The sequence below is a fragment of the Gilliamella sp. Nev5-1 genome (assembly GCF_001690895.1).
GTDB classification, from domain to species: domain Bacteria; phylum Pseudomonadota; class Gammaproteobacteria; order Enterobacterales; family Orbaceae; genus Gilliamella; species Gilliamella apicola_C.
The window spans coordinates 1-57,671 of record NZ_LZHO01000006.1; the positions used below are offsets into that span (position 1 = coordinate 1).

At 36.1% G+C, this 57,671-nt stretch carries 51 protein-coding genes and 1 pseudogene (1 of these 52 running past the window's edge); 30 read left to right on the forward strand and 22 right to left on the reverse strand.

What is annotated here, in order from left to right; all coding sequences use genetic code 11:
- Both A9G41_RS00655 and pepB read right to left on the reverse strand, forming a co-directional pair.
- A pseudogene (locus tag A9G41_RS00655) lies at nt 1–658 on the reverse strand (transposase); the annotation flags it as partial.
- A gap of 129 nt (nt 659–787) precedes the next feature.
- Nucleotides 788–2,068, reverse strand: coding sequence for an aminopeptidase PepB (pepB, locus tag A9G41_RS00660; protein WP_218837645.1), 1,281 nt, complete (start codon nt 2,066–2,068; stop codon nt 788–790).
- Nucleotides 2,069–2,169: 101 nt separating this feature from the next.
- On the opposite strand from pepB, the gene A9G41_RS00665 reads away from it, so the two are divergent.
- Both A9G41_RS00665 and A9G41_RS00670 read left to right on the forward strand, forming a co-directional pair.
- The gene (locus A9G41_RS00665; protein WP_065588522.1) at nt 2,170–2,943 is read left to right on the forward strand and encodes a tyrosine-protein phosphatase; all 774 of its coding nucleotides are present in this window, start codon (nt 2,170–2,172) and stop codon (nt 2,941–2,943) included.
- A 182-nt stretch (nt 2,944–3,125) separates the two neighbouring features.
- Nucleotides 3,126–4,040 carry a restriction endonuclease gene (locus tag A9G41_RS00670; RefSeq protein WP_065583261.1) on the forward strand — a complete coding sequence of 305 codons (915 nt, stop codon included), beginning with the start codon at nt 3,126–3,128 and terminating at the stop codon, nt 4,038–4,040.
- Nucleotides 4,041–4,480: 440 nt separating this feature from the next.
- On the opposite strand, the gene A9G41_RS00675 is transcribed toward A9G41_RS00670, so the two are convergent.
- The gene (locus tag A9G41_RS00675) at nt 4,481–5,098 is read right to left on the reverse strand and encodes a 4'-phosphopantetheinyl transferase family protein (RefSeq protein WP_065583260.1); all 618 of its coding nucleotides are present in this window, start codon (nt 5,096–5,098) and stop codon (nt 4,481–4,483) included.
- 98 nt (nt 5,099–5,196) lie between these two features.
- Between A9G41_RS00675 and metC the strand changes: the two genes are divergently transcribed.
- The 4 genes from metC (at nt 5,197) to A9G41_RS00695 (ending at nt 9,665) form a co-directional block, all read left to right on the forward strand.
- Nucleotides 5,197–6,414 (forward strand): cystathionine beta-lyase, encoded by a 1,218-nt coding sequence (metC, locus tag A9G41_RS00680; protein ID WP_065583259.1) that lies wholly within the window; start codon nt 5,197–5,199, stop codon nt 6,412–6,414.
- A gap of 31 nt (nt 6,415–6,445) precedes the next feature.
- Nucleotides 6,446–7,762: a tRNA lysidine(34) synthetase TilS gene (gene tilS / locus A9G41_RS00685; protein WP_176700495.1), complete on the forward strand. Its 1,317-nt coding sequence runs from the start codon at nt 6,446–6,448 to the stop codon at nt 7,760–7,762.
- A gap of 151 nt (nt 7,763–7,913) precedes the next feature.
- On the forward strand, nt 7,914–8,225 hold the full coding sequence (locus A9G41_RS00690; protein ID WP_075539191.1) for a hypothetical protein: 312 nt from the start codon (nt 7,914–7,916) through the stop codon (nt 8,223–8,225).
- Between the two features lie 39 nt (nt 8,226–8,264).
- Entirely contained in the window at nt 8,265–9,665 is a 1,401-nt protein-coding gene (locus A9G41_RS00695; protein ID WP_143425381.1) for an FAD-binding oxidoreductase, read from the forward strand.
- 164 nt (nt 9,666–9,829) lie between these two features.
- On the opposite strand, the gene A9G41_RS00700 is transcribed toward A9G41_RS00695, so the two are convergent.
- A complete protein-coding gene (locus A9G41_RS00700) occupies nt 9,830–12,016 on the reverse strand; it encodes a heavy metal translocating P-type ATPase (protein WP_075539192.1) in 2,187 nt (728 codons plus the stop codon).
- Nucleotides 12,017–12,145: 129 nt separating this feature from the next.
- On the reverse strand, nt 12,146–12,949 hold the full coding sequence (suhB, locus tag A9G41_RS00705; protein WP_075539193.1) for an inositol-1-monophosphatase: 804 nt from the start codon (nt 12,947–12,949) through the stop codon (nt 12,146–12,148).
- Between the two features lie 609 nt (nt 12,950–13,558).
- On the opposite strand from suhB, the gene ubiU reads away from it, so the two are divergent.
- The 4 genes from ubiU to csdE all read left to right on the forward strand — a co-directional run bounded on the left by ubiU (nt 13,559) and on the right by csdE (nt 17,238).
- The gene (gene ubiU, locus A9G41_RS00710; RefSeq protein ID WP_065583255.1) at nt 13,559–14,554 is read left to right on the forward strand and encodes a ubiquinone anaerobic biosynthesis protein UbiU; all 996 of its coding nucleotides are present in this window, start codon (nt 13,559–13,561) and stop codon (nt 14,552–14,554) included.
- A 158-nt stretch (nt 14,555–14,712) separates the two neighbouring features.
- Nucleotides 14,713–15,591 (forward strand): U32 family peptidase, encoded by an 879-nt coding sequence (locus tag A9G41_RS00715; protein WP_065583254.1) that lies wholly within the window; start codon nt 14,713–14,715, stop codon nt 15,589–15,591.
- Nucleotides 15,548–16,774 (forward strand): cysteine desulfurase CsdA, encoded by a 1,227-nt coding sequence (csdA, locus tag A9G41_RS00720; RefSeq protein ID WP_255305750.1) that lies wholly within the window; start codon nt 15,548–15,550, stop codon nt 16,772–16,774. The genes A9G41_RS00715 and csdA overlap by 44 nt, the downstream gene beginning before the upstream one ends.
- A 68-nt stretch (nt 16,775–16,842) precedes the next feature.
- Nucleotides 16,843–17,238, forward strand: coding sequence for a cysteine desulfurase sulfur acceptor subunit CsdE (gene csdE, locus A9G41_RS00725; protein ID WP_065653569.1), 396 nt, complete (start codon nt 16,843–16,845; stop codon nt 17,236–17,238).
- 41 nt (nt 17,239–17,279) lie between these two features.
- Here the strand turns inward: csdE and dolP are convergent, their stop codons facing one another.
- Nucleotides 17,280–17,858, reverse strand: a complete 579-nt coding sequence (gene dolP / locus A9G41_RS00730; RefSeq protein ID WP_075539194.1) for a division/outer membrane stress-associated lipid-binding lipoprotein — start codon at nt 17,856–17,858, stop codon at nt 17,280–17,282.
- A gap of 235 nt (nt 17,859–18,093) precedes the next feature.
- Between dolP and A9G41_RS00735 the strand changes: the two genes are divergently transcribed.
- Nucleotides 18,094–18,792 (forward strand): DUF1266 domain-containing protein, encoded by a 699-nt coding sequence (locus A9G41_RS00735; RefSeq protein WP_075539195.1) that lies wholly within the window; start codon nt 18,094–18,096, stop codon nt 18,790–18,792.
- Nucleotides 18,789–21,482, forward strand: a complete 2,694-nt coding sequence (locus tag A9G41_RS00740) for a hypothetical protein (RefSeq protein WP_075539196.1) — start codon at nt 18,789–18,791, stop codon at nt 21,480–21,482. Before A9G41_RS00735 ends, A9G41_RS00740 begins: the two co-directional genes overlap by 4 nt.
- Nucleotides 21,483–21,548: 66 nt before the next feature.
- Here A9G41_RS00740 and A9G41_RS00745 read toward each other — a convergent pair whose 3' ends face one another.
- From A9G41_RS00745 to xthA, 3 genes are all read right to left on the reverse strand, one after another.
- The gene (locus A9G41_RS00745; protein WP_065583248.1) at nt 21,549–23,219 is read right to left on the reverse strand and encodes a molecular chaperone HscC; all 1,671 of its coding nucleotides are present in this window, start codon (nt 23,217–23,219) and stop codon (nt 21,549–21,551) included.
- Nucleotides 23,220–23,344: 125 nt separating this feature from the next.
- Nucleotides 23,345–24,679 carry an exodeoxyribonuclease VII large subunit gene (xseA, locus tag A9G41_RS00750; RefSeq protein WP_075539197.1) on the reverse strand — a complete coding sequence of 445 codons (1,335 nt, stop codon included), beginning with the start codon at nt 24,677–24,679 and terminating at the stop codon, nt 23,345–23,347.
- A gap of 31 nt (nt 24,680–24,710) precedes the next feature.
- Nucleotides 24,711–25,517, reverse strand: coding sequence for an exodeoxyribonuclease III (gene xthA / locus A9G41_RS00755; RefSeq protein ID WP_065653574.1), 807 nt, complete (start codon nt 25,515–25,517; stop codon nt 24,711–24,713).
- A gap of 116 nt (nt 25,518–25,633) precedes the next feature.
- On the opposite strand from xthA, the gene tyrA reads away from it, so the two are divergent.
- The 10 genes from tyrA (at nt 25,634) to A9G41_RS00805 (ending at nt 34,913) form a co-directional block, all read left to right on the forward strand.
- Nucleotides 25,634–26,755: a bifunctional chorismate mutase/prephenate dehydrogenase gene (gene tyrA, locus A9G41_RS00760; RefSeq protein ID WP_065583245.1), complete on the forward strand. Its 1,122-nt coding sequence runs from the start codon at nt 25,634–25,636 to the stop codon at nt 26,753–26,755.
- A 145-nt stretch (nt 26,756–26,900) separates the two neighbouring features.
- On the forward strand, nt 26,901–28,232 hold the full coding sequence (glmM, locus tag A9G41_RS00765; RefSeq protein ID WP_065583244.1) for a phosphoglucosamine mutase: 1,332 nt from the start codon (nt 26,901–26,903) through the stop codon (nt 28,230–28,232).
- A 253-nt stretch (nt 28,233–28,485) separates the two neighbouring features.
- A complete protein-coding gene (atpB, locus tag A9G41_RS00770) occupies nt 28,486–29,268 on the forward strand; it encodes a F0F1 ATP synthase subunit A (RefSeq protein WP_065583243.1) in 783 nt (260 codons plus the stop codon).
- 36 nt (nt 29,269–29,304) lie between these two features.
- Nucleotides 29,305–29,538, forward strand: coding sequence for a F0F1 ATP synthase subunit C (gene atpE / locus A9G41_RS00775; RefSeq protein WP_442902731.1), 234 nt, complete (start codon nt 29,305–29,307; stop codon nt 29,536–29,538).
- Nucleotides 29,539–29,562: 24 nt separating this feature from the next.
- A complete protein-coding gene (atpF, locus tag A9G41_RS00780; RefSeq protein WP_065568354.1) occupies nt 29,563–30,033 on the forward strand; it encodes a F0F1 ATP synthase subunit B in 471 nt (156 codons plus the stop codon).
- Between the two features lie 13 nt (nt 30,034–30,046).
- Nucleotides 30,047–30,580: a F0F1 ATP synthase subunit delta gene (atpH, locus tag A9G41_RS00785; protein ID WP_065583242.1), complete on the forward strand. Its 534-nt coding sequence runs from the start codon at nt 30,047–30,049 to the stop codon at nt 30,578–30,580.
- An 11-nt stretch (nt 30,581–30,591) separates the two neighbouring features.
- Complete coding sequence (atpA, locus tag A9G41_RS00790; protein WP_065583241.1) at nt 30,592–32,133, forward strand: F0F1 ATP synthase subunit alpha; 1,542 nt, start codon at nt 30,592–30,594, stop codon at nt 32,131–32,133.
- A gap of 15 nt (nt 32,134–32,148) precedes the next feature.
- A complete protein-coding gene (gene atpG / locus A9G41_RS00795) occupies nt 32,149–33,018 on the forward strand; it encodes a F0F1 ATP synthase subunit gamma (RefSeq protein WP_065583240.1) in 870 nt (289 codons plus the stop codon).
- Nucleotides 33,019–33,065: 47 nt separating this feature from the next.
- Nucleotides 33,066–34,448 carry a F0F1 ATP synthase subunit beta gene (gene atpD / locus A9G41_RS00800; RefSeq protein ID WP_065583239.1) on the forward strand — a complete coding sequence of 461 codons (1,383 nt, stop codon included), beginning with the start codon at nt 33,066–33,068 and terminating at the stop codon, nt 34,446–34,448.
- Between the two features lie 39 nt (nt 34,449–34,487).
- A complete protein-coding gene (locus A9G41_RS00805; protein ID WP_065568359.1) occupies nt 34,488–34,913 on the forward strand; it encodes a F0F1 ATP synthase subunit epsilon in 426 nt (141 codons plus the stop codon).
- 269 nt (nt 34,914–35,182) lie between these two features.
- Here the strand turns inward: A9G41_RS00805 and A9G41_RS00810 are convergent, their stop codons facing one another.
- The 3 genes from A9G41_RS00810 to A9G41_RS00820 form a co-directional block, all read right to left on the reverse strand.
- Entirely contained in the window at nt 35,183–35,560 is a 378-nt protein-coding gene (locus tag A9G41_RS00810; RefSeq protein ID WP_065583238.1) for a hypothetical protein, read from the reverse strand.
- 102 nt (nt 35,561–35,662) lie between these two features.
- Entirely contained in the window at nt 35,663–36,010 is a 348-nt protein-coding gene (locus A9G41_RS00815) for a hypothetical protein (protein WP_065579508.1), read from the reverse strand.
- A 102-nt stretch (nt 36,011–36,112) separates the two neighbouring features.
- Nucleotides 36,113–36,451 carry a hypothetical protein gene (locus tag A9G41_RS00820; protein WP_065568362.1) on the reverse strand — a complete coding sequence of 113 codons (339 nt, stop codon included), beginning with the start codon at nt 36,449–36,451 and terminating at the stop codon, nt 36,113–36,115.
- A gap of 1,143 nt (nt 36,452–37,594) precedes the next feature.
- Here A9G41_RS00820 and A9G41_RS00825 point away from each other — a divergent pair.
- Both A9G41_RS00825 and cobB read left to right on the forward strand, forming a co-directional pair.
- Nucleotides 37,595–38,410 carry a hypothetical protein gene (locus tag A9G41_RS00825; protein ID WP_141675264.1) on the forward strand — a complete coding sequence of 272 codons (816 nt, stop codon included), beginning with the start codon at nt 37,595–37,597 and terminating at the stop codon, nt 38,408–38,410.
- An 88-nt stretch (nt 38,411–38,498) separates the two neighbouring features.
- The gene (gene cobB / locus A9G41_RS00830) at nt 38,499–39,182 is read left to right on the forward strand and encodes a Sir2 family NAD+-dependent deacetylase (RefSeq protein WP_065583236.1); all 684 of its coding nucleotides are present in this window, start codon (nt 38,499–38,501) and stop codon (nt 39,180–39,182) included.
- A gap of 9 nt (nt 39,183–39,191) precedes the next feature.
- Here the strand turns inward: cobB and mtgA are convergent, their stop codons facing one another.
- Entirely contained in the window at nt 39,192–39,887 is a 696-nt protein-coding gene (gene mtgA, locus A9G41_RS00835; protein ID WP_065583235.1) for a monofunctional biosynthetic peptidoglycan transglycosylase, read from the reverse strand.
- Between the two features lie 48 nt (nt 39,888–39,935).
- Complete coding sequence (mobB, locus tag A9G41_RS00840; RefSeq protein WP_065568366.1) at nt 39,936–40,430, reverse strand: molybdopterin-guanine dinucleotide biosynthesis protein B; 495 nt, start codon at nt 40,428–40,430, stop codon at nt 39,936–39,938.
- 84 nt (nt 40,431–40,514) lie between these two features.
- Between mobB and A9G41_RS00845 the strand changes: the two genes are divergently transcribed.
- On the forward strand, nt 40,515–41,543 hold the full coding sequence (locus A9G41_RS00845; RefSeq protein WP_065583234.1) for a threonine aldolase family protein: 1,029 nt from the start codon (nt 40,515–40,517) through the stop codon (nt 41,541–41,543).
- Nucleotides 41,544–41,670: 127 nt separating this feature from the next.
- On the opposite strand, the gene mobA is transcribed toward A9G41_RS00845, so the two are convergent.
- Nucleotides 41,671–42,258: a molybdenum cofactor guanylyltransferase MobA gene (mobA, locus tag A9G41_RS00850; RefSeq protein WP_065583233.1), complete on the reverse strand. Its 588-nt coding sequence runs from the start codon at nt 42,256–42,258 to the stop codon at nt 41,671–41,673.
- Between the two features lie 201 nt (nt 42,259–42,459).
- Between mobA and A9G41_RS00855 the strand changes: the two genes are divergently transcribed.
- Both A9G41_RS00855 and A9G41_RS00860 read left to right on the forward strand, forming a co-directional pair.
- The gene (locus tag A9G41_RS00855; RefSeq protein ID WP_065568369.1) at nt 42,460–42,729 is read left to right on the forward strand and encodes a YihD family protein; all 270 of its coding nucleotides are present in this window, start codon (nt 42,460–42,462) and stop codon (nt 42,727–42,729) included.
- Between the two features lie 8 nt (nt 42,730–42,737).
- A complete protein-coding gene (locus tag A9G41_RS00860) occupies nt 42,738–43,463 on the forward strand; it encodes a thioredoxin domain-containing protein (RefSeq protein ID WP_065583232.1) in 726 nt (241 codons plus the stop codon).
- A 143-nt stretch (nt 43,464–43,606) separates the two neighbouring features.
- Here the strand turns inward: A9G41_RS00860 and A9G41_RS00865 are convergent, their stop codons facing one another.
- A complete protein-coding gene (locus A9G41_RS00865) occupies nt 43,607–45,580 on the reverse strand; it encodes a MacB family efflux pump subunit (RefSeq protein WP_065583231.1) in 1,974 nt (657 codons plus the stop codon).
- A gap of 1 nt (nt 45,581) precedes the next feature.
- Nucleotides 45,582–46,769, reverse strand: coding sequence for an efflux RND transporter periplasmic adaptor subunit (locus tag A9G41_RS00870; protein WP_065583230.1), 1,188 nt, complete (start codon nt 46,767–46,769; stop codon nt 45,582–45,584).
- A 269-nt stretch (nt 46,770–47,038) separates the two neighbouring features.
- Between A9G41_RS00870 and A9G41_RS00875 the strand changes: the two genes are divergently transcribed.
- The gene (locus tag A9G41_RS00875) at nt 47,039–47,296 is read left to right on the forward strand and encodes a YfhL family 4Fe-4S dicluster ferredoxin (protein ID WP_065583331.1); all 258 of its coding nucleotides are present in this window, start codon (nt 47,039–47,041) and stop codon (nt 47,294–47,296) included.
- Here A9G41_RS00875 and ispH read toward each other — a convergent pair whose 3' ends face one another.
- From ispH to folE, 5 genes are all read right to left on the reverse strand, one after another.
- Nucleotides 47,297–48,244: a 4-hydroxy-3-methylbut-2-enyl diphosphate reductase gene (ispH, locus tag A9G41_RS00880; protein WP_065583229.1), complete on the reverse strand. Its 948-nt coding sequence runs from the start codon at nt 48,242–48,244 to the stop codon at nt 47,297–47,299. It abuts the gene before it with no gap.
- 1 nt (nt 48,245) lies between these two features.
- On the reverse strand, nt 48,246–48,716 hold the full coding sequence (gene lspA, locus A9G41_RS00885) for a signal peptidase II (RefSeq protein WP_065583228.1): 471 nt from the start codon (nt 48,714–48,716) through the stop codon (nt 48,246–48,248).
- Nucleotides 48,717–48,828: 112 nt separating this feature from the next.
- Nucleotides 48,829–51,636 carry an isoleucine--tRNA ligase gene (ileS, locus tag A9G41_RS00890; RefSeq protein ID WP_065583227.1) on the reverse strand — a complete coding sequence of 936 codons (2,808 nt, stop codon included), beginning with the start codon at nt 51,634–51,636 and terminating at the stop codon, nt 48,829–48,831.
- A 36-nt stretch (nt 51,637–51,672) separates the two neighbouring features.
- Nucleotides 51,673–52,611: a bifunctional riboflavin kinase/FAD synthetase gene (gene ribF / locus A9G41_RS00895; RefSeq protein ID WP_065583226.1), complete on the reverse strand. Its 939-nt coding sequence runs from the start codon at nt 52,609–52,611 to the stop codon at nt 51,673–51,675.
- 178 nt (nt 52,612–52,789) lie between these two features.
- Nucleotides 52,790–53,449 carry a GTP cyclohydrolase I FolE gene (gene folE, locus A9G41_RS00900; protein ID WP_065653580.1) on the reverse strand — a complete coding sequence of 220 codons (660 nt, stop codon included), beginning with the start codon at nt 53,447–53,449 and terminating at the stop codon, nt 52,790–52,792.
- Nucleotides 53,450–53,637: 188 nt separating this feature from the next.
- Between folE and polA the strand changes: the two genes are divergently transcribed.
- Both polA and gltX read left to right on the forward strand, forming a co-directional pair.
- Nucleotides 53,638–56,412, forward strand: a complete 2,775-nt coding sequence (polA, locus tag A9G41_RS00905; RefSeq protein ID WP_065583225.1) for a DNA polymerase I — start codon at nt 53,638–53,640, stop codon at nt 56,410–56,412.
- 289 nt (nt 56,413–56,701) lie between these two features.
- On the forward strand, nt 56,702–57,671 hold the 5' portion of the coding sequence (gene gltX / locus A9G41_RS00910; protein WP_065583224.1) for a glutamate--tRNA ligase. Its footprint extends 461 nt past the window's final position; 970 of the gene's 1,431 nt are visible here — the first part of the coding sequence; the start codon lies at nt 56,702–56,704; the stop codon falls past the right edge of the window.

Genomic DNA, 57,671 nt, shown 5'->3' on the forward strand with positions numbered 1-57,671 from the left:
TTGCCTTCCCGATGCATAAAGCCACTGTCCGGATCTGTTGTACTGACTTTAACCTCCTTGTATTTCTCTACCGTCGATGGCTTTAAGGCTTTTTTCCGTTTAATTCTCTTTCTGCGTTGATGGCTTGATTAAGCGCATCAATATATTGACTGGGCTCAACAATACGCTGCTCATTACGTGCTTTGCCTTTATTGGCATTTGCTTTTAGGTGAGTACTGTCCGTATATAATACCCGACCACTTATCAACCCTTTGGCAATGGCCTGCTCAACAATATTATCAAAAATCTGTTGATAGATTTCACTGTCATTAAACCGACGGCGACGATTTTGACTAAGTGTTGAGGCGTCAATCACTTTTTCGGTTAATCCCATTCCCAGAAACCAGCGGTAAGCTAAATTGACCTGAATTTCCTGAACCAGACGACGTTCACTGGGGATACCGAAAAGATACCCCAATAGCATGATTTTAAACAGTCTGACCGGATCTTCTGCCGGACGACCGTTATTCGGGCAATAAAGTGGTGCTACCGCTTCTCGAATAAATTCAAAATCAATGACTTTAGCTATTTTACGAACAAGATGATTTTGGGGGACAAGCGCATCTAGTGAGATTTGCTCTATTTTTTCTGGTGTCGCTGGAGTTGGTTTTTTTAGCATAGAAGAACTTCTCTTATAGTGGACTCCTCTCTATTAGATCAAAGAACTCGCCAAAAAGCGAGTTCTTTGTCATCAATCTGGAAAGCCACTTTTACAGTGGCTTTTTTAACTTTCTGATAAATTTAGGGATTATTTAAGGTGACTAAGCAAATTAGCAACCGTCCTAATCCCAACTCCTGTTGCCCCTGCTGCCCATAAGGCGGTGGCGCTTTTACGGAATGTTGCTGAACAATCGATATGTAGCCAATTTTTCTGATAATTTTCAATGAAATGTGATAAAAAGGCCGCAGCGGTACTGGCTCCTGCAGTATTAGGCAATCCTGAGTTTGCCATATCGGCAAACGATGATGGGAATTGAGAACGGTGAAATTCTGTTAATGGTAATCGCCAGAATGCTTCATTTTCAATATTGCTACTAGCTAACAATTGGTTAGCAAAGTTATCATCAAATGTAAGTAATGATTGATAATCATTACCCACCGCAATTTTTGCCGCACCTGTAAGGGTTGCGCAGTCAATAATATAATGTGGTTTATCATTATCGGCACGAATTAAACCATCAGCTAACACAAGGCGTCCTTCAGCATCGGTGTTATTAACTTCTACCGTTTTACCGTTACGGTAATGAATAATATCGCCTAATTTAAATGCATTACCGCTCACTAAATTATCGGCACAACACAAATAAAGCTTGATACGCTGATTTAACCCTCTTGCAATTGCCAATGCTAAAGCGCCCGTTACTAGCGCAGCGCCCCCCATATCAGCGCGCATTGATTCCATAAAGCTACTTGGTTTTAAGCTATAGCCACCAGAATCAAAGGTAATGCCTTTACCCACTAAACAAGCAACAATTGGCGCTTTAGGGTTTTTAGTCGGATTATAATCAAGTTCAAGAAAAGCGGCAGGTCTATCTGATCCCTTACCTACCGTATAGATCCCCATATAATTGTGTTCTTTTAAAGCTTCGCCTGAAATAATTTTATGAGCCACATCAGACGAGTAAGTGCTAATTAAATTAGCAGATCTTGCCGCTAACTCAACAGGGCTTAATGTCTCGGCTTGCTCATTAACAATATCCCGACACCAATCAATAATCGCTAAGCGATGTCCCAATTCTTGTTCGTCTTTAGTATCAAGTTTTGGTCCAATTACTTCAGCGCTTTTTTTGGCATTACGATAACCTAACCAAAAATGCCAACAAGCTTCAAGATCCCAATCTTCGCCAACTAACTTAACCGAATTGATTTCTTGGCTATCTAACTTTCGCCCTGCACGTTGAATCATATCCAAACGACGTTCAGCTTTATAGTGAATAGTAATAGTTTTATCTGAGAAGCTCAGCAGTGCGTCTTTTCCCCACTGGGTTGGAGCCTCTTGATTAGAAAGCAAAATCGATAACATTGACATAGTAAGTACCTTAATCATTTATGAATCAGAAACAATGGATTAATTCTAATCAGAAACATGTTAATATAGCAAGTAAAGTTAAGCATAAATAAGGATTAGTCATGAATTGTATTGTACCAATAAAAAATGGAATTAATTTTCGCGATTTAGGCGGTATTAAAACAATCGACGGTCGCCAAATTCGCTCTGGCATGTTATACCGTTCAGGTGCCTTCTCACTTATTACACCAGAAGAGCAAAATTTTTTATGTGATGAATTAAATCTGCATTATATTTTGGACTATCGCGATAATGACGAAATTGTGCGGAATCCCGATAAATTATGGCAAAATACTCATTACATTAATGTACCCGCTAACCCTTTAAACGATACCGTCACAGCAAGTTTAACAAGTGAAATAGGAAATAATCCAATAACGCTTAAAAAAAGCTCACCATTTGATTTTATGATTAAACTTTATCAGCTACTTCCTTTTAATAATCTTGCCTATCAAAAACTTGCATCAACATTACTTAACGCACAAGGAAAACCATTAGTACAACATTGTGCCGTAGGTAAAGATCGCACGGGTGTTGGCGTTGCGCTAACGTTATTTGCTTTAGGTGTGAGTGAAGAAACTATCATGCAAGATTACTTATTGACTGAAGAGCTTTTATCAGATTATCGAGAAAATCTATTAAGTAAATACAAACATAAAGTAACGCCTGAAGAGTTTGAAAACCATAAAGTGATTTTTGCGGCTAAAAAAGAGTACTTAAACGCCGCCATTAACGCAATCAAACAACGTTATAGCACGATTGATAATTGGCTCGCACAAGAATATCAATTGGATAACAGCAATAGAAAAATCTTACAAGACATTTATTTAATCTAAAAAGATAAATAAGTTAGGGTTATTAATTGTCGGATTTACTCACACTATTTACCATATTAAGAGAAAATTCTATGATGGATAGGTAAAAATAATGCTGAATATGCGTATTCAACAATCTTTGAAACAATTTATTTTGGCTCAATTTAGGTATTATTTGAATATCTTATTATTAAGGAGAGTAAATGGCCATTCCTGATTATCAAACATTGATGTTACCACTTTTAAAATGGTTATCTGATGGAAAACCTCACACAGCGAGAGAAACCTATAATCACTTAAGTCGGTTATTTAAATTAACCGCTGATGAGATGAGTCAGGAACTACCCAATAGCAATCAACCTATTATTGAAAATCGAATTGGCTGGGCGAAAACGTATCTTAAAAAAGCAGGGTTGATTAATAATACCCAGCGAGGTATTTGGCAAATAAGTGAGCAAGGCTCAAGGTTGTTACAAACTAATCCCACTAAGTTAACCAATCAAGAGTTATTAAATATTCCTGAATTTTTATCATTTAAACAGCTATCGCACTCATCAGAAAATCAAACCAAACAAACTGAAGTCAATACGGATGAAAATACACCAACAGAATTAATGGATTCTTCTTATCAAAAAATACGAGAAACATTAGCCGCAGAATTACTTAATTGCATTAAAGCTTGTTCACCAGCGTTCTTTGAACGTTTAGTTGTTGATGTTATGTTAGCATTGGGTTACGGTGGCTCTCGCCATGATACAGGAAAGGCAACACGTTTAACCAAAGACGGCGGGATTGATGGCATCATCCAAGAAGATAAACTAGGGTTAGATATGATCTATCTACAGGCTAAAAGGTGGGAAGCAACCGTTGGCCGACCTGATATACAAAAGTTTGCTGGTGCGCTACAAGGCGAAAGAGCCAAAAAAGGCGTATTTATCACGACTTCTGATTTTAGCTGTGAGGCAATCAATTACGTTAAACATTTAGATGTAAAAATCATTTTAATTAATGGTGCTAGATTGGCTGAATTAATGATTGATTACAATGTGGGTGTTTCAACGAGACAGGTTTATGAAATGAAACAAATTGATGGCGATTACTTTGAAGATGCAGATTAAAAACCCACTATCGTTATCTAACTTGAAATATTTTTCAAATTCTGGCGTAATATTGGAGTCTAAAATAGGTAAAAATAAAAACTTCAATAAAATCAATGGGTTTTCTGACTGATTTTTTTACCATGTCGATTTATCGTTCTTTCTGACACATCATAGCCCTATATTCCTGATATCGTGCACTAAGCTTAATGCGACTATACGTGCACCAAAATGGTTAGCGATTTTCAGTTAATGAAAGAGGGGCATGAGATAAGGCATAATCCCCCACCTATTGTTTAAGCTCTACTAAGTGTTTTGACTATAATGAGTTGTTCTATGATTGTTATTTATATCATAGAAGTGATATTTGTCCATTTTGGGATAGCCCATCAAATAAAATTTAAGGTATAACAATGATGATATCTATTTGCCATACTAACCTCGTGGCAACATTCTAGCCTTTACGATTGCACCACCAATTGCCTAATCGGCACATCGCAATTAACAGAAAGATGAATATCGCCAATTTGTTGATACTGATAATAAAAGTCCTGTCCAAATGGGGCGTTAATTAACTGGTTTTCAATATCTACTTTTACCGATCTTATTTGCCAAACGCCTTTAGCATATAATTTCAGCGCAGATTCCTTTAATGTCCAAAGTTGCCAAAAGGCGGTTAATGTATCGCTTTGTTTTAGCATCCATTGATATTCTTCATCAGCAAAAAAATTTTTGGCGACATTTACATAATTGTGACGCGGCCGAGCAACTTCGATATCAAGCCCTACCTTGCCATTTAACGATATCGCAACCGCGACCCAATCTTGGCTATGGCTGATGTTAAAATCAGGAAGATGCGGCGCTAAAAAGCAGGGACGGCGATTATCGCCAATGATCATCATCGGCAAATTAGCAATTTGACAATATTGTTTAAGTAAATTCGCTAAAATTGATCGACAAACTAAAAACTGTTTTTTCCGTGCACCATTTAATAATTGAGCATCATTAATGACTTGTGGTGACAGTAGTGAATAATTCACTTCTGCTGTATCTAAATGGGCAAGTTGGGCAATTAACATGTTGGATAAGCCAGTTTAAACAAAAATTATTTTTTACTATTTTAACAGCATGCTATGCTAACTGTTATCGAAATTTATCAGATCACTAAGGATGCGTCATGTCTTTACAAACAAAATTAGTTCATGCTGGTCGAAAAACTCGCTACACCCAAGGAGCGGTAAATTCTGTTATTCAGCGAGCTTCATCGCTGGTTTTTAACTCAATAGAAGCCAAAAAAGAAGCCACAGAAAATCGAGCAAAAGGGGCTCTATTCTATGGGCGCCGTGGCACATTAACCCATTTTGCCCTACAAGAAGCCATGACCGAAATTGAAGGCGGTGCAGGTTGCTACCTTTATCCTTGTGGGGCCGCAGCAATTGCTAATGCCATTTTAGCTTTTGTGAAAAATGGCGATCATATCCTTGTATCTGAAGCCAGTTATGAACCTACTCAAGAATTTTGTGAACATATATTAAAAGATTTTGGAGTAGAAACCGATTACTTTTCGCCACTAGTGGGGAGTGATATTATCAAATATATCAAACCCAATACTAAAGTTGTATTTTTAGAATCACCAAGCTCAATTACGATGGAAGTCCAAGATGTGCCAGCAATCGTTAAAGCCATTCGCAGTGTGAATCCTGAAATCGTCATTATGATGGACAACACTTGGGGAGCCGGCGTGTTATTCAAAGCGTTAGCGCACGGCATTGATATCTCAATTCAAGCTGGCACTAAATATTTAATTGGTCACTCAGACGCCATGTTAGGTACCGCGGTTACCAACCAACGTTGTTGGGATAAGTTACGTGAACGATCTTATTTAATGGGACAGATGTGTGATGCCGATACAGCCTATATGGCAACGCGTGGATTACGAACCCTAGCAATTAGGCTCAAGCAACATCACGAAAGCAGCTTAAAAGTGGCAAATTGGTTAGCCAATCATCCTAAAGTGGCAACCGTCAATCATCCAGCATTAGAAAGTTGCAAAGGGCATGAATTTTTTAAACGCGATTTTAGTGGTGCCAGTGGTCTATTTTCATTTGTCCTTCAAGAACATTTAAGCGATGTCCAATTATCTGATTTTTTAGATAACATGACCCACTTTTCCATGGCTTATTCATGGGGCGGATTTGAATCATTAATTTTAGCTAATCAACCTGAAGATCTTGCCAAAATACGTCCAGTATCGGGGATTGATTTTAAAGGTACATTAATCCGATTACATATTGGTCTTGAGGATCCTGATGACTTAATTGCTGATCTTGCCGCAGGCCTAGATAGAATCGAACGACATAAAAATAAAGTGAATGCGTTACAAAGCTTGGTATAAATAAGCATAAATTAGTAGAAATGGATAGCAGATGAGCCATCAAAGCCAAACACAAATCGACAGCATGGTTGAACAAACTATTTTACCACACCTAAATGGCCGACAATCGCTACTCGTTGCCTTTAGTGGTGGCGTCGATTCGACCGTATTAATGCAAGCATTAGTCAATTTAAAGCAACAGTTACCACATCTACAACTTAGAGCAATTTATATTCATCATGGTTTAAGTGCAAACGCTGATAACTGGGCGGCACATTGTCAACAACAATGCCAAATTTGGCAAGTGCCATTAATTATTGAAAAAGTCAAACTTGATCAACAAGCAGGCAATATTGAAGAACAAGCCAGAAATGCACGCTACCAAGCCATTTATCACCATTTACATCATGATGAAACCTTGTGCACCGCACAACATCTTGATGATCAGTGCGAAACCTTTTTTTTAGCGCTAAAACGTGGCAGTGGCCCAACTGGCTTATCTGCAATGCCGATTGAAAACGGAAACCATCTTCGACCACTACTAACCATTACACGCGCACAAATTGAAGCTTATGCTAAACATCATCAGCTTAACTGGATAGAAGATGAAAGTAACCAAGATGATCACTACGACCGCAATTTTTTACGCTTAAAGGTATTACCACACCTTAACCAACGTTGGCCACATTTTTCGCAAATGGTGGCTCGCAGCGCTGAATTATGCCAGCAACAAGAAGCATTAATTAATGAATTATTATTGGCTGATTTTAAACAAGCCACAACCGAGCAAGGGCAATTGTGTTTAACACCATTATTTGGCTATTCAGAATATAAACGTAATGCCATTTTACGCATGTGGTTTCGATCGCAACAAATCAACATGCCAAGCCAACAGCAACTCGCCTTAATTTGGCAAACCGTTGCTTTAGCTAAAGAAGATGCCAATCCCCAATTTATATTACATAACAAACAAATCCGTCGTTATCAAAACCAGCTTTATCTATTGCCATTATACCAAAACATTGAATCGCAAATGCTTAATTGGGATTTAACGTTGCCGTTAACACTCCCTGATAATGTGGGGCAATTACAGGTGAATTATCAACCCCCTTTACCTTGCCGTTTACCCCATGCAGATGAGCAAGTGACCGTTCGATTTCATGCTCAAGGGCAACTACAGATTGTTAATAGAAAAGGCTCAAGAGCGATAAAAAAACTATGGCAAGAACATCATATTCCACCGTGGATGCGAACACGAATCCCAATGGTTTACTATAATGAACAGCTTATCTGTGCGGTGGGCGCTTTTGTCACAGAACAAGGAAAAGGCGCACAAATCGGTTTCAAACTCATCAATAATGGCTTATAGGTTTTATCGATAAAGTTTGATACGCAAAACAATAATATATTTAAAAGATTAGCTAAAATAATCATATTTGTTAAAGCCAATATAGCTTAGTTAAATAAATAACAGCAATTAAGGTTAATATGATTATCAGCAAATATTAGGATTTATCACCATGATGCTTCTATCTGATTATCTAAAATCTACAGATATTGAATTAATCCATAATAAGTTAAAAAAACTCGCCATGACAAGCTTAACGCACATTCTTAATAATAACTACACCGAATTAGAGCTTAATACGAAGCAAGATATCCAAACACTAACTTTTCGAGAAAGCCTAAGTGTAATTTTAACGGGAGATTATACTGAACCTGTTTTTCAAATGTGCTTAAAAATTTATAAAGATGAAATGTATTTTGGTTATTATCACTATTTGACAACATTAGACCTTACCTTTGTTGATGAATTCTTTGTAATCAGATAGAATCAATTATTTTATTATATATCAATTAGATATTAAATTATGATGAAAGAATTACATTTATTAAGCTGCTGTCTTTGCCTGTTACTACCATTAAAAACGCAAGCTGTTGTTGTCAATGATGTGACAGGCATGACACCAGTACAAGTCGCGGCTATTGTTCAGCCTGAATCCACCCAACAAGTTGCTGAGCTGGTTAAAAACGCCTCTGGACCAATCAGTATAGCTGGTGGCAAATACAGCATGGGTGGACAAACTGCAATAACAGGGGCAATCCAGATAGATACCAAAAAACTTAACCATGTGATTGATTTTAATCCTGAACAAAAACTTTTAACCATTGAATCAGGTGCCAACTGGCGCCAAGTGCAAGAATTGATTGATCCTTACAACTTATCAGTGAAAATTATGCAAAGTTATGCCAATTTTAGCATTGGTGGATCACTCAGTGTTAATGTGCATGGTCGCTATATTGGGGAAGGCCCTATAATACTATCAGTAGAAAAATTCAAAATTGTACTAGCTGACGGCTCAATAGTCATCGCTAGCCCAAAAGAAAACTCAAATATATTTTATGGCGCAATTGGTGGTTATGGCGGTTTAGGAATTATTACTGAAGTCACATTACAACTTGTTGATAATGTTAAAGTTAAGCGCCTCAGTGAAGTGATGCCAATAACAAAATATTACTCGTATTTTACTCAACATATTCGTTCTGATAAAAGTGCAATATTCCATAACTCGGTAATGTATCCACCTGATTTTGAAACAGTTCGCGCCGTTACATTTAAACAAACCCAAGAGCCATTAACTATTTTAGACAGGTTAAAACCTAATACACAATACTCACGGACTCAGGAACAAAAAATAAAAATCGTCACCTCATCAACTTTGGGCAAACAGTTGCGTAAATTATATGACGAAGTTGATTACACAAAGCAACCTGTCATGTGGCGTAACTATGAAGCAAGTTACGATGTATCTAATTTAGAGCCTATTGCAAATAAAGACAAAAGTTACGCACTAGAAGAATATTTTATCCCAATAGAACGATTTGATGATTTTTATCCAGAACTCATTGCTATTTTGAAAAAACATCAAGCTAATGTCATCAATATTTCGATTCGTCATGCTAAGCCAGATAGTGGCTCGCTACTAGCATGGGCTAAAACTGAAGTGTTCGCTTTTGTTATTTATTATCAGCAAGCAACTGATGAAAACAGCAAAAAACAAGTAGGCATCTGGACTCGGGAACTAATAGACGCCGCACTAGCAAACAATGGTAGCTATTATTTACCTTATCAGTTGCATGCCACGGCTGAACAGTTTCAGCGTGCCTACCCACAAGCAGCACGTTTTTTTAAGCTCAAAGCACAGTTAGATCCAAACAATAAATTCAGCAATATGATGTTAGATAAATATCGCCCTAAAAAAATTGAGTAAGCAACTGACAAAAGCCAAATAGCCTATTGCGGTATTGATGCTTAAACATAGACATAAGCTAAAATATTTTAACAACATTTATACGAATTTATTGAATTGATTAATGATAACGAATAATAAAGGAGGCCATTAGCCTCCTTATGCTACCACCAACTTTATACGATTTATTTTCCGCTCTTGGCCTTCCAACGTTTGAGTAACAATGCATTGGTAACCACACTCACACTACTTAACGCCATCGCTGCGCCAGCAATCATTGGGTTTAAATAACCTAGCGCCGCTAATGGAATACCAATCAAATTATAGACAAACGCCCAGAATAAATTCTGCCTGATTTTATTATAAGTTCGACGCGAAATATCAATCGCATCAGCGATTAAAAATAAATTGCCTCGCATCAACGTAATACTTGCTGCATGCATTGCCACATCGGTGCCCGTTCCCATAGCAATACCGATATCGGCAGCAGCTAAAGCGGGCGCATCATTAATACCATCCCCGACCATAGCCACTTGATTATTGGCTTGTGTATAGCTTTCTTTCTGTAATTGATAGATATAATTTGCTTTGTCTTGAGGCAATACTTCAGCAATAACTCGATCAATAGCTAACCGATCACCAGCATAATTTGCTGCTTTCTGATTATCACCAGTTAACATTACCGTATTAACATGTAGTTGATGAAGCGCATCAATTGCACTTTTTGCTTCATCTTTAATCATATCAGCAAAGCCTAATATCGCCAAAATCACCACATTGCCTTCTAACTGTTGTTTAGCTAAAAATGAAACGGTATAACCTTTGTTAGTTAATTCGCTAATTTTATCATCCATATTCATAACATAAGCGTTTAATGACTTCATCCAACGCAAACTTCCTAAATAATATTCGGTATTATCAAGGGTAGCCATTACACCTGAACCTGTTACTGAAGTCATATTTTGCGCATAACGAAACTGCCCTGCTTTACTTAAAATCGCCTTAGCAAGTGGATGCTCACTACCCGCTTGTAATGACGCAGCAATCGACAAAATTTGCTCAGGCGTCTCGCTACTTATAATATCCATTTCAACTAATTCAGGTTTGCCCATGGTTAAAGTACCTGTTTTATCAAATGCGACCGTATTAATACTGTGCAGTGTTTCTAATGCTTCGGCATCTTTAAATAAAATACCATGACGAGCAGCTACTCCAGTACCAACCATAATGGCTGTTGGCGTTGCCAACCCTAAAGCACATGGGCAAGCAATCACTAACACCGCAATACAATAAAGTAATGCTTGTTGCCAATCATGCGATATTATTCCCCACACCAATAACGTAACAAGTGCAATTAATAAAATCATCGGTACAAAAATCGCACTAATGCGATCAACAATGCGTTGAATCGGCGCTTTTTTTTCCTGAGCTGATTCAACCATTCCGATAATCTTCGATAGTGTTGAGTCGGCCTGAATGGCGGTCGCTTTAACAATCAATAATCCTTCACCGTTAATCGTGCCACCAGTAACCACATCGTTAACCATTTTATTGACAGGCAAACTCTCACCAGTTAACATCGACTCATCGCTACTTGATTGACCTTCTATCACAATGCCATCAACCGCGATACGATCACCAGGTTTAACAATAACAATATCACCAACTTTAACTTGGCTTATTGGTAAACTTACTTCCTGATCACCTCGCCTAACTAAGGCGATATCCGGCCTTAAAGCACAAAGTGCTTCAATCGCTTGTGTGGTCTGATGTTTAGCGCTTGACTCTAGCCATTTTCCCACCAAAATTAAGGTGATAATCACCACTGAAGACTCAAAATAAAGATGTTCAGTATTTCCCGTTATAAATTGATAAACTGAAAGCCCATACGCCGCACTCGTGCCGATAGCAACCAGTAAATCCATATTGCCTGACAACACTTTAACCGCATTAAAAGCACTTCGATAAAATTTTGCCCCCAAACCAAATTGCACTATAGATGCAATAACCAATTGCAACCAAGCAGGCATCATCAAATTCAAACCAAACAAAGCTAATAACATAGGGAAGACAAAAGGAATGGCAAAAATAATAGCAATAATAATTGGATATATAGATGACTGTCTTTTAGATTTTTTTTGCTTATCCGTTGATTCGGTAATTTCAACCGCATGATAACCAGCTTTATCCACTGCCGACATTAAGGCTTCCAGCTTAACAGAAGCATTAGCATTAACCGTTGCTATTTCGGTAGCAAGGTTAACGCTAACATCAATCACACCATCTACTTTCTTGAGTGCCTTTTCAACGCGCCCAACGCAAGATGCACAGCTCATTTCTTCGACAATAAAATTGTATTGGACAGTTTTCATTCAAAGCATCCCCCACTTATTATTTATGTTATTGGCAATCTAGTATATACCTAAAATAAAAAAGGTTCACGAAAATAAGCATAAAACAGCAGGGTAAGATTAACCCTGCTTTAGGAAAACAAAGGAAGGTTAATTACGAAGATTTTCTGGCCATTCGTTTTGGGTAGAAACCAATAAATTTTTAACAACACGAGAGTTACCCGCCACAATATTACCAGAAACCATATAGTTATTACCGCCAGCAAAATCAGTAACAACCCCACCAGCTTCGCGCAAAATAAGCTCACCGGCTGCGATATCCCACGGTTTTAAACCAATTTCAAAAAAACCATCTAAACGACCAGCAGCAACATAAGCAAGATCTAACGCAGCCGAGCCAGCACGGCGAAAATCACCGCATTTAACAAACAATTTTTGTAAAACAGTAAAATAACTATCGCTGTATTGTTTCGCTTTAAATGGGAACGCAGTAGCAAGCACACTGCCCTCCAAATCCTTGGCATTACTAACACGAATACGATAACCATTAAGCTGAGCACCTTTACCACGAGCGGCGGTAAACAGCTCATTACTCATTGGGTTATAAACCACAGCAATTTCGGTTTTACCTTTAACTCGGGCAGCGATTGACACAGCAAAATGCGGAATATTTTTGATAAAATTAGTCGTACCATCAATTGGATCGATTATCCACTGTGTATCAGCATCATTCCCTTTCGCCAAACCACTTTCTTCAGCAATAATAGTATGATCAGGGTAAGCTTTTTTGATTGTCTCAATAATCAAAGCTTCAGCTGCACGATCAGCATTAGTAGCAAAATCATTAGTGCCTTTGGCTTCAATCTCGATTGAACTTGGGTTTTCATAAGCCTTAATGGCAACATTCCCTGCTTTACGAGCAGCACGGATAGCAATATTCAGCATCGGATGCATAATTTTCTTCCAATTGATGATGTTAAAGAACGGGTTGATTTAGCAAAGCAATTAGCCTTACTAAAAATTGGAGTATAGTATAAAGGTTTTACAACCTTATTACCAGACTATACCTGCATTGATGACAAAAATAGATTTAATTGATCTTGATAAAAAATCGTAAAAATTTTTAATAAAACAAGCTCAATTTTTATTGTAAAAATCAGCAGGTAATGTTTTCTCTCTATTTTTTATTTATTTTGTTGTTTTAAAATGGCTTTGTTTCGAGTGTTTGGTTTTCGCATAAAAAATAAGCCATTGATGATATTGCCCGATTTAGGAGATTTGTGCCCAATATTTTACAACGCCACGTATGGCGTTAGATGGCTAAAAATAAGATATTTTTTCACTTAAAAAACAGGTCAGGAAAAATACTGATTTTATTTTTCTAGATTACACCCAAATGCTGACGCCATACCTTATTCGGCGCCAAAATATATCGCTGATAAAGGCGATAAACAAAGCCTTACCCATTTATTAAGCAGAATAACCGCTTTCTATTCGCATTACTCTCGAAATTATTGCATAATACACAGCGTATAAATTACCGAAATTAAGTTAGGAATAATTATGGAACTTCTTTGTCCAGCTGGATCGTTGCCCGCTCTTAAAGTAGCAATCGATCATGGTGCTGATGCCGTTTATATTGGTTTGAAAGATGATACCAATGCCCGCCATTTTGCTGGTTTAAATTTTAATGAAAAACGGTTGTTAGAAGCTTCAGATTATGTACATAAACGCGGTAAAAAGTTACATATTGCCATTAATACTTTTGCTCATCCTGAAAATTTCCAACGTTGGCAACATGCTGTCGATACAGCTGCAAATATTGGTGCTGATGCGTTAATTATTGCTGATCTTGCCATGCTTGATTATGCGGCTGGAAAGTACCCTGATCTTGAGCGTCATGTTTCTGTGCAAGCGTCTTCAACCAATGAAGAATCGATTAAGTTTTACTATAACAACTTTCAGGTACATCGTATTGTGTTACCGCGTGTACTTTCGATGCATCAAGTTAAACAACTATCACAAGTTTCTCCTGTTCCGCTAGAAGTATTTGCTTTCGGCAGCCTGTGCATTATGGCGGAAGGACGTTGTTATTTATCATCCTATTTAACTGGTGAATCACCCAATACAGTTGGGGCTTGTTCGCCAGCTAAATTTGTTCGCTGGGAAGAGACCGAAAAAGGGCTTGAGTCACGACTCAATAATGTGTTAATTGATTGCCATAAAAAAGGTGAAAATGCGGGTTACCCAACGCTATGCAAAGGGCGTTATTTTGTTGGCGATAAGCTTTATCATCCAATCGAGGAGCCAACCAGCTTAAATACCATTGAGCTATTACCTGAACTATTTGCTGCTAATATTGCCTCGGTTAAAATTGAGGGGCGTCAGCGTAGCCCTGCTTATGTTGAACAAGTAACCAAAGTATGGCGACAAGCCATCGATCGCTATAAAGCCAATCCGCAATCATTCCAAACAGAAAAAAGCTGGATGGATACGCTTGGATCAGTTTCAGAGGGAACACAGACAACATTAGGCGCTTATCACCGTAAATGGCAATAATTTAATTTTTTTATTAAAACAAATAATTAAAAAATATACATTTTAAATGTAATATTTCGCTTTTTATATCTTCTGTTTTTTGTAAATAAATACAGGTGATAAGGTATTATCTTTAATAATTTAATTCATTTAATATAAACAATATTGTGAGCAAAACTATGAAATACGCATTAGGACCAGTGCTTTATTATTGGCCTAAAACCACAACAGAAGCGTTCTATTACGCCGCTAGAGAGAGTCAAGCGGATATTATTTATATGGGCGAAACAGTATGTACCAAACGCCGTGAAATGAAAGTTGCCAATTGGATTGAACTGGCAAAAGAAATTGCTAAATCGGGTAAACAAGTAGTGCTTTCAACCCTAGCATTACTTGAAGCGCCATCAGAATTAAACGATTTACGACAATTAGTTAATAACGGCGATTTTTTAGTCGAAGCAAATGATTTAGCTGCCATTAATATTGCGCAAGAGCATAAATTACCATTTGTTGCAGGCCCTGCTATTAACTGTTATAACGCATTAACTTTAAAATTATTACAAAAACAAGGGATGGTGCGTTGGTGTATGCCAGTTGAGCTTTCTCGTGACTGGTTAACCAATGTACTTAATCAATTTGAAAATTTAAATATTAAGCGAAATTTTGAAGTTGAAATATTCAGTTATGGTTATTTACCTTTAGCTTATTCAGCGCGTTGTTTTACCGCTAGATCAGAAGACAAGCCTAAAGATAAATGTGAAACATGTTGCATTAATTATCCCGCTGGGCGTGAAGTGTTCTCGCAAGAACAGCAAAAAGTATTTGTGTTAAACGGTATTCAGACTCAAAGTGGTTATTGTTATAACTTAGGCAATAATCTTAAAGAGATGAAAGGATTAGTGGATATTGTTAGAATTTCACCACTTGGTCTTGAAACGCTCGATATTGTCAAACGGTTCAAAGCTAATGAAGATGGATTAAATCCGCTACAAATTGAACATAAACGAGATTGTAATGGTTACTGGAATGGTATTGCCGGACTTGAACTTACCCAATAAGCATTTTGTGCCTGAGCAATTTAGGGCGGATTTTCCTGCGCTTAATAGTGAAAGTGTCTATCTTGATTCGGCAGCAACCGCACTTAAACCACAAGTGATGGTTGATGCAACGCTTGCCTACTATTTAGAAAATACCGCAACAGCCCAGCGTAGTTTGTATAATACCGCACTGCAAGTCACCGCAACGATTGATAAAGCAAGACAAAATGTTGCTAATTTAATTCACGCTCAAAGTAGCACTGAAATTATTTGGACTCGTGGTGCGACTGAGTCATTTAATTTAATTGCGCAAAGTTACGCTCGTCCGTTACTACAATCTGGCGATGAAATTATTGTGAGCGAGTTGGAGCATCATAGCAATTTATTGCCTTGGTTGATTGTTGCGGAGCAAACAGGCGCTAAAGTCATTCAATGGTCGTCAGATGTTAATGAGCTATCTTTATTAATGTCTGCTAAAACAAGAATTGTTGCAATAACGCAAATGTCGAATGTAACGGGTTTTTGCCCTGATTTAGCTACAATTAGCCACATTGTTCATCAACATAATGCGGTTTTAGTTGTTGATGGTGCGCAAGGCATTGTTCATCATGCGCTTGATGTCCAGCAATTAAATATCGATTTTTATGCTTTTTCAGCCCATAAATTGTATGGACCAACGGGTCTTGGTGTTTTATATGGTAAAAAGTCCTTACTTGAACAAATGTCGGTTTGGCATGGTGGCGGAAAAATGCTAAAAAGCGCTTCATTTGATGATTTTATTCCTGAAGATCTTCCCTATAAATTTGAAGCAGGCACACCCAATATTGCTGGCATTCTTGGCTTTAACGCAACACTTGAATGGTTAAAAAGTTGGGATAATAAGCAGCAAGCAGAAAACTACACAAAGCGACTCGCTGACTACGCAAAATCACAACTAAACCAATTTGCGGATATTCAATTTTATAGTGTGGATAGTAGCCCGATTATTACGTTTAATATCAATGAGATTCATCATAATGATATTGCTATCTTATTAAGTGAACAAAATATTGCGATCCGCACTGGTGAGCTTTGTGCCCAGCCTTTGATGAATAAATTAGGATGCCACGGAGCGGTTCGTGTTTCATTGATGCCATATAATAATCAGCAAGATGTGGATAAATTTATTTCAGAGTTGCAAAATGCAATTGAAATATTAGTGTGATTTTATACTGAAACGTATAGTTTCCTGAAACTTTTTTACAAGCAGTTAACCGTAAATAGGTCAATATTATGCTATCACAGCAAAGCTTAACCGAATTATTTGCAAAGCAACGTACTTGGCAAGATCGTTATCGACAATTAGTAATGCTAGCAAAGCAATTACCTGATTTCCCTGAAAATGAAAAAACTGAGCAGAACCAAGTCCACGGATGCGAAAACCGTGTATGGCTAACTTATCAAAAACAACAAGATAATAAGTATATTTTTCAAGGTGATAGTGAGGGAAGGATCGTCAAAGGCTTGTTGGCCATTTTAATCATCATTGCCAATCACAAAACAGCACAAGAAATTGCAGCTATCGATTTTCGATCCCTATTAAGTCAGTTAAAAATTTCTGATGAGCTAAGCCAATCACGTTTGCAAGGGCTTGCTAAATTAATTGAGCGCATAAAATCGGTTGCATAAAAAAGGGGCTAATGCGCCCCCTGTCTTTTATATAGTTACCGTTAATTTTCGGTATAAGTGTAAAGTGTGATGACTTTTTTTACACCACTGACTTTACTTGCAATTTCAGCTGCTGCTTTACCTTCTTCTGGGGTAACAATTCCAATTAAAAACACTTCGCTGTTTTCGGTTACCACTTTAATTTTGCGAGCTTTTGTTTTGGCATCTAAAACTAACCGAGATTTAACTTGAGTAGTTATCCAAGTATCATTAGTAATAGTCACTGCCCCAACAGGTTCCCCAATACGAATTTGGTTATAGACTTTTTTTACCCCTTCAACTTGATAAGCAAGCCTTTCTGCTTGTTCAACTTGTTGACTATTTGCTTGTCCAACCAAAAGGATATTACCACCATAAGCACTCGAAACAATACGCGAACCAATAAACAAAGGTCCATGGTCTTTAATTTTTATCCCCATACGTGAACTGAGCGTTGTATCATCAACTTGGGTACCAGTAGTGCGAGGATCAGAGGCAACTTTTGCCGTAGCCCCTGCACCAATTCCTATAACAGCAGCAACGCAGCCTTGCAATATTAATGTGCAAGAGATTAACATTGCCATTATGGCGATCTTTTTCATTATAGCTCCTTATGATTTATTGCTCTGTAATAATCAAATTCTAATAGATTGTTTGTATTATGCCTTGTAGATATTGATTTGCAAATAATTTTATGATTTATGCTAGCTTATAGCAGTATTTCTATTTTATGAAACTATATCATAAATTTCTGTTTGAATTTCAAGTGTTATTTTAGTGTGAAATCTGCTATCTTTGTATAATAAATAAAATAAATCAGATGATTGGAATAAAAATATGAATCAAGATTGTGTCGATTGGCTGTATGGTTTATCTGCACCAATGGTTGTAATAAACATAGAAAATGGAGCAAGTTATACTTCGCCATTTTTTTATCCAGATCGAGATTTTGTTGATATGAAAGAGAGTTGGGCTATTGATTCCCGTGAAACTTTACTTAACTGTGTGTTCGACATGGTTGATGATGGGCACGCTTCAGCATTGTCTAAATATTATTTGATGTATTCTCGACTTTTCGAAGTTGATTGGTATGATCATTATCAAGAACAAGATGACTATCAAAAAGTTTTGCTTGATTTTGTCAAACAAACCTTTCCTGTGTGTGGTACTGCAGGTATCCGTAGTTGGGATTATGCTCGAATGGGATATATCTTACGAAATGGTACTGCTAATAAATATATCACCGAACAAGAGGCCTTATGGATTCTTTCTCGAATAGGACTCCGTTGTCAATATTATTATAGAAACTGGCACCATTACTTTACAGGCTGGTTTGTTGGTTATCAATATTGGATATCACTCAATAGCAAAGAAGACTTAGAAACATTACGCTGTGAATTGACTCGAGCATCACGCGCTCATACCATGGCAAATTTACATGAAGATAAAGATGCCCCACATAATCGTTTATCTTGGTATATAGATATTGAAGAACTAGAAAAACCTGAGTCACTAATGGAGTATGATTGGTCATGAATGAAAATATTTGGCAACTGTTAGGCATTGAAAAAACAACCGATCAAGTGGCTATTCGTCAAGCATATCGAGCACAATTACCTTCATATCATCCTGAAACTGATCCCGATGGTTTTAAAGCATTACGCGAAGCCTATGAGTCAGCAATAAAATATGCACAATCGCCCGAAACAATGGCCGATGAACCTAAGTCTGAATCAGAACAACAAGAAGTATCAGTATCCTTAACAGAAGAACAGCTTAAAGCCAATGAAATTTGTGAGGCTTATCAAACATTGTTAGATGATCCTCGACGCTGTTTTAATGTTAACGAGTGGCAAAAATTTATTGGTTCATTTTATGACTACTCAATGGCAGTTATTGATTCTGTAAAATGGCGATTGCTAGAAATAAGTTATGAATCAAAAAATATATCAGAGTCATGTGTCAAACTATTAGCTGATAGTTTACGTTGGCGGCAACAGCTAATGATCCAATTTGCCGATGATTTTGAAAAGTATGATAGTTATTTAAATCATATTGATCGTGGTGATTTGTTCAATTACACCTATTTACCGACAACAAGTAAAACACTGCAAAATGTAACTATCGATTATATGTACTATACTAGGTGGTTATTTTGGGAGCGTAGATCTGGGGATATTTATGCATTCTTATCACAAGATACGGTAATTTATCTTCCTGATGATAAAAATTTGATGCTTAAATTTTCCTATTGGCATTGTATAGCTAATATAAAAAATCAAGCTATTTTGGATTATGCTTTAAAATGTATTGCCCAAAATGATCAAGATGAAAATATCATTATCGAATGGAAATATATTGCCGCCATTCAATATACGCTACTTGATAATAAACAAGAGTCCTTACAATCTTGGCTAGATCTTTATAGTTCAGGTCATTATCAAGATAAAGCAGCCAGCTGGATAGCTGGTTGGTGCGAATATTATAATAAAGATTGTTTCCCATTATTAATCATGGCTCTTAATAATTCTTACTGTATTGCTATAGATAACACTGAAAATTATTTAAATGCAATACCTCAGCTAACAGCAACAACTGTTTCACGATTAGCAGGACTAGAGGCTAGCGATTATTCCCCTGAAATAGCCAATTTTATTGACTGGGCTTTAAATGTAAATTGGAATTATAGACAAGTTTTATCCATGCTATTACTTGATGACGGTACCAATCGATTGTATCGCTTATATCGCCATGCCATCATGCTTCGCCACGGTAATGAAAGATTATTGCAAGAAATCCTTGATGAACGCAGCGATGATCCATTTGAACAATTTATTTTGCAAAATTTACAACGGCAAGCACGACAAAACCTAACATGGTTATCAGAACTACCGCCCGTACAAGAGTTTAAAGCTTGGCTATATGATAGTGATGAAAATACGCCTATCCCAGCTAAATTTGATCCTAACTCTGAAGATAATCATTGTTTTTATTGTCGTTTATGGCTAGATAGGCTTGATTATTTGCCGTTTGTTGCCATATTTCATCTTTATAATAATTTAGAGTATTCATATATGGAAATGTATGATTGGGTAGCTTTTCTTACAATACGAATACCTTACAAACTACCTGCTCCACCAGATGCTTCTATCTGTTCAAGTAATAAAAATGCCTATTGGCAATGGTATCGTAATTGTTTATTAGTTATATCAATTGCCAGCCAGCCTTTTGCAACGGCCAAATATCTTCAAACTGAGAATAATACATTCCAACTACCGAATGACAATTTGCTATCTCCTCTTATTAATATTTTTAAACAAGGAAACTGGCAAAATGAAACAGAGTTATATAATCTGATTAACAATGACAGTAAGTTAATTAATTGCATCTTAATAAATTATCCAAATTCAATTGAATCGTATATTGATGATACACCTGATAGCATTGATTTTAAGGAAATTGAGCAAAAACTTGAACAAGTATGGCAACCTAAATTAGCAAAACAAAACCCTCTCTACTTGATTATTTTATACAACATAGTATTTTATAAACCCGATCAAAAAACAAAATTAGATCAGATGTTGAAAAGTGTTACTGGTGATAATAAAGAGTTAATAGAAACAGCAAAAAATCTAAAAAAGAGTTGGATTGCACCATTTTTTGATCGCAGTATGAAATACAATTATACTAAACAAACTGATGAAATAATGATACTTACTAAACGTTTGTCTAGCTATTACGGTATATACGATGAAGATGAACTTGAAGTGTTATACAATTTTAAAAACAACAGTGACAATGATTTAGTCTTACGGCTTTGTGCAGCATTACTTATAGCAAAAAATCATGAAAATCAACAAAAACTGGAATCACAGCCATTACCTAAAAATAAATGGTGGCAGTTTTGGCGTTGGAAAGGACGAACTAATATAAAAGGTTTTATTATACAATTATGTTGTAGCTTCATTGTGTTAGGATTGATGATCGTACTTAACAGTAATTCTGAATTGAATAGTCCTACTTTTTCTATGATTTGTTATTCTATTGCTGTAACCAACATGATTTTTGCTTTAAAACGACGTTTTAATGATATTGATAGAGGAGAACCCGTGACCCAAATGTTGGTTTCTCTCTTATTTTTTATGCCATTTTTGGGTTCCGGCATCAAACACACTAACCGTTTTGGACCACCAGTGGAAAAAACACCCAAAGAAAAGGAAAAGTAAACAAAATAAAGTCCTCTTTTTTATCTCTAAAAAAGAGGACTTTTTATATTTTTAAAATTTTATTGGCTATCGATTCAGATCTTTTAGATTAGATTCAATTTCACAACGAATTTTGTTAATTTCTTCAGAATTTTGTCTATTTAATACTTCCATAAAAACTTCGATATATGATCCAATTAATAGACGTTCATCACCCAATGATTGTGCCCATGCACGTTCCAGCCTTGCTAATAAAGTACGATTCGGCATTTCGTCGCGAGGGTGAATTTTAAGTGCTTTTAAGCGATCATGACTGTCTTGTTTTTGTTTGTCTGTTAATCCAATTGGACTATGATCAATCACTTTGCCATGTTGTTTGCCTGTCTCAAGTAAAACCACATCAACTTCTAATAAGCCATTTAGATCATAACTAAAGCGAACATCAATCCCTTGTGTTTTTTCCATTGGCGTTAGAGGCACTTCAAACTCATCAATTAAAACATTGTTTTCAACGCGTGGATTTTCACCTTGATAAACCGAAATACATATCACTTTTTGCTGAGGGTGAGTTGTGTAAAATGTTTTTACTTTCGAAGTTGGTACAATAGTATTACGTTCAAGAATGGGTGAAAATAACCCACTGACATTATTTGAACAACTTTCAATCCCAAGAGTATAAGGACACACGTCGGTGAGAATGACTTCTTCTACATCTTTATTACGCAATCGGCAAGCAGCTTGAACAGCGGCACCTTGAGCGACAATTGTAGTTGGGTTTATATGACGATATGGTAATTTTCCAAATAATTTAGTAACCAATTCGCGCACCACTCCAAGTTGTGATGAACCGCCAACTAATACAATATGCTCTAGCTGATTAGGCTTTAAACGTGCATCATTTAACGCTTGTTCGACCGGTGCTCGTAAACGATTAAGTAACGGTAACCAGATCATTTTAGCTCGGCTTTCATTGAGTGCAAATTGCCACTGCTTATCTTGCCAAAACCACGTCAAATTATGCATCTGTTCACCATTTAATTTGCATTTTAATTGCTCTGCCAAATCTAACAATCGAGCATAATCATCTGCTGGAATATCTTGTTGTTTAAGATTCCACTCACTTAAGCAAGCTTTAACAAGCTCTTGGGTAAAATCTTCACCACCTAAATAGTTATCACCTGCCGAAGCATGCACTTCAATAATTGGCATCGAATATTCAAGCACAGTCACATCAAACGTGCCACCACCTAAGTCAAATACTAAAGTATTACCTGATTGTTCTTCGTGTAATCCGTATGCCATAGCAGCTGCTGTTGGTTCATTGATTAAACGCACAGCATTTAATCCCGCTAACTCAGCAGCAAAGCGAGTCTGCTTGCGCTGCTCATCATTAAAATAAGCAGGCACCGAAATGACAACATCACAAATTTCTTGCTTTAAAAATACTTCTGCATCCGCTTTAAGTGATTTTAAAACCATCGCTGAAAGTTCGGTTGGCGTAAACTTTTTGTCGCCTAATTCAAAAACTTTGTTTGAACCTAAAAAGCGTTTAAAAGCGGCTGCACTACGATTGGGATGCGTGGTTAAACGGGACAATGCCGCATGTCCGACTAGAATAGAATCGTCTTCGTCAACACTAACTGCAGATGGTGTAACAACTTCACCAATTGAATTAGGAATAAGGAATGGTTTTCCATCTTGCCAAACACAAATTAAACTATTTGTCGTACCTAAATCAATACCTATCGGGTAACTCATAACCCCTCTGAATAATATAATAATTTCCTATTGTTCAGATTATATACTAGTGATCACTTGAATTGCAAAAATGATGTTAAAAACTGGTAAAAACAGTCTATGAATGTTCTTTAAAGATAACGAGTTTATTCGTTAATTTCGATAATTTGACTAACCAGTTTTCCTTTCTTTAATCTTGTGACGATAAATTCCCCAACAGTCACCTGCTCACAGCGACGAACCACTGTGTTATTTTGGTTTATGGTGACAGAATAACCTCGCTCAAGTGTAGCAAGTGGGCTAACATTATTGAGTTGCGAAGTTTGTAACACAAATTGATGCTGTGACTTTGTTAATTTCTGATCAATTAAATTAATGAGTTGCTGCTGTTTTTGTCGAACCAATTGCCCTAAATAGGTGATGTTATTTTGTGGCGATACTCGTAATAATCGTCTATCTAAAAAATTATAGCGATTTGACTGCTTGAAAAAATATTGCTGAATATTTTCATATAATGAATGACGATAGGTTAAAAGTTGATTCAATTGTTTTTCTAATTTTGTTTGTGGATGTTGAGTCTGCAATAGATGATGCCATTTATTGAGTTTTTCTCGACACTGCATTAAATAATAATCCATTGCCATGGATAGATGCTGTTCTTTTGCTTGAATGCGTTTTATCTGATCTAAATTATCATGACTTACTAACTCGGCAGCAGCAGATGGTGTAGCCGCTCTGACATCAGCAACAAAATCTGCAATGGTAAAATCAATTTCATGTCCAACCGCACTAACCGTCGGTATTTTGCTTGAAAAAATGGCTCTTGCTACTATTTCTTCATTAAATGACCATAAGTCTTCAAGCGAACCTCCGCCTCGCCCAATAATTAACACATCACATTCTTGCCGAATATTGGCAATTTGAATCATCTTAGCAATTTGTCCCGCGGCCTCATTGCCTTGTACTTGAGTTGGGTAGATGATTAAATGTAAGCTAGGATCACGGCGCTTTAATATCTGGCAAATATCATGTAGCGCAGCACCCGTTGATGAAGTGATAATGCCAATGGTACGAATATTTTCAGGCAGTGGCTGTTTATACATGGGATCAAATAAACCTTCGTCTGACAGTTTTTGCTTTAACTGCTCAAACTTTTGCTGTAGTAATCCTGCTCCTGCGGGTTGAATTTTATCAATAACTAGTTGATATTCCCCGCGCGCTTCATACAGTGTAACTGTTGCTCGAACTAAAACTTGCTGTCCATTTTGTGGTGTAAAGCCAGCACGGAAATTACTATTGCGAAACATTGCACAGCGCACCTGTGCACTGTCGTCTTTTAATGAGAAATACCAATGACCCGACGATGGACGAGAAAAGTTTGAGATTTCGCCTATCAACCAAACTTGGCCAATAGCATCACAAAGCAACTCTTTCACCATTTGATTGAGATCTTTAATCGATAAAATTGAACTACCTTGCATGCTATTATCCTTATGGTAACTATATTTATGGTTATGCTAAATCAAATTGAGCCCAAATTGGTGCATGATCAGATGGTTTTTCCATCGCTCTAATATCATAATCAATACCTGTTTGCAGGTAGTAATTCATCATTTTTTTGCTAGCTAAAATCAAATCGATACGTAGCCCAATATGGGTATCAAAACCTTTAGAACGATAATCAAACCAAGAATATGTTTTTTCTTTTGGATAAGCATTACGGTAAGTATCAGTAAAACCAAGTGACATTAAATTTTTTATCCATTCACGCTCTTCTGGCAAAAATGAACATTTACCTGTACGTAACCAACGTTTTCGGTTTTCTTCGGCAAGACCTATATCTAAATCGGTTGGGCAAATATTCATATCCCCCATTATTAATGATAATTGGCTATTTAATTGTTGCTGTTCGATATAAGTTATTAGATCTTGATAGAATTTACGCTTAGCAGGATATTTTATTTCATGATGTAAACTTTCACCTTGCGGAAAATAACCATTAATTACCATCAAATTGCCTTGGCTAGTTGGTAACTCAGCAATAATCAAACGGCATTGTGCGTCTTCGTTATCGGTTGGAAAACCACACTGTACTGAAATGGGTTTTTGTTTAGTTAACAATGCCACACCATAGTGACTTTTTTGCCCGTGATAATATAAGTGATAACCAAACTGAGCAAGCTCTTCAACGGGAAATTGGTCATTATGTACTTTGGTTTCTTGAAGACCAATAATATCTGGTTGGTGGATATCAATAATTGCCGCTAGCTGATGAATTCGGGCTCGAAGGCTGTTAATATTAAAAGAGATGACTTTCATGATTATTTTATTGTGTTACATTTAATGTTGTAGTTGCCCCATCCTACCAAAAATACGTTATACTGTTAAGCTATTACATAAAGAGTTGTCATTTGTGATAAAAGGAATAGCCGAATATGTCTACGGAATTAACTGCCTTGCGCGATAAAATTGATGAAGTTGATAAATCAATTTTATCATTAATTACCAAACGATTAGCATTAGTTACCGAAGTTGGTGAAGTAAAAAGTAAACATGGTATTCCTATTTATGATCCTAAACGTGAAGCAGAGATGCTAAATAAAAGGAGACAAGAAGCTGAAAATGCGGGTATACCTCCCGCATTAATTGAAGATATTTTACGTCGTTTGATGCGTGAATCGTATATTAGCGAAAATGACAAAGGTTTCAAAAAAGTTTATACAGGCCAAGGTTCTATAGTTATTGTTGGTGGTAATGGACAAATGGGGCGGTTGTTTGCTCGGTTATTTACATTATCAGGCTACCAAGTTAAAACGTTAGGCTCTAAAACTATGCATCAAGCTACTGAAATAGTTGCTGATGCTGCTGCGGTTATTGTCACAGTGCCAATAAATAAAACTTGTGAAATCATAAAGCAATTACCGCAATTGCCAACAGATTGTATCTTAACGGATTTTACTTCTATCAAAGCTAAACCACTTGAAACAATGCTAGAAAAGCATCAAGGACCCGTTGTCGGATTGCATCCTATGTTTGGCCCTGATGTGCCTAATTTAGCCAAACAAATCATCGTTTATTGTGAAGGTCGCGAACCTACTAAGTATCAATGGTTAATTGAGCAAATGCGTATATGGGGTGCTAATTTATGCGCTATTGATGCCAAAGAGCATGATAAATGCATGTCGTTCATTCAAGCATTACGCCATTTTACCTCTTTTTCATACGGCGTAAATTTACAACGTGAACAGGCTGATTTAGAGCAACTAATTGCACTATCATCTCCTATCTATCGGCTTGAGCTGATGATGGTTGGACGGTTGTTTGCTCAAGATCCGGCTCTTTATGCCGATATCATTATGGCATCAGATGATAATATCGAATTAATCAAGCGCTATTACGAGCGCTTTGGGCAAATGGTGAGATTAATTGAACAACGTAATAAAACTAAATTTATTGATAATTTTAATGAAGTCACCGCCTGGTTTGGCAATTATGCAGAACGCTTTATCAAAGAGAGCCAAGTATTATTAAAATTTGCCAATGATAGTCGAGAATAGCTTTATACTGAAACGTATATTTTATTGAGTTTTTTTACAACTTGGGGTATGCGTTTTATCAAAAAATAATCGCATACAACTTTAAAGTAAAGTATAGTTAATTAAATGTTGTCCAAAATAACAAATATTAGTGTAAGGGAACAAAATGTCTAATCGGAAATATTTTGGTACAGATGGGATCCGCGGTAAAGTTGGAATGTATCCTATCACACCAGATTTTGCGCTCAAATTAGGCTGGGCAGCGGGTCGTGTGCTTGCCAAAGATGGGGTGAAAAAAGTATTAATCGGTAAAGATACTCGCATTTCAGGCTATATGCTTGAGTCAGCACTGGAAGCAGGTTTTGCCTCCGCTGGCGTTGCCGCTGCTTTTACAGGCCCTATGCCAACCCCCGCCATAGCCTATTTAACTCGTACTTTTCGGGCTGATGCTGGGGTGGTCATTTCTGCTTCACATAACCCTTTTTATGATAATGGTATTAAGTTCTTTTCAGCCGAAGGGAAAAAGCTTGATGATGCTATTGAATTAGAAATTGAGGCTGAGCTTGAAAAAGAGATCGATTGTGTAGAATCAAAACAACTTGGTCGAGCAAGCCGTATCACCGATGCAGCGGGACGCTATATCGAATTTTGTAAAAGCACATTCGATCATGATTTAAGTCTAGCTACATTAAAAATTGTTGTCGATTGCGCTAATGGTGCGACTTACCACATCGCTCCTAAAGTATTACGAGAGCTTGGCGCGCAAGTGATCAAAATTGGTTGTGAACCTGATGGTGTTAATATCAATGAAAACTGTGGTGCAACTGACGTTAAGGCTCTCGCTAAATGTGTTATTGATGAAAAAGCAGATTTAGGCTTTGCATTAGATGGTGATGGCGATCGTATCATCATGGTTGATCATAAAGGACGCAAAATTGATGGTGATCAAATTATTTACATCATTGCTCGCGAGGCACTGAGACAAGGTCAACTCAAAGGTGGAGTTGTTGGCACATTAATGAGCAATATGGGGCTTGAAATTGCACTTAGAAATCTTGGAATTCCTTTTGTCCGAGCCAAAGTGGGTGATCGTTATGTGCTTGAAAAATTAGTAGAAAAAAACTGGCGCTTAGGTGCTGAAAATTCAGGTCATGTGTTATTATTAGATAAAACCACCACCGGTGATGGTATCGTTGCGGGCTTACAAGTACTAGCGGCAATGGTGCGTAATGATATGTCATTAGCTGATTTATGCAGTGGCATGACAATGCTACCGCAAGTCTTAATTAATATCCATTTTTCAGGCAAAGAAGATCCACTAAATAGCAATGTAGTAAAATCAGCTATTGAACAAGCAGAAAAACAGCTTGGCAATCATGGGCGAGTTTTGCTCCGTAAATCGGGTACAGAACCACTTATTCGCGTCATGGTTGAGGGAAACAATGAAATGGAAGCACAAAAATTAGCAGAAACTATTGCCATAGCGGTTAAAAATTAAAAATAGCCTCATTTATGCCCATTAATTAAGCCATTGATTGAACAATATTTGGTTTAAAATAATGGGTAAAGTTGCGCATATTTACACAAAATTAGTAAAAAGTGTCTAAATTTTTAATTTCGTTAATCAAAGGTTGACTTAATATAGGTAATTGGGTTTAAAATAGTGGCTTCAATTATTACAACGATTGCTTATACCTTTTCTTGGTAAATAAGCAGTATTCTTTGTTTTTAGAAATAAGTAAGAGGGTTATATGTCTGTTTCCTCTCCAGCTTCACCACAAGCTTACATCAAGCATCATCTTGAGAACTTGCAAGTAGGTTCGGGTTTTTGGACCTTAAACCTTGACTCACTGTTCTTTTCAATTCTACTTGGTGTAATCTTTTTATGGATTTTTCACCGCGTTGCTAAAAAAGCAACTAGTGGAGTGCCAAGTAAATTACAATGTGCTGTTGAGATGATTTTTGAATTTGTAAACAATACCGTTAAAGATATGTTCACAGGTCAAAATAAACTCATTGCACCATTAGCTTTAACAGTGTTTATTTGGGTTTTTTTAATGAATTTTATGGATCTTATCCCGGTTGACTTTCTACCTTATGCAGGCCAATACCTAGGTCTATCACATTTAAGGGTTGTTCCAACAGCTGATGTTAGCATCACTATGTCAATGTCTTTAGGCGTGTTTGCCCTTATTATTATTTATTCTATTAAATATAAAGGGATTAGTGGTTTCATTAAAGAATATACACTTCACCCTTTCAATCACTGGGCATTTGCGCCTATTAATTTAGTGCTTGAATTAGTTAGCCTTTTAGCTAAACCTGTTTCTTTAGGACTTCGACTTTTCGGAAATATGTATGCTGGTGAACTTATCTTCATCTTAATTGCTGCATTATTACCTTGGTGGTCACAGTGGGTATTGTCATTACCTTGGGCCATCTTCCATATTTTAATTATTACATTACAAGCATTTATTTTTATGGTGTTGACGATCGTTTATTTAGCTATGGCGTCGGCAACGGAAGATCATTAATTTTAATATTTTTTTGATAATAAACTGGAGTATATAATGGATATTAGTATGTTATTTGTAGCCGCAGGTATAATGATGGGATTAGCTGCAATTGGTGGTGCAGTTGGTATTGGTTTATTAGGTGGTAAATTTTTAGAAGGTGCTGCTCGCCAACCAGAATTAATGCCTATGTTACGTACTCAATTCTTTATCGTTATGGGCTTAGTTGATGCGATCCCAATGATTTGTGTGGGTATTGCGCTTTATGTTATTTTTGCTGTCGCTGGCTAATAAAAATTTAAGAGGAATCGTGTCATGAATATGAACGCAACGCTCCTCGGCCAAGCAATTACATTTGTATTGTTTGTTTGGTTCTGTATGAAGTTTGTTTGGCCTCCAGTTATTGGCGCAATTGAAAAGCGTCAAAAAGAGATAGCCGAAGGACTTGCTTCAGCAGAAACAGCAAAAAAAGATTTGGAATTAGCCAAAGCAAATACATCTGACATAATGCAACAGGCTAAGGTTGAGGCCAATGCAATTATTGAGCAAGCAAACAAACGCAAAGCAGCCATTCTTGAAGAAGCAAAGCAAGAAGCTTCTCGTGAAAAAGAACGAATTGTTGCTCAAGGGCTTGCCGAAGTAGAGGCCGAACGCAAACGAGCTAAAGAAGAGCTCAAACAACAAGTCGCTACACTCGCTATTGCTGGTGCAGAAAAAATTATTCAACGTTCTGTTAATGAAGCCGCAAATAGCGACATCATTGATAAACTCGTAGCTGAACTATAAGGAGATATGAGCAATGGCTGACTTAATTACGATTGCTCGCCCTTATGCTAAAGCCGCTTTCGAGTTTGCGGTAGAAAAAAACAGCATCGAATCATGGCATAAAATGCTAGTGTTGACATCAGAAGTAAGCAAAGATGCTCAAATAAAGAGTGTTTTAACATCTGACATGAAAGCCGATTCGGTGGCTAATTTACTCATCAATATCTGCAAAGATGTGTTAGATGAGTTTAGCACTAACTTTATTAAGATTATGGCTGAAAACAAACGGTTATCACTTCTTCCCGAAGTACTAACTTTGTTTGAGCAATATTGTTTAGAGAAAGATGCCCAAGCAGATGTAGATGTGATTTCTGCTAGTGAGCTAACCAATGAACAACTTAATAAGATTTCTGTCGCTGTCGAAAAACGTTTATCACGAAAAGTAAAACTAAAATGTCACATAGATAAATCGCTCATTTCTGGTTTTATTATTCGTACGGGCGATATGGTTATTGATAGTAGTATCAGAGGGCGTTTAAATCGTTTAAATGACGCTCTACAGTCTTAAGGGGACTGATAATGCAGCTAAATTCAACTGAAATAAGTGAACTAATTAAAGAGCGGATAGCTCAGTTCAATATTGTGAGTGATGCTCACAATGAAGGAACTATCATATCTGTAAGTGATGGTATCCTTCGAATCCATGGACTAACTGATGTAATGCAAGGTGAAATGATTGCATTACCAGGAGGTCGCTATGCAATGGCTCTCAACCTTGAAAGAGACTCTGTCGGTGCAGTGGTCATGGGACCATACGAAGATTTGTCTGAAGGAATGAAAGTCCAATGTACTGGTCGTATATTACAAGTACCAGTCGGTGAAGGTTTATTAGGTCGCGTTATTAACACACTAGGTGAGCCAATTGATGGTAAAGGTTCACTTCAACATGATGGATTTTCACCAGTTGAAGTTGTTGCCCCTGGTGTTATCGATCGTAAATCCGTTGATCAAGCATTACAAACTGGCTATAAAGCCGTTGACTCAATGATTCCAATTGGCCGAGGTCAGCGTGAACTTATCATCGGTGACCGTCAAACCGGTAAAACAGCACTTGCTATTGATGCGATCATCAACCAACGTGACTCTGGCGTAAAATGTATCTATGTCGCTATTGGACAAAAACAATCAACTATTGCCAATGTTGTGCGTAAACTTGAAGAACATGGTGCATTAAAAAATACGATTGTTGTTGTTGCCTCTGCATCTGAATCAGCAGCATTACAATATTTAGCACCATATGCAGGTTGTGCAATGGGCGAATACTTTCGCGATCGTGGTCAAGATGCATTAATTGTTTATGATGATTTATCTAAACAAGCGGTTGCTTACCGTCAAATTTCGTTATTACTTCGTCGCCCACCTGGACGTGAAGCTTACCCTGGTGATGTATTTTATCTTCACTCGCGTTTACTTGAACGTGCTGCGCGTGTCAACGAAGCCTATGTTGAAGAGTACACTAAAGGCGAAGTTAAAGGTAAAACAGGTTCTTTAACTGCATTACCAATTATTGAAACTCAAGCTGGTGACGTTTCGGCATTCGTACCAACTAACGTAATTTCGATTACTGATGGTCAGATATTCCTTGAAACTAGCCTATTTAACTCAGGAATTCGCCCAGCGGTTAACCCAGGAATTTCAGTTTCACGTGTAGGTGGTGCAGCGCAAACTAAGATAATGAAAAAATTATCAGGTGGTATCCGTACTGCGCTTGCACAATATCGTGAATTAGCTGCGTTCTCACAGTTTGCATCTGACTTAGATGAAGCAACAAGAAATCAATTAAGCCACGGTGAAAAAGTAACCGAATTGTTAAAACAAAAGCAATACTCACCAATGACTGTTGCTGAACAATCAATTGTACTTTACGCCGCTGAGCGTGGTTATTTAGAAGATGTTGAACTTGCTAAAGTGTTACCATTTGAAACCGCACTACTTGCTTATGCTCATAGTCAACATGGCGATTTTGTTAAACAAATTGATGAGACCGGTAATTACAATGATGAGATTGAAAGTAAGCTAAAAGCATTACTTGAAAGCTTTAAATCAACTCAAACTTGGTAAGGGTGGGGGTAAAAAATGGCTAATGCAAAAGAAATTAGAACCAAAATTGCCAGTATCCAAAGTACGCAAAAGATCACTAAAGCGATGGAAATGGTTGCTAACTCTAAAATGCGTAAAACGCAAGATAGAATGGCCGCTAGCCGACCATATGCAGAGATGATCCGTGAAGTAATTGGACATTTAGCGTTAGCTCAGATAGGCGCCAAACATCCTTATTTAGAACAAAGAGATGTAAAGCGAATTGGCTACCTTATCATTTCAACCGATCGTGGTTTATGTGGTGGTTTAAATATCAACCTTTTTAAAAGTGTTATTGCCGATATGTCAGCATGGCAAGAAAAAGGGGTGGAAACTGATGTTGCTTTAATTGGCTCTCGAGGTGTTTCATTTTTTTCATCATTGAAAACAAACATCTTAACCCAAGTCACTAACTTGGGAGACGAGCCAACTTTATCCAATTTAATTGGTCCGGTAAAAACAATGCTTGAGGCATATGACAGCGGTAAAATTGATAAATTATATATTGTTACCAATAAATTTATTAATACGATGTCGCAAAAGCCAACAATACAGCAATTATTACCATTACCACCATCAGAAGATAAAGAGCTCAAAGCTTCATCATGGGATTATATTTATGAGCCTGACGCTAAATCACTATTAGATGTGATTTTACGTCGCTATATTGAATCACAAGTCTACCAAGCAGTGGTTGATAATTTAGCGAGTGAACAAGCAGCAAGAATGGTAGCCATGAAAGCGGCAACAGATAACGGTGCAAACCTAATTAATGAATTGCAAATTGTGTATAACAAAGCGCGCCAAGGTGCGATTACTAATGAATTGATTGATATTGTATCCGGTGCAGCCGCGGTTTCAGGTTAGTGCTAAATATTGGCTTATAGTTAAGAAAAAGACGTAGAGGATTAAAAATGGCTACTGGAAAGATTGTCCAGATCATCGGTGCGGTGGTTGATGTCGAATTCCCCGAAGATGCAGTACCAAAGGTATATGACGCATTAGAAGTGGAAACTGGCACTGAAAAATTAGTTCTGGAAGTTCAACAACAATTAGGTGGTGGCGTTGTTTGTTGTATTGCGATGGGATCATCTGATGGTTTAAGACGTGGACTTAAAGTGGTAAACACTGGTCACGGCATTGAAGTACCAGTGGGGACTAAAACACTGGGGCGTATCATGAACGTACTTGGTGATCCGGTTGATAAAGCAGGTCCAATTGGGGAAGAAGAGCGTTGGGCTATCCACCGCGCAGCACCGACTTATGAAGAACTTGCAAACTCAACTGAATTACTTGAAACAGGTATTAAAGTTATTGATTTAATTTGCCCATTTGCTAAAGGGGGTAAAGTGGGTCTATTCGGTGGTGCTGGTGTGGGTAAAACCGTTAATATGATGGAGTTAATCCGTAACATCGCTATCGAACACTCTGGTTACTCAGTATTTACAGGTGTAGGTGAACGTACTCGTGAAGGTAATGACTTTTATCACGAAATGAAAGAATCAAACGTGCTTGATAAAGTATCGTTAGTTTATGGTCAGATGAATGAGCCACCAGGAAACCGTTTGCGCGTTGCGTTAACTGGTTTAACCATGGCAGAAAAATTCCGCGATGAAGGTAAAGATGTATTATTATTCATCGATAATATTTATCGTTATACCTTAGCTGGTACCGAAGTATCTGCATTATTAGGTCGTATGCCATCGGCTGTAGGTTATCAACCGACATTAGCCGAAGAAATGGGCTTACTACAAGAGCGTATCACTTCAACTAAAACTGGTTCAATTACTTCAATCCAAGCTGTATATGTACCAGCAGATGACTTGACTGACCCATCACCAGCAACAACATTTGCTCACTTAGATGCAACAATCGTATTGAGCCGACAAATCGCCTCATTAGGTATCTATCCAGCGGTGGATCCATTGGATTCAACCAGCCGTCAATTAGATCCTTTAGTGGTTGGTCAAGAGCACTATGATTGTGCCCGTGGTGTTCAATCGATTTTGCAACGTTATCAAGAATTAAAAGATATTATTGCGATTCTTGGCATGGACGAGTTATCAGAAGAAGATAAATTAATTGTTGCTCGTGCGCGTAAGATTCAACGCTTCTTATCTCAACCATTCTTTGTTGCAGAAGTATTTACTGGTTCACCAGGTAAATATGTACCATTGAAAGATACGATAAGTGCATTTACGGGTATCATGAAAGGCGATTATGACCATATACCAGAACAAGCGTTCTATATGGTTGGTTCAATTGATGAAGCGATTGAGAAAGCAAAATCTCTCTAGGAGATTCATTGAGCAGATCGTATTAACGGAGATAGTAATATGGCACTAACTTCCTATCAATTAGAAGTTGTTAGTGCTGAATCTCACCTATTTTCAGGTGATGTTCAGCGAATCAGAGTAACTGGTCAAGAAGGCGAGCTCGGGATTTATCCTGGTCATACACCTTTACTCACAACAATAAAACCTGGTATGGTTGGTATTGTGAAAACGAATGGCGAAGAAGAGTTTATCTATCTGTCTGGTGGTATTTTAGAAGTTCAACCTAACATCGTAACCATCTTAGCAGATACTGCTATTCGCGGTGAAGACTTAGATGAAGCAAGAGCACAAGAAGCGGTAAGGCAAGCGCAGGAACATATTAATCACCTAAGTGATGATGTGTCATTTGCTCAAGCATCTGCCGAACTATCTAAGGCATTAGCAAAAATTCGTGTTATTGAATTAACTCGCCGTGTCGGCCAATAATTTGCTTTTTATGTTGTAGTGCACGAAAAAGGTTACTGGATAGAATTGCTGAGTAACCTTTTTAATTTTAGCGTTCCAAATGTTAAGCGTTAGTTTTCTTTCAATACTCTTCAGTATTATTTTCTTATTAAATTGATACTGAAACCTACATTTTTCTAAAACTTTTTAATAGAAAACTCGCAATAACTTAAAATTTCTTTTTTATTTAAATATAGGAAAATTAGGGTTATACCTACTACTTAGCTGTTTTCGTAAAGTAACAAGGGTAGTTATTCAACAGTTTTTGAAACAAAGTAAACTACACCCAATCCAGCAGAGCAAGAATCATAAATATCATTTTCATTAGCCTCTACAGCGTCATTTTTCGTTATGGCTTGATAACTGTTACCATCATCATCATAGAAAACAAAATGATAAACTTGTGTATATATATACTGTTTTTTTATTGTAGTATTTGTATTTTTCTTCTTTTCTGAAGCCAATAAGGTGACTTTGGTTTTGGACGGATCTAAATTTCCCATATCAACGATACCAACATATTGCATCTGCCTTAGTGCATCGTTCATAAACTGATTTGAACAATTAGGTACTTTAGCAAAAGAGATAGCTGGTAATATTAGCCCAATAATTAAAATAATTTTTTTCATATTATAACCTTAATCTTGTTTTCCTTATTCTGTATAGCTAACTTGTAAAGCTACAGTATCAATTCATTAAATAAATTTTGAAATCTTTGGCAATCTGATCCATTAATCAAAATAATCAATTTGGCGTTTTGATACTAAATAACTATCAACTTCACCTATTGAGCAGTCTTTATTAGAAGCTTCACTTTTGGTGATAACTTCATAAGCTTTATTTTTATTATCATAAAAAACAAAATGGTAAATTTGCGTATATAAATCCTTACTTTTCTGTTCAGATGCTAAAAGGGTTATTCTCAATTTTGATTGATTCAAGTTTTCAATCTCCACTATATTACTATTTTTCAACCACTCCTTAGCCTTATCCAAAGCGCGAGTATGGCAATCTGGCCCTTTAGCAAAAGATAGCATTGGGCATAATATTAACAATATTACTAAAGAAAGCTTTTTCATATAATTACCTTAAGTTATTCTTTTTTTAAATTATATTATTTTTATCATTGACTAAAAACACGCTAAAATGCCAAATTTACTTGCCTATTATTAGATAAGCTACTAATGAACTTGACTTTTGGATATTAGATATTTATTCACATCACTGATTGAACATTCTTCATATGATGCTTGGCTTTTGGTAATAACTTGGTAGCTATTACCATGTGTATCATAAAAAACAAAGTTATATATTTGCGTATACACCCCTTTTTTTATTTCTTCTGATACCAACTGTGTTATTTTAGTTTTAGATTCATCTAACTTTCGAATATCGACTATGTTCTCGTTTTTCATCCAAGCCAAAGTCATATTCATCGGCCAAGAATAACAATTAGGTCCTTTAGCAAAAGAGGCTAATGGGCACAACATTAACAATATTAGTATAGAAAACTTTTTCATCTTATTACCTCAATTCATTCATTTCTTATCTTTGGCAGAATATAACCACTTAATAATTTAACAATAGTTCGATTGATAACTGGCTAATAAGTTTTTGCCCTTGCCCAACTTACCTCTTCAATTAAACTTATTGTTTTCACATAATTATTTAATTTAATTATTTTATAGTGAGTTAGCTTATCATAAACGTGTATTGTTAATACACTATTTGTTATATTAATCCTCGCCCCCAAAATGGATAAATGCCACCGCTGTGATATCAATAAAAAGGGGGGAAGCAAGAGCTTCATATTTGGCCTTCTGGTTTAGATAAACAAGTCAAAGAAATTGGTGATAAAAAAGGCTAAACCAATGAAAATGATTAAGCTAGTTGTTATATTGTTGGTTAATTTTATAGGGGGATTACTAAGTTATCGATAGTGTTATCACTTTATCAGGAAACACGGTACACCTGAGTCTTATTATTTACTATTTTATGGTTTGTGTTATTGCTGTTTTATTATTATTTCAATCGTTATATTAAATAAAACGACCATCAGGTTTAGTTTTTTGTGGGATGATTGTTGGTATTTTAATAAGTTTTATCTTATGGATTACCTGTCCATTCATTGTGGAAAATTATCATAGATCATCAGCCCTGAATGTAGATATTATTATAATCTATCTATTTATACCATCAGCTATTACCCTTAATTTCGCCATATTTCCAGTAAACTTATTGTGTTGTCATTACTCAATTGTTTGGATTGAAAAAATATATAATAAAATTATTCATATGATTAGGTCATCTTAAACCGTATAGAGACAACCAATACGGTATGTCCATTCAAATTAAGTTCTAGTACAATAAAAATCAGTCAGAAAAACCATTGATTTTATTGAAGTTTTTATTTTGAAAAAATGATAAGAAATAATAACATGAATCCTTTTGCTGCAAGCTATACCTTATGGTGTACGGGTTAATACATTAAGTCTATTGTAAAGGCGGATACTATTTAATATTTTGGCTAGGATCATATAAAGTATTGAGATTTAATCTTACATAACTTATTAAATAAAATAATATTATGGATTTTTATAATAAAAAAAATGATATAGTATGAAAGATTAATTTTTGATTATTAATAAAGATGTGATTTTTTAATGAAGAAAATTACTTCCTTCTTATTTTTTATACCCATTATATGGTTAATGTTTTCTTTTTCATGTTTAGCTAAACCAAAAGTTATCCATGTTCTTGTTGCACTATGTGATAACAAATACCAAAAGATTGTTCCTGTTCCAAAAGCTATAGGTAATGGACAAGATCCAAAAAGTAATCTTTATTGGGGAGCCGCTTATGGTTTTAAAACCTATTTTGCAAAACAAAAAGAGTGGCAAGTTATAAAAATTAATCGGCCAAGCAATGATAAAATATTAGAAGAAATAATTTATAAACATCAAAATCAAGATGTTTATATCATAGCGCAAGCATATAATGGTAAATATATAGATGATACTGTCAATGATTTTCTAGATTATGCTGCTGGTAAAAAAGAGCAATCCTATTTGTTTGGTGATAAAAAAGTTATTGTTGGAGGCAAGGCTGACTTAGTTGTTTATATTGGTCATGATTCGTTAATGGAATGGTCATGGCGTAAATATTTACCTGATAGCTGGCGATGGGAAACACTCTCAAAAGAGCAACAGGCAAAACAAAAATCGCGTTATGCAGCAGTATTTGCATGCAAAAGTCAGCAATATTTTTCACCACCGCTATCTCGTTTAGGTATTACGCCACTGATTTTAACTATGCACCGAATGGCACCTGAAGCATATAGCGTTTATGCAATGATTGATAGCTGGCTAAAAGTTGAACCAAAAGAAGTTACCCGCCAAAAGGTAGCAAGCGCTTATAGCCAATATCAAAAACTAAATAAGCCAGCATTACAGATTTTTACAACTGAATATAAGCAATAATCCTAATTATTTTTTTAATCACACGATAAGCACTATAGATGTTTAATTTATAGCAAAATAATTAAATAGCGAAGGTATATATACAATTATGAAAGCACCTAAAATTGTCATTTTAACTGGCGCTGGTATTTCAGCTGAATCTGGATTATCAACGTTCCGTGCACAAAATGGATTGTGGGAAGGGTATAATGTAGATGATGTTGCAACCTATGAGGGATATATTCGAGATCCGATTGCTGTTCATCAATTTTATAATATGTTGCGTAATAAATTACAAGATCCTAATGTAAAACCCAATGCTGCGCATTTTGCATTGGCAGAACTAGAACAAAAGTTAGGTTTTGATAACGTATTAATTGTGACACAAAATGTAGATAATTTGCATGAACAAGCTGGATCAAAAAATATTATTCACATGCATGGTGAGTTATTAAAAGTTCGTAATGAAAAAACAGGGCAGATTATTGATTGTAATAAAGATATCGATTATGCACAAAATACATTAATCCGCCCACATATTGTTTGGTTTGGAGAGATTCCATTACAAATGGATGCTATCCATGACGCACTGTTACAAACAGATTATTTTATTTCAATAGGTACATCAGGGAATGTTTATCCAGCAGCGGGGTTTGTTCAGATTGCAAATCAATCTGGTGCTAAAACCATTGAACTGAATTTAGAGCCTAGCTTTAAACAAAATTTATTCCAAACAAAAATTTATGGACCTGCAAGTAAAATTGTTCCTGAATTTATTAAGACATTTATCTAACAATAAACGCTATTTTAGCTTTTTTAGATAATTTTTATTACCCAAATTATTCATTTGGTTATAAATCCATTTAGCTCTTTTTTGTACCCGTTCACTTGCTATTGTTGGACTCCAACGCCTTGGGTTAGGTAATATTGCTGCAAGTAAACTTGCTTGCTTTGCAGTTAACTGATTAGCACTAACATTAAAATAGTGCTGAGCGGCGGCTTCAATACCAAAAATACCCTCTCCCCATTCAGCACAATTTAAATAGATTTCCAGTATACGTTTTTTGGGCCAAAATAGTTCTATCCACAATGTAAACCAAGACTCAACACCTTTGCGAATCCAGCTACGAGATGGCCATAAAAAGATATTTTTAGCAACTTGCTGAGTGATTGTGCTAGCTCCTTTGATTTTTTTGCTATTTTGATTATGATCTAAGGCGATGCGAATAGCATTAAAATCAAATCCCCAATGCACAGCAAAATTTTGATCTTCTGAGGCTATTACGGCAATTTTAATATTGTCCGAAATTTCATTCCAATCTTTCCAAACTCGTTGTTGAGGTATATTCCAATGCATGACTTTACGTTCTATCATTAACATAGACCCATATGGAGGATTCCACCAACGCATAACTAAAGTTGAAAAAACAGATAGCAGCATTAGTCCGATTATTACCTTTTTGGCAATGGCTAGAATTTTTTTTAATAAACGAATCATGCTAATTTTATATAATATAAAGTAAAAAGGTAGATAAGATACGATATATTATTGTTTAAATAAATATCTTTTTATAAAATCAACAATTTGAATTGGTTGATTGATATCAAAAATAGGCACAGAAACATCTAATGGTTCATCACTGGCTATCGCTATTGTAAACTCATCTATATAGAGGGGCTTTTTATTTGCTTGACGATGACAAATGATTTTAGGAATATTTTCGTCTTTAAATCCTTCAATCAATATAATATCAACATCATTAAATTGATTAATGAGCGTGATTAAATCTGCTGGTTTATTCGGTGTTTCTTGAATCATTGCATAACGATTATTACATGCAATAATTGTTTGCAAAGATCCAGCTTTTCGCAATTCATAACTATCTTTACCAGGAATATCAAACTCAATGTTATGGTGCGCATGTTTTAATGAACCAATAGTAAAACCTTGTTCAACGAATAATTCAATGATCTTTTTTAGTAAAGTTGTTTTGCCGTTACCACTATAACCACAAATCCCAATAATTTTCCGGTTGTTCATCGATTCTTTACTCTAATGTGCTATATTGAAGATTAGGTAATATTACACTATTTTATACAATGCCTGTTGGAGAAGGAGCGTTATATGTACGATTTTTTGAATGATTATAATCAAACGGTTCACCCTCATTTACTAAAAAATTTTATTGATATTGCTGATAAAAAATTGAGTGGTTATGGTTTAGATGATATCTGTGATCATGCAATAGAAAGCATAAAAAAACAATTGAAATCACCAAAGGCTGATATTCATTTTATGCCTGGAGGAACTATTACTAATTTAACAGTAATTTCACATATATTAAGACCTTATCAAGCGGTTATTGCAACTGACACAGGGCATATTAATGTGCATGAAACTGGCGCTATTGAGGCGACAGGGCATAAAGTGTTAACAGTGCAAACGGAAGATGGGAAACTGACACCAGAATTGATTAAGCCTGTTTTAACTCATCATTGCGATGAGCATATGGTACAACCTAAACTTGTCTATATCTCAAATACGACAGAACTCGGTACGGTATATACCAAGCAAGAACTCAAAAAACTATATCAATTTTGCCAAAAAAATCACCTTTATCTTTATTTAGATGGTGCAAGATTAGCGATGGCATTAACGGCAAAAGATAATGATATTACTTTTCCTGATTTAGCAAAATATACTGATGTATTTTATATTGGTGGAACTAAAGTGGGGGCTTTTGCTGGTGAAGCGGTGATATTTAATAATCTTTCCATTAATCAAGATTTTCGTTTTAGCATGAAGCAAAAAGGAGCAATCTTAGCCAAAAGCTGGATTATTGCCATACAAATTAAAGCATTAATGCAAAATAATCTTTATTTTGAGTTAGGGAAGCACAGTAATGAGATGGCTGATAAATTAAAAACACTATTTGAGAAAGCAGGGTTAACATTTATCGCCAAACCACAAAGTAATCAGCTATTTGTTAATTGTCCAATCCAACTGGCTGAAAAAATTCTTGCTCATTACGCCGTAGATAATCTTGGACAAACTGATGCTAAACACATTGGTTTGCGTTTTTGCACCTCATGGTCCACACAAGATGAAGAAATAGAATTATTTGCTGAGCAATTTCAGAAATGGTTAGCATAACAAATAAATAGCGATTAGGCGTTGATATGAACTACTTTAAATAAAATAACCTGCTCCCATTATTAAGGCTATATTATCTATTGATAAATAGCCTTAATACCGATGATATACTTATCTTATTTCTATCTCAGTAGTTTTTTATTTGATTTGCTTGTTTAAGTTCTTCAGGCGTATTGATATTAATAAAACAAAAAGTCTGATCATTAAAATCAACGGATTTTGCATCAATTTGTTCTAAAAATGACATTAATTTACGATTACCTTGTTCCAAATACAATTTAAGTTTTTGGATAACTGCTTTATGAATAAGCAAAATAGTTGGGTGATTATACTGACCATCACACGGGTAGATTGCTTTGCTGTTTGAAGTATGTATTGCTAAACGCGCGATTAAATCATTTGGTAAGAAAGGGGTATCACAACTAACAAATAAATTCCAATCTGTTTCACTACGTAATAACCCACTGTAAATGCCAGATAATGGCCCTAAATAGCCAGTTAGATCATCGCTAAATACTGGGTATTGAGCTTTTCGATATTGATTAGTATTACGATTGCAGTTAATCATAATTGAGTCAACTTGAGGTTTGATATGGTTAATGACATGTTGGTAAAGCGGTTTTCCGTTTAACAACAGTAATCCTTTATCATCACCATTCATTCGTAAACTTTGCCCTCCTGCTAGAATAATTGCAGTAATTGGTACACTTTTCATAAATTATTTCTCTTTTGCATTGCCAAAAAACAAAATAACATTACTATATAACAAAGTTGTTTTAAGTTTTAGCATACATATTTTAAACATAGCAGCTCAATTATTCATGAAATTGAGTATATACCAGCCTGTTTTTAATATGTAAATTAAATTTTATATCATCATCTTCAATTGCTTTGAGGATTAAAAAAGGTATTAATTATGAAATGTCATCGTATTGATGAAGTAATGGAATTATTACAACCCGCTTGGGAAAGTGATTCAGATCTTAACCTATTACAATTTTTAGCTAAATTGGGTCAAGAAGCGGGGTTTGAAGGTGAATTAAAGGACTTGAGTGACGAAGTTTTAATTTATCATTTAAAAATGCGAGGCTCAGATAAGAGCGAAGCTATTCCAGGCCTAAAAAAAGATTATGAAGAAGATTTTAAATCTGCGTTGTTAAAAGCACGTGGAATTATAAAAGAATAAGGAGGATTATGAATATGAAAAAAACGCTGATAGCAATTAGTATTGCACTTTTTTCTGTAAACTGTTTTGCAGATGAAGGTAAAACAACAACTAAATCCGAAGTATCAACAACCACAACTGCGCCAGAGCCGATCGAATTAGGCAAACAATATGCTGCATTGCCAACAAACCCTTCACCTGACAAAGAAGTTATAGAGTTTTTTTCGTTTAATTGTCCAAGCTGTTTTAGATTTGAAATTCAAAATCAAGGTTCGCACACCATTGGTAAAGCTTTACCTGAGGGAGTCAAATTTAAACGTTATCATTTAGAGGATTTTGGACCACTAGCTAAAGAGCTTGCGCAAGCGTGGGCTGTAGCGAATGTCCTTGGTATTGAAGATAAAGCTTCAGTTGCACTTTATAATGCAGTTCAAAAAGATAAAACAATAAAAACAGCTGATGATATTAAAGTGGTTTTTGAAAAATTAGGTATCAGTGGTGAAGTGTATGATAAAACCAAAGATGGCTTTTTAGTTAAAGCCTTTATGGCGCAACAAGCAAGTGCAATTAAAGAGATGAAACCAGAGTCTATTCCTACTGTTATTGTTAATCGTAAGTTTTTTATCATAGCAAATCAACTTAATATAACTAGTGATGAAGCATTTATTAATGACTATGCAAGAGTGACTGCATTTGTTGCTGGGTTAGATCCTAATGCAAAAGTAGAGCAAAAAACAAATTCCGATAAAAAATAATGTGATGATATATCATTGTTATCATTTTTTACTAAAAGTATAACTTATTATTTTTAATAGATAAGTTAAGCGTTTAGTACTAATATTACCATCCCTTTGCATAGCTATTTTATGCAAAGGGATTTTTTATTATAAGAATATGATTATTCTCTTTCTAAAGCATGAATAGGATCAAGCTTAGCAGCTCGTCTTGCTGGAAAGTAGCCAAAGATAATGCCAATTATACTGGAGCAACTAAATGCGGCAATAATGGCAAGAATGGAAAAACTCATAGCAAATGACGTAACAACAGCATTAAAAACAAACCCAATAGCAAATGAAAGTAAAATACCTATTGTTCCACCAATTAGGCAAACTAATACTGCTTCGATCAAAAATTGTTGTAGTATATCACTTGAACGAGCACCAACCGCCATACGTACACCAATTTCGCGAGTTCTTTCGGTGACCGAGACTAACATGATATTCATCACCCCAATACCGCCAACAATAAGTGAAATTAGCGCAATAGCTGAAACCAATAGAGTCATTACCCGAGTTGAGGAATTAATTGTTTCTCGTATATTGTCTGAGTTAAAAATATAAAAGTCTTTTGTGCCATGCCTTTTTAACATAATTTGATTAATAGCTTGCTCAGCAACCGATAGATCAACATTATCGTTAACGCGTACCGTAATACTTTTTAATGACGTTTGCCCAACCATACGATTAATAACTGTGGTATAAGGTAACCAAATATTTAAACTCTCATTGCTACCAAACCCTTGTTGTTGTTTGGTAGCAATACCAATTATTCTTACTGGTAATTGTCCCACCATTAAAATTTTTCCAATAGGATTTTGATTGGCAAATAATCGTTTAACCGTATTTTCATCGATTACCGCATCTTGTGTGGAAGCAATAATACTTGTTTCATCGAAAGATTTCCCCTGTGTAATATTATAGCCACGAACGGCAAAAAATTGCTCACCAACACCATTTACAGTTCCTATTACAGCAAGGTTGTTAATTCGAAAATAGACACTGGTTGCAAGGTTTGGGGTCGTACTATGAACAAAGCTTTGTTGAGCTAAAAAATCCGCATCAGATGAGCGCAATGTAGTGATTTTATCCGCATTGCGATCACCAAATCCCGATCCGGCATAAATTTCTAAAGTACTCGTTCCTAATGAATTAATATTAGATAAAATTTTTTGTTTGGTACCTTGACCTAACGCAACAACTGACACCACAGAGGCAATACCAATTATAATACCTAACATAGTTAAAATAGTTCGTAACCGTTGTGAGACCATCGATAAAATAGCCATTTTAAACGCATCACGAAAACGATAATATTTTGCCCAGAAATTATCTTGCGTTTTAGTCGCTTCGATCTGCTTAACTTGGCGATTAGCATTGCAATTTTGTTCAGATTGGTAATTTTGGTTAATTGAATCAGAAACAATATTCCCGTCACTAATTTCAACAACTCGCTGGGCACTTTTAGCAATATTTGTATCGTGAGTAACAATAATAACCGTGTGACCTTGTTGGTGTAATTCTTGTAATATTGCCATCACTTCTAAACCACTTTTACGATCGAGGGCTCCTGTTGGTTCATCAGCTAAAATAATTTGTCCACCATTAATTAAAGCTCGACCAATACTGACTCGTTGTTGCTGTCCTCCCGATAACTGGCTAGGTTTATTATCTATTTTGTCGGCAAGCCCTAAACGGGTTAAAATTTCATTCGCTCTTTTTTGTCGTTGCTCGCTGGTAATACCCGCATAAATAGCAGGAATTTCTACATTTCCACGTGCGGTTAGTGCATTTAATAAATGATAACGTTGAAAGATAAAGCCAAAATGCTCACGACGTAATTCAGCTAGCTCATCAAGGGATAACTTCCTTGTTGCGCGTCCACTAATAGAGTAAGTCCCTGAGGTTGGTTTATCTAGGCAGCCTAAAATATTCATCAAAGTGGACTTTCCAGATCCTGAAGCCCCAATAATAGCTACCATTTCACCAGCATTAATTGTCAGATTGATGCCTTTAAGAACTTGTATGGTTGAATCTCCTGCAGGAAACTCACGAACAATATTCTCAAGCTTGATAAGCGGTATATTATTCCCCATGTTAGAATCGAATCCTTGGTGATCTTGCATTATTGCCTATTGAAGCGCCATTAGCACTACTGACCACAACAATATCACCTTCTTTAATACCTGATTTTATTTCAACATTGATATTGTTATCGGCACCCAAAATAACCTCACGCTCTTCAATTTCTTTATATTTATTTAACAGATAAATAACCGCTTTATTTTTGTCTAATTTTTTTTGGATTGCTTGAGAAGGAATAGTTAGCACATCTTTTGCTTCGGACAAAACGATATAAACTTGCGCTGTCATTGAAATTCTTAAAATATGATCGGGATTATCCACATCAAATAACCCATTGTAATAAATTGCACTTTTTGTGGATGATGAGCTTGACGAGGTTGCCTCTGTATTAATCGAGTCTGGCGCAGGCTCGATTGCGCGCAGAGTTAAACCATCAAAACGCCTATTAGGTTGACCTAAAATAGTAAAATAAACTGGCATTCCTTTTTTAACATTAACCACATCAGCTTCAGAAATTTGTGCCTCAATGGTCATTTTATCAAGCTGAGCTACTTTAACTATGGTTGGTGCACTTTGCACGGAGTTAACTGTTTGCCCTTCATCGACTGGAATTGCGACAATTACACCATCAATAGGTGAGCGAATTTTAGTATATCCTAAGTTCACTTTCGCTGTATCTACAGCAACTTGTGCTTTAACAATATCGGCATCAAGTGCTGCAATATCGGCTTTAATTACATCAAGCTCGGCTTTTGCTGCATCCAAATCAGATTGAGCACCAACGCCTTTATTAACTAACTTGCGATGGCGATCATAAGTTAATTGATAGTTAATTAATTTCGCTTTTTTAGCTTCACGCTGTGCTTCTAAACTATTGAGTGATGCTTCTGATTGTTTTAAATCATTACTTTGTTTAAGATCGTCAATCTCGGCAATCATATCGCCTTGTTTAACTTCATCACCCAATTCAACATAAAGCTTTTTAATTTGACCTGAAACTTGAGCACCAACACTGACTTGTTTAAATGCACTAATTGTCCCATCTGCTAGGACTGTTTTTTCAATATTGCCTTTTGTTGCTGGTGACGTAATATAATTAACTGTCGTTTGCGAAGAGAAAAAAATTATTTTTGTAATATAAATAATTGCAAAAGTAATGACGGCTATGAATAAATACTTTTTTTTAAAAAACTTTAACAATCTTTTTCATCCTTATGTTTTGTTATTATTTTTTAACCATTGTATCGCAATAAATAAAAATGAAATTGATAACTATTATTAATAAATTGTAATAATTATGAAAATTATCTAATATAAATTATCTATTTTATACTACAACGCATATTTTTCTGAAACTTTTTTACAATAATTGAACGACCCAATCAGCCATAATGTGATCTTTATTCTGATTTATTCGCGATTGCGCTATAATGGCGCAAATTTCTAGAGTTGATGAAGATAACAAAGCAATGGCACTAAAAATAACATCAAAATGTATCAATTGTGATATGTGTGAGCCTGAGTGCCCAAACGAGGCTATCTCAATGGGCTTTGACACATATGAAATCGATCCGAATAAATGTACGGAATGTGTGGGTTATTATGATCATTCTACATGCCAGTGTGTTTGCCCTATTCAAAATGCAATTATTGCCGATCCTCAACACGTTGAAACACAAGAGCAATTACTCGTAAAATTTGAGCGACTTAAAGCTATTACTAAATAATCAGCTAGATTTAACATCGATGCGTAATTCTTTAGGAATTTCAAACGTGATATTTTCTAAAATGCCATCCGTTTCAATGAGTGATGTACAACCAAGAATTTTTAAGTGATCAATGACTTGCTGCACTAAGATATCGGGGGCAGAAGCACCAGCGGTTACCCCTATCGTATGCGCATTTACTAACCACTCTTTTTGGATGTCTGAAGCAAAATCAATTAAATAAGCCTGTTTACTGTTGCGTCTAGCAAGCTCTGCTAGACGATTTGAATTAGATGAATTTTTAGAACCGACGACCAAAACAATATCTGCGCATGAGGATAGTTGTTTTACCGCTTGTTGGCGATTGGTTGTGGCATAGCAAATATCATTTTTACGTGGACTACGAATATCAGGAAAACGTTTTTTTAAAGCGACAATGATCTCGGCAGTATCATCAACCGATAAAGTTGTTTGAGTGGTAAAGCAAAGGTTATTTTCGTTTTTTACTTGTAGTTTTTGTACATCATCGATCGATTCGACTAAATAAATACCACCTTCAGGGTTATTATACTGCCCCATTGTCCCATCAACCTCAATGTGACCAGCATGACCGATTAAAATAACTTCTTCGCCACGATAACTAGATCGAGCAACTTCCATATGTACCTTAGTCACAAGTGGGCAAGTCGCATCAAAAACACGCAATTTACGTTGTTTTGCTTCTTCTCGAACGGCTTTAGATACACCATGCGCTGAAAATATAAGAATCGTGTTATCGGGGACTTCATTAATATCTTCAATAAAAATAGCACCTAATTCTTTTAGGCGATTGACAACGTAACGATTATGTACAACCTCGTGGCGGACATAAACGGGTGCGCCAAATAATTCTAGTGCACGTTCAACAATGGTGATAGCACGATCAACACCGGCACAAAATCCACGCGGGTTAGCTAAAATAATTTGCATGTTATGCCGTCTTCTTCGGTTTTTTGTAACTACAGAAAATAAATAAGCCAATACCAGCACAAATTGCACAGTCAGCAATATTAAAGGTTGGATAATGCCAATTACCAAAGTTGACATCTAAAAAGTCAACCACAAAACCATGGTAAATACGATCAAATAAATTACCAAATGCTCCTCCCAGAATCAGTGATAATGAAAGGTTCTCTAATTTTTGTTTACGACTATTGCGATATAACATGTGCATAATCACGACACTGATTATCAAAGCAAAAACAGCAAGCATTGTACGTTGACCTTCAAAAATGCTAAAGGCAGCCCCAATGTTGCGGACATAAGTGATCGAGAAGAAGGGTAGAAGGTTTACTGATTCAAATAACGAGAAGTTATTTATAATCCAAAATTTACTTGTTATATCAATGATAAAAACAATGATTGCAAATAATAACCAGTAAAGTCCGTTATCTTTTTTCATATAATTTATGCTCATTATTATATTTCCGCCGACAATCGTCGGCGGGAAAGGTACTAAGTTGCTATAGGGATCGCTATAGCTGATTTTGTGCGTTAAATGGCTTTATTATTGCTTATGCAAAATACCTTATCTCGCCATTGCCATGGATGTTTTCCTCACAACGCTTACATAAATGTGTTGTTGGTTCATTATCTGTTGTGTAGTGCCAACAACGAGGACATTTATCGCCTTGTGCTTTGGCCAACTCAATTTTCAGTCCTTGAATATCACTTTGTACCGCGTTTTCTGGTGCTGTTTGTAATGGTTTAACACTAGCTTGTGATGTAAGTAAAACAAAACGTAACTCGTTTTCTAAGTTAGCTAATGTTGTAGCAATCTCTTCATCAGCATAAAGAGTAACATCCGCTTCAAGAGCACCACCGATTACTTTATCATTACGACCTTGTTCAAGTACTTTATTCACTTCGCTACGAATTGTTAAAATTTTCGACCAGTATTCACTATTCAAGATTTCATTATCCGATAATGCAAATAATGCGCTATACCATTCATCTTCAAAAACGAATTCTTGTTTTTCTGCTGCTGGTAAGTATTGCCAGATTTCATCTGCAGTAAATGATAAGATCGGAGCAATCCAGCGAACCATCGCTTGAGCAATATGATATAAAGCGGTTTGACAACTGTGGCGTGCAATACTATCACTTTTGGCTGTGTACTGACGATCTTTAATGATATCTAAATAAAATGATCCCATTTCGATTGAACAAAATTGCATAATGCGTTGTACAACTTTATGGAAATCATAATTTTCATATGCCTGAATAATGTGTTCTTGTGCTTCTTTCGCCATGCTCACCGCCCAGCGATCAAGTACAACCATATCATCTGGCTTAACCATATCGGTCACTGGATCAAATCCATTTAAATTCGCTAGCAAAAAGCGAGCAGTATTACGAATACGACGATAGCTATCCGCCGCTCGCTTGATAATTTCATCTGAATAACTCATTTCACCCGAATAATCGGTAGATGCAATCCATAAACGTAAAATATCGGCACCAAGCTTATTCATCACTTCTTGGGGGGTAACGATATTACCGAGAGATTTAGACATCTTACGACCTTGTCCATCAACCACAAAACCATGAGTAAGTACTTGCTTATAAGGTGCTTTGTTATCAATTGCAGTAGATAACATTAACGAAGACATAAACCAACCACGATGTTGATCTGAACCTTCTAAATATATATCGGTATCATGACCTTCGAATTCTGGACGAGCGCGAACCACCGATGAAAAAGTAGATCCCGAATCAAACCAAACATCTAACGTATCAGGAACTTTACGATAATCATCAGCATCTGGACCGAGAAGATCTTTAATGTCCGCATCCCACCAAGCTTGAATGCCATCTTTTTCAACTAGCTTAGCTATTTTTTCAATTAAAGCTAATGTGTCTGGGTGAAGTTCCTCAGTCTCTTTGTGTACAAACAATGTCATAGGTACACCCCACGTACGCTGACGAGAAATACACCAGTCTGGGCGATTAGCAACCATAGTTTCAATGCGCGCTTGCCCCCAATCCGGGATCCAACGCACTTGTTTAATTTCTTTTAATGATTGCAAGCGCAAATCTTGTTTTTCCATGCTAATAAACCATTGCGGTGTCGCACGAAAAATAACGGGTGTTTTATGGCGCCAACAACATGGATAGCTATGTTCAATATTTTCAAAGTGTAATAATGCATTATGTTCTTTTAAGATCTCAACAACGGCTTTATTCGCTTTAAATACAAATAACCCGTCTAAGCCTGCACCTGTTCCTGGCAAGTAACAACCATTACCACCAACTGGATTTGCCACTTCAAGACCATATTTTTGACCGACCATAAAGTCTTCTGTACCATGTCCGGGTGCGGTGTGTACTGCACCAGTACCAGCATCAATAGTAACGTGATCACCAAGTACAACTGGCTCATCAAAATCAAGAAATGGATGTTTAAAACGCAATAACTCAAGGGCATCACCATGACAGTTACCTAACACTTTCCATTCTCTGATATTGGCGCGTTGCATCACAGACTCAACTAAATCAGTTGCTAAAATTAAGCACTCTTTATCATTGATTTGAACAAGTTGATATTCAAAATCAGCATTTAAAGCTATCCCTCGGCTAGCTGGTAATGTCCAAGGGGTGGTTGTCCAAATAACAGCATAAATGGTTAAATTAGTATTGATACCAAATTTATTTGCTACGGCTTGATTATCAACAGCTTTAAATCTCACATCAATGGCAGGCGATGATTTATCATAATATTCCACCTCAGCTTCAGCCAAAGATGACATACAATCCGTACACCAATAGACGGGTTTGGCACCTTTTACTAAATGGCCATTTTTTATAACGTTACCTAAAGTGCGGATAATATTTGCTTCCGTATTATAGTCCATTGTACGGTAAGGATTTTGCCAATCACCCAATACACCCATACGGATAAAATCCGCCTTTTGTAGTTCAACTTGTGAAGCCGCATAATCACGGCAAATTTGGCGAAATTCAGCAGACGAAACTTTAACCCCAGGTTTACCAACTTGCTCCTCAACTTTTTGCTCAATCGGTAAACCATGACAGTCCCACCCAGGGATATAAGGTGAATTATAGCCACTCAATCCTTTTGATTTGATAATAATGTCTTTAAGGATTTTATTAACGGCATGACCAATATGTAATTTCCCATTGGCATAAGGAGGACCATCATGCAAAATAAAGCTTTTTTTGCCTTTTTTCGCAGAGCGAATTTTGCGATAAAGTTCTTTATCGTACCAATTTTGTAACATTGCTGGTTCGCGCTTAGCAAGATCGCCTCGCATAGGAAACCCTGTTTCAGGTAGATTCAATGTATTTTTATAGTCTGTCATGCTGATTTATTCCAGTTAAATTTGTTGATACTACTTTTAATTGGTTAATTGTGCACTGATATTTTTCGCAGTGCAAACATCTTGTGTAATTTGTTGTTTTAATTCTGCTAATGAATCAAATTTTTTCTCATCGCGTAATTTTTCGATGAATGTTATGTCTAAATATTGTCCATAAATATCATCCGAAAAGTCAAATATATTCACTTCTAAAATCGCCTTTTTTCCATTAATGGTTGGTCTTAAACCAATATTGGCAACGCCATCATAAAGTTGATTATTACAAATATTTCTAACTTTAACAAAATAGACGCCTTGTAGTGCAGGCTTTTTTCGGTGTAAGTGAATATTTGCGGTTGGAAAACCTAATTGTCTTGCCAAAGCATTACCATGTATTACGCGACCTTGAATGGTATAATCTCGACCTAAAAGACAATGAGCCAATTTAAAGTCGTTATTTAAAAGTGCTTGGCGCACAGCAGTGCTACTAATACGAAAATTATTCCAAACGAATGTTGGCATACTTTCGACGATAAAATCGTTGGTATGTGCATATTGCTGTAAAAGGTTTATATCTCCTTTACGGTCAAATCCAAATCGAAAATCATCACCAATGGCGATATATTTAGCTTGTAGCTCATTAATCAACCAATCTTGAATAAAATGATTCGCTGACATGTGAGCAAATTTTTTTGTAAATGGAATTGCGAGAATATAGTCAACACCAAATTTTTCAATAAAAATGACTTTTTCCTGAAATGAAGTTAACCGTGAGGGCGCATTATTTTGTGTAAAAAACTCTAACGGTTGTGGCTCAAACAACATAACAACTGTAGGCAAGTTTCGTTTTTTACCTTGTTTAATAATATGGTTAATTAACTGTTGGTGCCCTAAATGAACGCCATCAAAATTTCCCAAGGTTAAAACACATTGAGAGAATTGATTTTTTAAATTAGTTATACCACGGATAATCTTCATGAAAACAATGTTATTTATATTAAGTAACCAAGAATTATACCAATCTTTATTGAAGATGCACGAAATATAAAGCTAGGTATTGCGGTTTTCTATCGAGCTTTTTGTACTAGTTTTGGCAACAGCTTGATTGTTGACCAGTGTCTAAAACTTAATTAGCCAAATATAACCATTAGTAAGATCAGTAATGATTAAGTGCCCGTAAAAACTCTTGTCTTGTGCTTGGATTAGTTTTAAATCCACCACCAAGCGCAGTAGTTGTTGTGATGCTACTAGAGTCTTTAATTCCTCTTGCTTTTACACAGTAGTGGGTGGCGTCAATTGAAACAGCAACATTGACCGTACCAAGCAAAGTTTGTAGAGCCACTAAAATTTGCTGGGTTAACCGTTCTTGTACTTGGGGACGCTGTGAAAAAAACTCAACAATGCGATTGATTTTAGACAGGCCAATTACTTTATCTTTTGGAATATAAGAAACCGTTGCTTTACCGTCTATTGTTACAAAATGGTGCTCACATACACTAGTTAATGTAATGTCACGAACGGTAATCATCTCATCCACTTGCATTTTATTGTCGATTAACGTAATTTTCGGAAAATTTTCATAATAAAGGCCAGAAAAAATCTCATCAACATACATTTTTGACACACGATGAGGGGTCTGAGCAAGGCTGTCATCTATCAAATCAAGTTCCATTAATTTCATAATTTCACGAAAATGAGCCTCGATTTTTGCTTTACGCTCATTATTATTCATAGCTAGATGGCATGATGGAGTTTCAAGATTTTTGGCTGCTAGTGCATCTTTGACTTTTTGCGCGGCAAGACTTAATACTGTCATTTATCAAATACTCAGGTGAAATTGAATACAATATTATATAACACTTGTTGTGCAATACATAGTTTTTTGCTGAAACGTCTAACTAACCTGAAATATCTTTACATTATATTATCTATGATGATAAGAATATTATGACTAATTAGGTTATACTGTCAGTTATTATATAGCATAACGTTTAGGTAACTATAATGCCAAATAACACACCAATTATTTTAATTGATGGATCTTCTTATCTTTACCGTGCTTTTTTTGCATGCCCTCCGTTAACTAATGCCAAAGGTGAACCAACAGGCGCTATTTTTGGCGTCATTAATATGATTCGTAGCTTGTTAAATCAATACGATCCGACACATATTGCTGTTGTATTTGATGCTAAAGGCGGATCGTTTCGTAACGAAATTTATAGTGAATATAAAGCTACTCGTGAAGCGATGCCTGAAAATCTTCGCCCACAAATTGAGCCTATTCATACCATTTTAAAAGCGATGGGACTACCACTGCTTTGTGTTGAAGGTGTTGAAGCAGATGATGTAATTGGTACATTGGCTAGGCAAGCAGAAAAGGCAAATCTTGAAGTCTTGATTAGTACTGGCGATAAAGATATGGCGCAGTTAGTAAGCGATAAAATTACACTTATTAATACCATGAATAATACCATTCTTGATTCAAAAGGTGTCATGGAAAAATTTGGTGTTCCACCAGAAAAGATGATTGATTATTTAGCGTTAAGAGGTGATTCTTCCGATAATATTCCTGGTGTGCCTGGAGTAGGTGAAAAAACAGCACAAAGTTTATTATCCCAATTTGATGGCGTAAAAGATATTTATAATCGATTAGATGATGTTGAAAAATTGGCTATTCGAGGAGCTAAATCCTTAAAACAAAAATTGATTGATAATCAGAATGATGCTGAACTTTCTTATCTATTAGCAACAATCAAAACGGATGTTAAATTAGATTTTACCAATGAACAATTATTGATCGGAAATATTGACGTTAATGCGTTAATTGAGTTATTTAGTTATTATGGTTTTCATCGTTGGCAAAAAGAATTAATTGCAGGTACCTTCCTAAAGCAACAAAAAAATATGGTTGTCGAGATTGAAGATGATTTATTTTCTCAAGAACAACCTACAGCAACTTTGCAAAAAAATGAAACCGATTACCAGTGTATATTAACCAATGAACAACTCGATGAATGGATAACCAAATTAAGCAACAGCAAGCAATTTGCTTTTGATACCGAAACGGATAATGTTGATCATGTGCACGCTAAATTAGTTGGTATCTCATTGAGTGTTGAACCTTACCAAGCGGCTTATATTCCACTTGCTCACCAATATTTAGGTGTTCCAAAACAGCTTCCTCTCAATGATGTTCTGGCTAAATTGAAACCAATACTTGAAAATCCAGAAATAAAAAAAATCGCTCAAAATGCAAAATTTGATTACAGCGTATTGGCCAACTATGGCATAACCGTTCAAGGTATCGCATTTGACACTATGCTTGAATCTTATGTACTAAACAGTACTGAACGTTATGATATGGATAGTTTGGCCAATCGCTATTTGAACCACAAGACGATTACTTATGATGAATTAACTAAATTTGATAAAATTCAAGTTACTATTGATGCTATTGAGGTAGAAAAAACCACACAATATGCTGCGGAAGATGCCGATATTACATTGCAATTGCATCATAAGTTATGGCCAACTCTTGAAAAAAACCAAAAATTAAAAAAACTATTCACTGATATTGAAATGCCACTTGCTATTGTAATAGCTGAAATGGAAAGAACAGGCGTTCTGGTGGATGCTAAATTATTAAATAAGCATTCAGCTGAGTTGAATAACAAATTGAACGAAATTCAAGAAACGTTACAATTGTTAGCAGGTGAAAAATTTAACCCAGCATCACCTAAGCAAATTCAAGTCCTTTTATTTGATAAGCATCAATTACCAGTACTCAAAAAAACGCCCAAAGGCGATCCTTCAACTAGTGAAGAGGTTTTGAGAGAGCTAGCTAATCAATATGAGCTACCACGCATGATTTTACTTTATCGTAGCTTAGCTAAGTTGAAAAATACGTATACTGATAAATTACCATTAATGCTTAGCCCAGTTGATCATCGGATACACACTAATTATAACCAAATTGGTACGATAACAGGACGATTGTCTTCAAATGAGCCTAATTTACAGAATATTCCTGTTCGCAATGAAGAAGGTCGTCGAATTCGACAGGCATTTATTGCACCAACAGGTTATAAGATTATTTCTGCCGACTACTCACAAATCGAATTGCGTATCATGGCACACTTATCGCAAGATAAAAGTTTACTTGATGCTTTTTCTCACAACAAAGATATTCATCGTGTCACAGCTAGCGAAATTTTGGGAAAATCTGAATCTGAAGTAACTTCTGAAGAGCGAAGACGAGCAAAAGCCGTTAACTTTGGGCTAATTTATGGTATGAGTGCATATGGCTTATCAAAACAAATTAATATTGCTCGAAAAGAAGCCCAATTTTATATCGATCGCTATTTTGAACGCTATCCAAGTGTTCAAACGTATATGGACGAAATCCGCCAACAAGCGACAGAACAAGGTTATATTGAAACGCTATCTGGTCGACGATTATATCTACCTAAAATTAAATCAGGAAGTGGCATTGAACGCCGAGGAGCTGAACGAGCCGCCATTAATGCGCCAATGCAAGGTACGGCGGCTGATATCATCAAAACAGCGATGATTAAAGTAAGTGAATGGATTAAAAGCCTGCCTATAGGTAATATTAGGATGGTGATGCAAGTCCACGATGAACTCGTATTTGAAGTAAAAGAGGAATTGATTGAACAGTATCAAACTCAAATAAAATCAATTATGGAAAATTGTTATCAGCTATCTATACCATTAAAAGTGGATGTCGGCGTGGGCGATAATTGGGATGAAGCACACTAATGAGGCTAGATCAGTACTAAATAAATTAGCTTTAACTTAAATAAAATGGCTAAATGTTAATTTTATACTGAAACACATGCTTTTCTGAAACTTTTTTACACAGCATGGTTTAACTTTCTAACATTAATGGCACTATTGCCGAAACCTTTCGGCGTGTTAGAATAGGTAACTAAATCAAATTTATATCAAAATGTTATTCTGTCAGAGCAACAGGCAGAATAAGAAAAGGGAGCGTAAGCCACAGTCTGGTTAATGAGGCGCTCGTTTTTGTTATTTTTAGGATTATTTCATGAAAATCAAAACCCGTTTTGCACCCAGCCCAACAGGCTATTTACACGTAGGTGGTGCTCGTACTGCACTTTATTCTTGGCTTTATACTCGCCATGCAAAAGGTACATTTGTATTACGTATTGAAGATACCGATCTTGAGCGTTCAACACCCGAAGCGATTGAAGCGATTATGGAGGGTATGAATTGGTTAAAATTATCATGGGATGAAGGTCCTTATTATCAAACTAAACGTTTTGATCGTTACCATCAGGTCATTGATGAAATGTTAGCCAAAGGTACCGCTTATCGTTGTTATTGTTCTAAAGAACGCCTTGAAAAATTGCGTGAAGAACAAATGGCAAAAGGTGAAAAGGCGCGTTACGATGGCCATTGCCGTTGTGATTCGGTACAAAAAGAACATTCTCATGATGAACCTCATGTTGTTCGTTTTGCTAATCCTATTGATGGTACCGTTATCTTTAATGATTTAATTCGTGGACCGATTGAGATTGCCAATAAAGAGCTTGATGATCTTATTATTCGTCGCACTGACGGTTCACCAACTTATAATTTCTGTGTGGTTGTTGATGATTGGGATATGGAAATTACTCACGTTATTCGTGGAGAAGATCATATTAATAACACACCTCGTCAGATTAATATTCTAAAAGCGTTAGGTGCACCGATTCCTGAATATGGACATGTATCGATGATCTTAGGAGATGATGGACAAAAATTATCTAAGCGTCATGGTGCGGTAAGTGTAATGCAATATCGTGATGATGGCTATTTGCCTGAAGCTCTACTTAACTATTTAGTGCGCCTTGGTTGGTCTCATGGCGATCAAGAGATATTTTCAGTACCCGAAATGATTAGTTATTTTTCATTAGATGCGGTGAGTAAATCAGCCAGTGCATTTAATACTGAAAAACTACTTTGGTTAAATCACCATTATATTAATCATTTAGATGCAGATTATGTTGCTCAGC

Bases quoted from the DNA above. Each gene is read 5' to 3' on its own strand.
- pepB (WP_218837645.1), bottom strand. From the start codon at position 2,068: ATGTCAATGTTATCGATTTTGCTTTCTAATCAAGAGGCTCCAACCCAG.
- A9G41_RS00665 (WP_065588522.1), top strand. From the start codon at position 2,170: ATGAATTGTATTGTACCAATAAAAAATGGAATTAATTTTCGCGATTTA.
- A9G41_RS00670 (WP_065583261.1), top strand. From the start codon at position 3,126: ATGGCCATTCCTGATTATCAAACATTGATGTTACCACTTTTAAAATGG.
- A9G41_RS00675 (WP_065583260.1), bottom strand. From the start codon at position 5,098: ATGTTAATTGCCCAACTTGCCCATTTAGATACAGCAGAAGTGAATTAT.
- metC (WP_065583259.1), top strand. From the start codon at position 5,197: ATGTCTTTACAAACAAAATTAGTTCATGCTGGTCGAAAAACTCGCTAC.
- tilS (WP_176700495.1), top strand. From the start codon at position 6,446: ATGAGCCATCAAAGCCAAACACAAATCGACAGCATGGTTGAACAAACT.
- A9G41_RS00690 (WP_075539191.1), top strand. From the start codon at position 7,914: ATGATGCTTCTATCTGATTATCTAAAATCTACAGATATTGAATTAATC.
- A9G41_RS00695 (WP_143425381.1), top strand. From the start codon at position 8,265: ATGATGAAAGAATTACATTTATTAAGCTGCTGTCTTTGCCTGTTACTA.
- A9G41_RS00700 (WP_075539192.1), bottom strand. From the start codon at position 12,016: ATGAAAACTGTCCAATACAATTTTATTGTCGAAGAAATGAGCTGTGCA.
- suhB (WP_075539193.1), bottom strand. From the start codon at position 12,949: ATGCATCCGATGCTGAATATTGCTATCCGTGCTGCTCGTAAAGCAGGG.
- ubiU (WP_065583255.1), top strand. From the start codon at position 13,559: ATGGAACTTCTTTGTCCAGCTGGATCGTTGCCCGCTCTTAAAGTAGCA.
- A9G41_RS00715 (WP_065583254.1), top strand. From the start codon at position 14,713: ATGAAATACGCATTAGGACCAGTGCTTTATTATTGGCCTAAAACCACA.
- csdA (WP_255305750.1), top strand. From the start codon at position 15,548: ATGGTTACTGGAATGGTATTGCCGGACTTGAACTTACCCAATAAGCAT.
- csdE (WP_065653569.1), top strand. From the start codon at position 16,843: ATGCTATCACAGCAAAGCTTAACCGAATTATTTGCAAAGCAACGTACT.
- dolP (WP_075539194.1), bottom strand. From the start codon at position 17,858: ATGAAAAAGATCGCCATAATGGCAATGTTAATCTCTTGCACATTAATA.
- A9G41_RS00735 (WP_075539195.1), top strand. From the start codon at position 18,094: ATGAATCAAGATTGTGTCGATTGGCTGTATGGTTTATCTGCACCAATG.
- A9G41_RS00740 (WP_075539196.1), top strand. From the start codon at position 18,789: ATGAATGAAAATATTTGGCAACTGTTAGGCATTGAAAAAACAACCGAT.
- A9G41_RS00745 (WP_065583248.1), bottom strand. From the start codon at position 23,219: ATGAGTTACCCGATAGGTATTGATTTAGGTACGACAAATAGTTTAATT.
- xseA (WP_075539197.1), bottom strand. From the start codon at position 24,679: ATGCAAGGTAGTTCAATTTTATCGATTAAAGATCTCAATCAAATGGTG.
- xthA (WP_065653574.1), bottom strand. From the start codon at position 25,517: ATGAAAGTCATCTCTTTTAATATTAACAGCCTTCGAGCCCGAATTCAT.
- tyrA (WP_065583245.1), top strand. From the start codon at position 25,634: ATGTCTACGGAATTAACTGCCTTGCGCGATAAAATTGATGAAGTTGAT.
- glmM (WP_065583244.1), top strand. From the start codon at position 26,901: ATGTCTAATCGGAAATATTTTGGTACAGATGGGATCCGCGGTAAAGTT.
- atpB (WP_065583243.1), top strand. From the start codon at position 28,486: ATGTCTGTTTCCTCTCCAGCTTCACCACAAGCTTACATCAAGCATCAT.
- atpE (WP_442902731.1), top strand. From the start codon at position 29,305: ATGGATATTAGTATGTTATTTGTAGCCGCAGGTATAATGATGGGATTA.
- atpF (WP_065568354.1), top strand. From the start codon at position 29,563: ATGAATATGAACGCAACGCTCCTCGGCCAAGCAATTACATTTGTATTG.
- atpH (WP_065583242.1), top strand. From the start codon at position 30,047: ATGGCTGACTTAATTACGATTGCTCGCCCTTATGCTAAAGCCGCTTTC.
- atpA (WP_065583241.1), top strand. From the start codon at position 30,592: ATGCAGCTAAATTCAACTGAAATAAGTGAACTAATTAAAGAGCGGATA.
- atpG (WP_065583240.1), top strand. From the start codon at position 32,149: ATGGCTAATGCAAAAGAAATTAGAACCAAAATTGCCAGTATCCAAAGT.
- atpD (WP_065583239.1), top strand. From the start codon at position 33,066: ATGGCTACTGGAAAGATTGTCCAGATCATCGGTGCGGTGGTTGATGTC.
- A9G41_RS00805 (WP_065568359.1), top strand. From the start codon at position 34,488: ATGGCACTAACTTCCTATCAATTAGAAGTTGTTAGTGCTGAATCTCAC.
- A9G41_RS00810 (WP_065583238.1), bottom strand. From the start codon at position 35,560: ATGAAAAAAATTATTTTAATTATTGGGCTAATATTACCAGCTATCTCT.
- A9G41_RS00815 (WP_065579508.1), bottom strand. From the start codon at position 36,010: ATGAAAAAGCTTTCTTTAGTAATATTGTTAATATTATGCCCAATGCTA.
- A9G41_RS00820 (WP_065568362.1), bottom strand. From the start codon at position 36,451: ATGAAAAAGTTTTCTATACTAATATTGTTAATGTTGTGCCCATTAGCC.
- A9G41_RS00825 (WP_141675264.1), top strand. From the start codon at position 37,595: ATGAAGAAAATTACTTCCTTCTTATTTTTTATACCCATTATATGGTTA.
- cobB (WP_065583236.1), top strand. From the start codon at position 38,499: ATGAAAGCACCTAAAATTGTCATTTTAACTGGCGCTGGTATTTCAGCT.
- mtgA (WP_065583235.1), bottom strand. From the start codon at position 39,887: ATGATTCGTTTATTAAAAAAAATTCTAGCCATTGCCAAAAAGGTAATA.
- mobB (WP_065568366.1), bottom strand. From the start codon at position 40,430: ATGAACAACCGGAAAATTATTGGGATTTGTGGTTATAGTGGTAACGGC.
- A9G41_RS00845 (WP_065583234.1), top strand. From the start codon at position 40,515: ATGTACGATTTTTTGAATGATTATAATCAAACGGTTCACCCTCATTTA.
- mobA (WP_065583233.1), bottom strand. From the start codon at position 42,258: ATGAAAAGTGTACCAATTACTGCAATTATTCTAGCAGGAGGGCAAAGT.
- A9G41_RS00855 (WP_065568369.1), top strand. From the start codon at position 42,460: ATGAAATGTCATCGTATTGATGAAGTAATGGAATTATTACAACCCGCT.
- A9G41_RS00860 (WP_065583232.1), top strand. From the start codon at position 42,738: ATGAATATGAAAAAAACGCTGATAGCAATTAGTATTGCACTTTTTTCT.
- A9G41_RS00865 (WP_065583231.1), bottom strand. From the start codon at position 45,580: ATGGGGAATAATATACCGCTTATCAAGCTTGAGAATATTGTTCGTGAG.
- A9G41_RS00875 (WP_065583331.1), top strand. From the start codon at position 47,039: ATGGCACTAAAAATAACATCAAAATGTATCAATTGTGATATGTGTGAG.
- ispH (WP_065583229.1), bottom strand. From the start codon at position 48,244: ATGCAAATTATTTTAGCTAACCCGCGTGGATTTTGTGCCGGTGTTGAT.
- lspA (WP_065583228.1), bottom strand. From the start codon at position 48,716: ATGAAAAAAGATAACGGACTTTACTGGTTATTATTTGCAATCATTGTT.
- ileS (WP_065583227.1), bottom strand. From the start codon at position 51,636: ATGACAGACTATAAAAATACATTGAATCTACCTGAAACAGGGTTTCCT.
- ribF (WP_065583226.1), bottom strand. From the start codon at position 52,611: ATGAAGATTATCCGTGGTATAACTAATTTAAAAAATCAATTCTCTCAA.
- folE (WP_065653580.1), bottom strand. From the start codon at position 53,449: ATGACAGTATTAAGTCTTGCCGCGCAAAAAGTCAAAGATGCACTAGCA.
- polA (WP_065583225.1), top strand. From the start codon at position 53,638: ATGCCAAATAACACACCAATTATTTTAATTGATGGATCTTCTTATCTT.